The organism is Brevundimonas aveniformis DSM 17977, from assembly GCF_000428765.1.
In the GTDB taxonomy this organism is placed as follows: domain Bacteria; phylum Pseudomonadota; class Alphaproteobacteria; order Caulobacterales; family Caulobacteraceae; genus Brevundimonas; species Brevundimonas aveniformis.
Window position 1 is genome coordinate 166,985 of the sequence record NZ_AUAO01000003.1, and the last position, 55,539, is coordinate 222,523.

At 63.5% G+C, this 55,539-nt stretch carries 59 protein-coding genes (2 of these 59 only partly in view); 38 read left to right on the forward strand and 21 right to left on the reverse strand.

All coding sequences use genetic code 11. The features are described from left to right. The 4 genes in view from nagZ to G391_RS15220 are tightly spaced (at most 51 nt apart) and all read left to right on the forward strand, a layout consistent with a single transcriptional unit that may run on beyond the window. On the forward strand, positions 1-311 hold the final stretch of the coding sequence (nagZ, locus tag G391_RS14435; protein WP_035304215.1) for a beta-N-acetylhexosaminidase. It extends 742 nt beyond the left edge of the window; the window shows 311 of its 1,053 coding nt (coding positions 743-1,053); the start codon falls outside the window, past its left edge; its stop codon occupies positions 309-311. After that, positions 308-1,132: a segregation and condensation protein A gene (locus tag G391_RS0109300; protein WP_029087276.1), complete on the forward strand. Its 825-nt coding sequence runs from the start codon at positions 308-310 to the stop codon at positions 1,130-1,132. Before nagZ ends, G391_RS0109300 begins: the two co-directional genes overlap by 4 nt. Next, positions 1,129-1,791 (forward strand): SMC-Scp complex subunit ScpB, encoded by a 663-nt coding sequence (gene scpB, locus G391_RS0109305; protein WP_029087277.1) that lies wholly within the window; start codon positions 1,129-1,131, stop codon positions 1,789-1,791. The genes G391_RS0109300 and scpB overlap by 4 nt, the downstream gene beginning before the upstream one ends. 51 nt (positions 1,792-1,842) lie before the next feature. After that, the gene (locus G391_RS15220; protein ID WP_051257273.1) at positions 1,843-2,517 is read left to right on the forward strand and encodes a DUF6624 domain-containing protein; all 675 of its coding nucleotides are present in this window, start codon (positions 1,843-1,845) and stop codon (positions 2,515-2,517) included. Between the two features lie 113 nt (positions 2,518-2,630). On the opposite strand, the gene G391_RS0109315 is transcribed toward G391_RS15220, so the two are convergent. Continuing rightward, the gene (locus tag G391_RS0109315) at positions 2,631-3,737 is read right to left on the reverse strand and encodes a hypothetical protein (RefSeq protein WP_029087278.1); all 1,107 of its coding nucleotides are present in this window, start codon (positions 3,735-3,737) and stop codon (positions 2,631-2,633) included. 170 nt (positions 3,738-3,907) lie between these two features. Between G391_RS0109315 and G391_RS0109320 the strand changes: the two genes are divergently transcribed. The 9 genes from G391_RS0109320 (at position 3,908) to G391_RS0109365 (ending at position 14,854) form a co-directional block, all read left to right on the forward strand. Further along, complete coding sequence (locus tag G391_RS0109320) at positions 3,908-5,992, forward strand: M13 family metallopeptidase (protein WP_156893915.1); 2,085 nt, start codon at positions 3,908-3,910, stop codon at positions 5,990-5,992. 89 nt (positions 5,993-6,081) lie between these two features. After that, a complete protein-coding gene (locus tag G391_RS0109325) occupies positions 6,082-6,306 on the forward strand; it encodes a twin-arginine translocase TatA/TatE family subunit (protein ID WP_029087280.1) in 225 nt (74 codons plus the stop codon). A 24-nt stretch (positions 6,307-6,330) separates the two neighbouring features. Then, positions 6,331-6,807 carry a Sec-independent protein translocase protein TatB gene (gene tatB, locus G391_RS15225; RefSeq protein ID WP_051257274.1) on the forward strand — a complete coding sequence of 159 codons (477 nt, stop codon included), beginning with the start codon at positions 6,331-6,333 and terminating at the stop codon, positions 6,805-6,807. Further along, positions 6,804-7,697, forward strand: coding sequence for a twin-arginine translocase subunit TatC (gene tatC / locus G391_RS0109335; RefSeq protein ID WP_029087281.1), 894 nt, complete (start codon positions 6,804-6,806; stop codon positions 7,695-7,697). Before tatB ends, tatC begins: the two co-directional genes overlap by 4 nt. Beyond that, entirely contained in the window at positions 7,694-8,656 is a 963-nt protein-coding gene (locus G391_RS14450) for a M28 family peptidase (RefSeq protein WP_051257275.1), read from the forward strand. The genes tatC and G391_RS14450 overlap by 4 nt, the downstream gene beginning before the upstream one ends. Before the next feature lie 4 nt (positions 8,657-8,660). Beyond that, positions 8,661-9,242 (forward strand): hypothetical protein, encoded by a 582-nt coding sequence (locus G391_RS0109345; RefSeq protein WP_029087282.1) that lies wholly within the window; start codon positions 8,661-8,663, stop codon positions 9,240-9,242. A gap of 362 nt (positions 9,243-9,604) precedes the next feature. Continuing rightward, positions 9,605-13,027, forward strand: coding sequence for a DNA polymerase III subunit alpha (dnaE, locus tag G391_RS0109355; protein WP_029087283.1), 3,423 nt, complete (start codon positions 9,605-9,607; stop codon positions 13,025-13,027). A gap of 52 nt (positions 13,028-13,079) precedes the next feature. Beyond that, a complete protein-coding gene (locus G391_RS0109360) occupies positions 13,080-14,387 on the forward strand; it encodes an SDR family oxidoreductase (protein ID WP_029087284.1) in 1,308 nt (435 codons plus the stop codon). Beyond that, positions 14,384-14,854, forward strand: a complete 471-nt coding sequence (locus G391_RS0109365) for a DUF2269 family protein (protein ID WP_029087285.1) — start codon at positions 14,384-14,386, stop codon at positions 14,852-14,854. The genes G391_RS0109360 and G391_RS0109365 overlap by 4 nt, the downstream gene beginning before the upstream one ends. Here G391_RS0109365 and G391_RS14455 read toward each other — a convergent pair. Further along, positions 14,851-15,399: a nucleoside 2-deoxyribosyltransferase domain-containing protein gene (locus G391_RS14455; protein WP_035304218.1), complete on the reverse strand. Its 549-nt coding sequence runs from the start codon at positions 15,397-15,399 to the stop codon at positions 14,851-14,853. The two genes, G391_RS0109365 and G391_RS14455, sit on opposite strands and share 4 nt — an antisense overlap. 124 nt (positions 15,400-15,523) lie before the next feature. Here G391_RS14455 and G391_RS0109375 point away from each other — a divergent pair, with 124 nt between their 5' ends. Continuing rightward, entirely contained in the window at positions 15,524-16,399 is an 876-nt protein-coding gene (locus G391_RS0109375; protein WP_245572073.1) for a DMT family transporter, read from the forward strand. Here the strand turns inward: G391_RS0109375 and G391_RS0109380 are convergent. Both G391_RS0109380 and G391_RS0109385 read right to left on the reverse strand, forming a co-directional pair. Then, positions 16,396-17,478 carry a 2OG-Fe(II) oxygenase family protein gene (locus G391_RS0109380; RefSeq protein WP_029087288.1) on the reverse strand — a complete coding sequence of 361 codons (1,083 nt, stop codon included), beginning with the start codon at positions 17,476-17,478 and terminating at the stop codon, positions 16,396-16,398. The two genes, G391_RS0109375 and G391_RS0109380, sit on opposite strands and share 4 nt — an antisense overlap. Positions 17,479-17,512: 34 nt before the next feature. Next, the gene (locus tag G391_RS0109385; protein WP_029087289.1) at positions 17,513-18,037 is read right to left on the reverse strand and encodes a superoxide dismutase family protein; all 525 of its coding nucleotides are present in this window, start codon (positions 18,035-18,037) and stop codon (positions 17,513-17,515) included. A 172-nt stretch (positions 18,038-18,209) separates the two neighbouring features. Here G391_RS0109385 and gyrA point away from each other — a divergent pair, with 172 nt between their 5' ends. Genes gyrA through G391_RS0109420 form a run of 7 tightly spaced genes read left to right on the forward strand, consistent with a single transcriptional unit; the run spans position 18,210 to position 24,844 of the window. Next, a complete protein-coding gene (gene gyrA, locus G391_RS0109390; RefSeq protein ID WP_029087290.1) occupies positions 18,210-20,975 on the forward strand; it encodes a DNA gyrase subunit A in 2,766 nt (921 codons plus the stop codon). Then, a complete protein-coding gene (locus tag G391_RS0109395) occupies positions 20,972-21,772 on the forward strand; it encodes an aminotransferase class IV (RefSeq protein ID WP_029087291.1) in 801 nt (266 codons plus the stop codon). Before gyrA ends, G391_RS0109395 begins: the two co-directional genes overlap by 4 nt. 56 nt (positions 21,773-21,828) lie before the next feature. Continuing rightward, positions 21,829-22,317 (forward strand): pantetheine-phosphate adenylyltransferase, encoded by a 489-nt coding sequence (coaD, locus tag G391_RS0109400; protein WP_029087292.1) that lies wholly within the window; start codon positions 21,829-21,831, stop codon positions 22,315-22,317. A 3-nt stretch (positions 22,318-22,320) separates the two neighbouring features. Further along, a complete protein-coding gene (locus G391_RS0109405) occupies positions 22,321-23,181 on the forward strand; it encodes a peptidylprolyl isomerase (protein ID WP_029087293.1) in 861 nt (286 codons plus the stop codon). A 15-nt stretch (positions 23,182-23,196) separates the two neighbouring features. Further along, positions 23,197-24,096, forward strand: coding sequence for a peptidylprolyl isomerase (locus tag G391_RS0109410; RefSeq protein ID WP_084169208.1), 900 nt, complete (start codon positions 23,197-23,199; stop codon positions 24,094-24,096). Next, positions 24,093-24,404: a GNAT family N-acetyltransferase gene (locus tag G391_RS0109415; protein WP_035304221.1), complete on the forward strand. Its 312-nt coding sequence runs from the start codon at positions 24,093-24,095 to the stop codon at positions 24,402-24,404. Before G391_RS0109410 ends, G391_RS0109415 begins: the two co-directional genes overlap by 4 nt. Then, complete coding sequence (locus G391_RS0109420) at positions 24,401-24,844, forward strand: EamA family transporter (RefSeq protein ID WP_029087296.1); 444 nt, start codon at positions 24,401-24,403, stop codon at positions 24,842-24,844. The genes G391_RS0109415 and G391_RS0109420 overlap by 4 nt, the downstream gene beginning before the upstream one ends. 60 nt (positions 24,845-24,904) lie before the next feature. Here the strand turns inward: G391_RS0109420 and glnA are convergent, their stop codons facing one another. The 3 genes from glnA to clpX all read right to left on the reverse strand — a co-directional run bounded on the left by glnA (position 24,905) and on the right by clpX (position 28,193). Then, positions 24,905-26,311, reverse strand: coding sequence for a type I glutamate--ammonia ligase (gene glnA / locus G391_RS0109425; RefSeq protein ID WP_029087297.1), 1,407 nt, complete (start codon positions 26,309-26,311; stop codon positions 24,905-24,907). Between the two features lie 65 nt (positions 26,312-26,376). After that, positions 26,377-26,715 (reverse strand): P-II family nitrogen regulator, encoded by a 339-nt coding sequence (locus G391_RS0109430; protein WP_029087298.1) that lies wholly within the window; start codon positions 26,713-26,715, stop codon positions 26,377-26,379. Between the two features lie 212 nt (positions 26,716-26,927). Beyond that, the gene (gene clpX, locus G391_RS0109435) at positions 26,928-28,193 is read right to left on the reverse strand and encodes an ATP-dependent Clp protease ATP-binding subunit ClpX (RefSeq protein WP_029087299.1); all 1,266 of its coding nucleotides are present in this window, start codon (positions 28,191-28,193) and stop codon (positions 26,928-26,930) included. 180 nt (positions 28,194-28,373) lie between these two features. On the opposite strand from clpX, the gene G391_RS0109440 reads away from it, so the two are divergent. Further along, positions 28,374-28,997: an HAD-IB family hydrolase gene (locus G391_RS0109440; RefSeq protein ID WP_029087300.1), complete on the forward strand. Its 624-nt coding sequence runs from the start codon at positions 28,374-28,376 to the stop codon at positions 28,995-28,997. A 12-nt stretch (positions 28,998-29,009) separates the two neighbouring features. Here G391_RS0109440 and G391_RS0109445 read toward each other — a convergent pair whose 3' ends face one another. From G391_RS0109445 to G391_RS0109455, 3 genes are read right to left on the reverse strand one after another with little or no spacing between them, the layout of a single operon-like run. Continuing rightward, positions 29,010-29,501, reverse strand: a complete 492-nt coding sequence (locus G391_RS0109445) for a hypothetical protein (RefSeq protein ID WP_029087301.1) — start codon at positions 29,499-29,501, stop codon at positions 29,010-29,012. Then, positions 29,498-29,950: an NfeD family protein gene (locus tag G391_RS0109450; RefSeq protein ID WP_029087302.1), complete on the reverse strand. Its 453-nt coding sequence runs from the start codon at positions 29,948-29,950 to the stop codon at positions 29,498-29,500. Before G391_RS0109450 ends, G391_RS0109445 begins: the two co-directional genes overlap by 4 nt. A gap of 3 nt (positions 29,951-29,953) precedes the next feature. After that, positions 29,954-30,928, reverse strand: a complete 975-nt coding sequence (locus tag G391_RS0109455) for an SPFH domain-containing protein (RefSeq protein WP_029087303.1) — start codon at positions 30,926-30,928, stop codon at positions 29,954-29,956. A gap of 135 nt (positions 30,929-31,063) precedes the next feature. On the opposite strand from G391_RS0109455, the gene G391_RS0109460 reads away from it, so the two are divergent. From G391_RS0109460 to G391_RS0109470, 3 genes are all read left to right on the forward strand, one after another. Beyond that, positions 31,064-31,738: a TVP38/TMEM64 family protein gene (locus tag G391_RS0109460; RefSeq protein WP_245572074.1), complete on the forward strand. Its 675-nt coding sequence runs from the start codon at positions 31,064-31,066 to the stop codon at positions 31,736-31,738. 52 nt (positions 31,739-31,790) lie between these two features. Then, complete coding sequence (gene nhaA, locus G391_RS14460) at positions 31,791-33,014, forward strand: Na+/H+ antiporter NhaA (protein ID WP_051257276.1); 1,224 nt, start codon at positions 31,791-31,793, stop codon at positions 33,012-33,014. 225 nt (positions 33,015-33,239) lie between these two features. After that, complete coding sequence (locus G391_RS0109470) at positions 33,240-35,837, forward strand: TonB-dependent receptor (RefSeq protein WP_029087305.1); 2,598 nt, start codon at positions 33,240-33,242, stop codon at positions 35,835-35,837. A 180-nt stretch (positions 35,838-36,017) separates the two neighbouring features. On the opposite strand, the gene G391_RS0109475 is transcribed toward G391_RS0109470, so the two are convergent. Beyond that, positions 36,018-37,814 (reverse strand): long-chain-acyl-CoA synthetase, encoded by a 1,797-nt coding sequence (locus G391_RS0109475; RefSeq protein WP_029087306.1) that lies wholly within the window; start codon positions 37,812-37,814, stop codon positions 36,018-36,020. 282 nt (positions 37,815-38,096) lie between these two features. Here G391_RS0109475 and G391_RS0109480 point away from each other — a divergent pair, with 282 nt between their 5' ends. Next, positions 38,097-38,564 (forward strand): hypothetical protein, encoded by a 468-nt coding sequence (locus G391_RS0109480; protein WP_029087307.1) that lies wholly within the window; start codon positions 38,097-38,099, stop codon positions 38,562-38,564. A gap of 98 nt (positions 38,565-38,662) precedes the next feature. After that, positions 38,663-39,193 carry a GNAT family N-acetyltransferase gene (locus G391_RS0109485; RefSeq protein ID WP_029087308.1) on the forward strand — a complete coding sequence of 177 codons (531 nt, stop codon included), beginning with the start codon at positions 38,663-38,665 and terminating at the stop codon, positions 39,191-39,193. On the opposite strand, the gene G391_RS14465 is transcribed toward G391_RS0109485, so the two are convergent. The 3 genes from G391_RS14465 to G391_RS0109500 are packed head-to-tail and all read right to left on the reverse strand — an operon-like array spanning position 39,194 to position 41,133. After that, positions 39,194-39,538 (reverse strand): DUF6481 family protein, encoded by a 345-nt coding sequence (locus G391_RS14465; RefSeq protein ID WP_035304223.1) that lies wholly within the window; start codon positions 39,536-39,538, stop codon positions 39,194-39,196. It lies immediately after the preceding gene. Between the two features lie 59 nt (positions 39,539-39,597). Next, on the reverse strand, positions 39,598-39,852 hold the full coding sequence (locus G391_RS0109495; protein ID WP_029087309.1) for a DUF3297 family protein: 255 nt from the start codon (positions 39,850-39,852) through the stop codon (positions 39,598-39,600). Positions 39,853-39,867: 15 nt separating this feature from the next. Continuing rightward, positions 39,868-41,133, reverse strand: a complete 1,266-nt coding sequence (locus G391_RS0109500) for a dicarboxylate/amino acid:cation symporter (RefSeq protein ID WP_029087310.1) — start codon at positions 41,131-41,133, stop codon at positions 39,868-39,870. Between the two features lie 130 nt (positions 41,134-41,263). On the opposite strand from G391_RS0109500, the gene G391_RS0109505 reads away from it, so the two are divergent. Genes G391_RS0109505 through G391_RS0109515 form a run of 3 tightly spaced genes read left to right on the forward strand, consistent with a single transcriptional unit; the run spans position 41,264 to position 44,281 of the window. Next, complete coding sequence (locus G391_RS0109505; protein WP_029087311.1) at positions 41,264-42,523, forward strand: DUF819 family protein; 1,260 nt, start codon at positions 41,264-41,266, stop codon at positions 42,521-42,523. Positions 42,524-42,575: 52 nt separating this feature from the next. Continuing rightward, the gene (locus G391_RS0109510; RefSeq protein ID WP_029087312.1) at positions 42,576-43,517 is read left to right on the forward strand and encodes an ABC transporter ATP-binding protein; all 942 of its coding nucleotides are present in this window, start codon (positions 42,576-42,578) and stop codon (positions 43,515-43,517) included. Next, complete coding sequence (locus tag G391_RS0109515) at positions 43,514-44,281, forward strand: ABC transporter permease (RefSeq protein WP_029087313.1); 768 nt, start codon at positions 43,514-43,516, stop codon at positions 44,279-44,281. Before G391_RS0109510 ends, G391_RS0109515 begins: the two co-directional genes overlap by 4 nt. On the opposite strand, the gene G391_RS0109520 is transcribed toward G391_RS0109515, so the two are convergent. The 7 genes from G391_RS0109520 to rpsF all read right to left on the reverse strand — a co-directional run bounded on the left by G391_RS0109520 (position 44,278) and on the right by rpsF (position 49,023). Then, positions 44,278-45,114 carry a c-type cytochrome gene (locus tag G391_RS0109520; protein ID WP_029087314.1) on the reverse strand — a complete coding sequence of 279 codons (837 nt, stop codon included), beginning with the start codon at positions 45,112-45,114 and terminating at the stop codon, positions 44,278-44,280. The genes G391_RS0109515 and G391_RS0109520 overlap by 4 nt on opposite strands. 3 nt (positions 45,115-45,117) lie before the next feature. Further along, positions 45,118-45,516 (reverse strand): DoxX family protein, encoded by a 399-nt coding sequence (locus tag G391_RS0109525; RefSeq protein ID WP_029087315.1) that lies wholly within the window; start codon positions 45,514-45,516, stop codon positions 45,118-45,120. 84 nt (positions 45,517-45,600) lie between these two features. Further along, the gene (locus tag G391_RS14470; RefSeq protein ID WP_051257277.1) at positions 45,601-47,181 is read right to left on the reverse strand and encodes an AMP-binding protein; all 1,581 of its coding nucleotides are present in this window, start codon (positions 47,179-47,181) and stop codon (positions 45,601-45,603) included. Positions 47,182-47,286: 105 nt separating this feature from the next. Beyond that, positions 47,287-47,646, reverse strand: coding sequence for a Rap1a family protein (locus G391_RS0109535; RefSeq protein ID WP_029087316.1), 360 nt, complete (start codon positions 47,644-47,646; stop codon positions 47,287-47,289). Positions 47,647-47,770: 124 nt separating this feature from the next. Continuing rightward, positions 47,771-48,355, reverse strand: coding sequence for a 50S ribosomal protein L9 (gene rplI, locus G391_RS0109540; RefSeq protein WP_029087317.1), 585 nt, complete (start codon positions 48,353-48,355; stop codon positions 47,771-47,773). A gap of 1 nt (position 48,356) precedes the next feature. Further along, a complete protein-coding gene (rpsR, locus tag G391_RS0109545) occupies positions 48,357-48,629 on the reverse strand; it encodes a 30S ribosomal protein S18 (RefSeq protein ID WP_029087318.1) in 273 nt (90 codons plus the stop codon). A gap of 10 nt (positions 48,630-48,639) precedes the next feature. Next, a complete protein-coding gene (rpsF, locus tag G391_RS0109550) occupies positions 48,640-49,023 on the reverse strand; it encodes a 30S ribosomal protein S6 (protein ID WP_029087319.1) in 384 nt (127 codons plus the stop codon). 270 nt (positions 49,024-49,293) lie between these two features. On the opposite strand from rpsF, the gene G391_RS0109555 reads away from it, so the two are divergent. The 8 genes from G391_RS0109555 to gmk form a co-directional block, all read left to right on the forward strand. Further along, positions 49,294-49,995, forward strand: coding sequence for a DUF2059 domain-containing protein (locus G391_RS0109555; RefSeq protein ID WP_029087320.1), 702 nt, complete (start codon positions 49,294-49,296; stop codon positions 49,993-49,995). A 68-nt stretch (positions 49,996-50,063) separates the two neighbouring features. Further along, positions 50,064-51,008, forward strand: a complete 945-nt coding sequence (gene fabD, locus G391_RS0109560; protein WP_029087321.1) for an ACP S-malonyltransferase — start codon at positions 50,064-50,066, stop codon at positions 51,006-51,008. 11 nt (positions 51,009-51,019) lie between these two features. Beyond that, positions 51,020-51,760: a 3-oxoacyl-[acyl-carrier-protein] reductase gene (gene fabG, locus G391_RS0109565; protein WP_029087322.1), complete on the forward strand. Its 741-nt coding sequence runs from the start codon at positions 51,020-51,022 to the stop codon at positions 51,758-51,760. Positions 51,761-51,902: 142 nt separating this feature from the next. Continuing rightward, on the forward strand, positions 51,903-52,139 hold the full coding sequence (locus G391_RS0109570) for an acyl carrier protein (RefSeq protein ID WP_029087323.1): 237 nt from the start codon (positions 51,903-51,905) through the stop codon (positions 52,137-52,139). Between the two features lie 140 nt (positions 52,140-52,279). Then, positions 52,280-53,560 carry a beta-ketoacyl-ACP synthase II gene (gene fabF, locus G391_RS0109575; protein ID WP_029087324.1) on the forward strand — a complete coding sequence of 427 codons (1,281 nt, stop codon included), beginning with the start codon at positions 52,280-52,282 and terminating at the stop codon, positions 53,558-53,560. After that, a complete protein-coding gene (gene mltG, locus G391_RS14475) occupies positions 53,557-54,642 on the forward strand; it encodes an endolytic transglycosylase MltG (RefSeq protein WP_084169210.1) in 1,086 nt (361 codons plus the stop codon). The genes fabF and mltG overlap by 4 nt, the downstream gene beginning before the upstream one ends. Beyond that, positions 54,639-55,520: a YicC/YloC family endoribonuclease gene (locus G391_RS0109585; RefSeq protein ID WP_029087325.1), complete on the forward strand. Its 882-nt coding sequence runs from the start codon at positions 54,639-54,641 to the stop codon at positions 55,518-55,520. Before mltG ends, G391_RS0109585 begins: the two co-directional genes overlap by 4 nt. Beyond that, positions 55,510-55,539: the 5' portion of a guanylate kinase gene (gene gmk / locus G391_RS0109590; protein ID WP_029087326.1), read on the forward strand. The gene runs 630 nt beyond the window's last position; only the first 30 of its 660 coding nucleotides appear in the window; it begins with the start codon at positions 55,510-55,512; the stop codon falls past the right edge of the window. The genes G391_RS0109585 and gmk overlap by 11 nt, the downstream gene beginning before the upstream one ends.

The window sequence follows — 55,539 nt, forward strand, 5'->3', positions numbered from 1 at the left end:
GCCTGTTGATGACGGATGATCTGTCGATGAAGGCCCTGAAGGGGCCAATGCAGGAACGAGCCCGGCGGGCGCTGACGGCAGGGTGTGATGTGGTCCTGCATTGTAATGGCGACCTGCATGAGATGCGGGCGGTGGCCGAAGGGGCGGCTGATCTGAGCGGGCGTTCGGCCGAGCGGGCGGCTGCGGCCCTGGCCTGTGCCACGGCTGAACCGGAGCCTTTCGACGCGGCTGCGGCTGCGGCTGAGCTTGCGGCGGTGCTGAAGGGGCGGTTTGAGGCCAGGGCAGGGCCGGCGGTGGGCGAGGCCCCATGACCGACGCCTTTCAGCCCAATCTCGATTTTTCCGCCGCCGACAACATCGAAGAAGGCGAGGCCTTCGTCGTCGATCTGGACGGGTTCGAGGGGCCGCTACACGTTCTGTTGGTTTTGGCGCGGACCCAGAAGGTGGACTTGCTCAAGCTGTCGATCACGCGCCTGGCGGAACAGTATCTGGCCTTTGTGCATGAGGCGCGGCGGCGGAACTTTGCGCTGGCGGCGGACTATCTGGTGATGGCGTCGTGGCTGGCCTATCTGAAGTCGCGGCTGTTGCTGCCCAAGCCGGAAAAGAAGGCGGACGATGAGATCGACGCCGAGGTCATGGCCCAGGCCCTCGCGTTCCGGCTGATGAAGCTGGAGGCAATGCGAAAGGCGGTCGAGGCGCTGACCAGCGGCCCGGTGCTGGGGCGGGACGTGTTCGGGCGCGGCGACCCGGAGGCGATCGAGGTCATCCCGTCCAACCGCCTGGATGCCAACCTCTATGATTTGATGGCCGCCTATGTGTCGCAGCGGCGGCGTGAGGCGGAACGGCACTACAGTCCGACGCAGCGGGTCGAGGCCTTCGCCCTGGAAGAGGCGCGCGACTGGATGCTGAAGCAGCTTCCGAGATTGTCGGCCTGGACAGAGCTGAGCGCAATCACGCCGGGGGTGCGGGGGGACGGGGAAGGGCCGACCGGTGCCTCCTATCTGGCCTCGACCCTGTCGGCGAGCCTGGAACTGGTCAAGGAAGGTCGGCTGAGCGCCCGACAGCTGGAAGCGTTCGACCCATTGTTCGTCAAATCGCGTCGGGACACCCTGGTTCTGGAGTCCGAAGGATGATCAAGTTCGCTCCAGATGAGGCCGAGATCGAGCGCCGGGTCGAGGCTCTTTTGTTCGCGGCGGCGGGACCACTCACATTGACTGAGATCGCCCGCCGGCTGCCGGAAGGGGCCGATGCCGGTCAGGCCATTGCGGGCTTGCGGGCGCGCTATGCCGGGCGCGGGGTGGAGTTGATCTGTGTGGCGGATCGCTGGGCGTTTCGCACCGCGCAGGATCTGTCCTTCATGATGACCGAGCAGCGCGATGAGCCGCGCAAACTGTCCAAGGCGGCGCTGGAGACGCTGGCTATCATCGCCTATCACCAGCCGACGACCCGGGCCGAGATCGAGAGCGTGCGGGGGGTCAGCCTGTCCAAGGGGACGCTGGATCTGCTGCTGGAGATGGGCATGGTGCGGCTGCGCGGGCGCCGACGCACACCGGGACGTCCGGTCACCTACGGCACCACCGAGCATTTTCTGGAGCATTTCGGTCTGGCGCATCTGGCGGACCTGCCGGGTGCGGCGGATATGCGGGCGGCGGGTCTGCTGGACCTGTCCTTGCCGGCGGACTTCATGACACCGGATCCGGCCCGCGCCGGCGACGAGGACCTCGATCCCATCGAGGATGGGGATGAGGCCCCCGAATTCGCGCAAGACTTCGTGACCGAGGACGAGGGGTAGGCCGCATTTCCGCCGCGACCGCTCCGGAAGCTGTGTTCAGGAGGAACGCCGATGCGCTGGATTGCTGTTGCGGCCCTTGCTGTGGTCTTGGCGACGCCCGTGTGTGCCCAGCCGGCTGATCCGGCGGCGACGGCTCGTACCGAGCTGGAAGCGGTGATGGGCCGGGAAGCGATCATTCGCGAACTGGCCGGCATGGGGGCCATGGACCAGGTCGTTCGCGAGCGATTCCTCGCGGCGCGCCAAGAGGCCTCGGACGAGGATCGGGCGCGACTCGAAGTGGAAGCCTGGCCGATCGCTGAGGCTGTCGATCAAGCGAATACAGCGAGGATGCGGGAACTGCTGGCGAGCCATGAAGGCTGGTTCCCGAGGTCGCAATTTGGGCGGGTCGCCTCTGAAGCGGCCTATTCGGTGGTGCAGCATTCCGGGGACCTTGAGTTGATGCGCAATGTGCTGGCCCGGATGGAACCCCTCATCGGTACGGCCGATCTCAACGGGAGCCAGTATGCCCGCCTCTACGACCGGGTGGCGACCATGGACGGGCATCTTCAGCGGTACGGCACGCAAGGAACGACCTGTTCGGAAGGACGCTACGTCATCCCGGCTGACCTGGAAGACCCCGAGCACGTCGACGAGCGGCGGAGCGCACTTGGACTGAATCCAATTGCCGAGTACGTCGAGGGGCTCAATCAGAGCTACGGACGTTGCACGCCTCTGGCGGGCCATTAAATTCCTGACAGGCCGCTTATCGGACGGTCAGAGAGAATAGCCTGGGACCTGAACGAGGAATTCGAACCATGCTGCGCCGTACATTTCCTCGCAGCGGGCGGCTCGCGGCCGTCCTACTCGCTGACGCGGCCGGGAGCCATTGAGCCCGATCGATATCCCGAGGCGAAGGGAAACCCCTCGAATTCCAGCGGATAAGGCACAACGCCTACAACACAGGCGACTGTGGACCCATTCTCATATTCCGCTGTTCGCATCACCTCCAGGCCTGGGCCCTCCAAAGCCGAGGTGGCGAATGTCATGTCCAGTTGGGGCCCGATGTTAGCGCCGGCAAGGTCGAAGTCGCCTGCGTAGACCACTTCTCCTTCGCCGACCTCAAAGGAAGGGGATCCAAGGCAGTGATTTACCACCCCTGTATGGTTGATGCGCCAACGGCCTGCAGGAACCTCGACCACATGCCAGCGGCCCCGACTAGAACCCGTCATTCCGAAGACGATGGGCCTACCGCCTGCGTGTTGGCCGTCGCTAACCCGGCCGAAACTGATCCCGCGAGAGCCGCCGCGAACCATGAGAACTACAACCGCATTGCCGGATCCTGGGCGATGAACAGTTGTGGTCCGCTCGGGCTGTCTCATGTCGTAATCGGTCCGAATTGGCGTGACGGGGCCCGGTATTCCGACCTGCGCGCCGCCCTCCAGTGCGAAACGCACACTCAAATGCCTGGGACTTGGAGCACCGGGCCTCGAGGCGGTGCTGTACCGCGCGGGGTGGGCCGCCTCGTTGTTGAAGCCGCGATAATAGGTTCCAGGAGGCGTCGCGCTGCCAAGCCAGGGGGCGACCCGTTCGCGGAATTCCGTGCCTGAGAGTTGATAGGTCGCCGCGCCTTCCGCGTCGGAAAGGCGGTAGACCCGCCAGCCCCTCGCGATCATGCAATTTTCGCCGCTGACAGCGAAAAGGCCTTGTACCGCGCCGCCCCAGACCCAGGTCATGACAAGGGAGTCTCCGATGCCGGTTCCCGAAGGATTCGTAACTCGAGGCCGGCCTACTGGAACGATTGCAAAGCAGCTCGTCAGGTCGCTGTCATGCTCGGCTGGCGTGGCACCAACGCGGTTGTAGAATGCGTAGCCTGTTACGACCTCACCGATCTCAGTGCGTGACTGGGCGCTGGCCGTCGCCGGTAGGACAACGATCACGGCAATCATGCAGATGAGACGGAAGTTCATAGCGCTCTCCTCCAGAGCCAGCCCTAGGTAAGGTGCTTCAGAGAGAAGCGAGACGGGCAAGGGTACCGCAGGTGGAGAGCCTTGTCTGAACGGGGGGCAAGAAATTTCTGACAGGCCCGCTTCTTGCCACAGGGGATGCTATAACCTTGTCCGAACGAGGAGGCTACTTTATGCTGCGACGCACCTTCCTGATGTCGGTCCCGGCGGTGACGCTGGTGGGCTTGGCGGCTTGCCAGAACAGCGGCTCTGGTGGGGCTGCGGCGACGCGAACGACGCCCGTGTTCGGAACCTTCGGCTTCGATACCGCCGGGATGGACCGCTCGATTTCACCCGGCGACGACTTCTTCGGCTATGCCAACGGCACCTGGGCGCGCAACACCGAGATCCCGGCGGACCGGTCGAGCTTCAACAGCTTCACCCGCCTGACCATCCAGGCGGACGAGCGGACCAAGGTCATCATCGAAGAGGCGGCCGCCGACAATGGGGCGGACGGTGAACGACGCAAGATCGGTGACTTCTACACCGCGTTCATGAACGAGACGGCGATCGAACAGGCGGGGCTGACGCCGGTGCGCGACGAGTTGGAAGCGATTGCCGGCATCCGCGATGTGTCGGGTCTGTCGCGGGCGCTGGGTCAGACGCTGCGGGCCGATGTCGATCTGCTGAACATGACCAACTACTATACCGACAGACTGTTCGGTCTGTGGGTCAGCCAGGATTTTGACGAGCCCACGCGCAACTCGCCGTATCTTGTGCAGGGGGGTCTGGGGATGCCGGACCGGGCCTTCTACCTGGACGGCGGCCGAATGGCCGAAATGCGCCAGAACTATCGCGCGCACATCGTCCAGGTCTTGACCTTGGCGCGCATTGCCGAGCCGGAGGCGAAGGCCAGCCGCATTCTGGCGCTGGAAACAGCGATTGCCGGGGTCCATGCCACGGCGGAACAGACGAATGACGTCAAGGCTGGAAACAATCACTGGTCCCAGGCCGATTTTACCGCGCGCGCACCGGGAATTGACTGGGTGGCCTGGCGCGAGGGGGCCGGCCTGGCACAACAGGAAACGTTCGTCGTCTGGCAACCGGGGGCCGTGAGCGGGATTGCTGCGCTGGTGGGCTCACAGTCGCTGGATACCTGGAAGAGCTATCTGACATTCCATGCTCTGGATCGGGCATCGCCCTTCCTGCCGCGCGCCTTCGATGAGGAGCATTTCAGCTTCTACGGCTCGACACTGTCGGGGACACCGGAGCAGCCTCCGCGCTGGCGGCGGGGGGTGGATGCCGTCAACGCGGCGCTGGGCGAAGCGGTCGGACAGATCTATGTCGAGCGGCATTTCTCCGAGAATTCCAAGACGGCGATGGAAGGGCTGGTTCAGAATCTGATCACGGCATTCGGGCAACGGATCGACGGCCTGGAGTGGATGTCGGACCAGACGCGCGCTGCCGCACGCCGCAAGCTGGAAACCCTGAGCGTTTCGATCGGCTATCCCGAGACGTGGCGGCACTACAGCGGTCTGGAGGTGCGACCGGACCAAGCCTGGGCCAATGCCGAACGGGCCGGGGTGTTCGAGTATCAACGCAACCTGGCCAAGCTGGGTCGGGCCGTGACGCACGACGAGTGGTACATGTTGCCGCAGACCGTCAATGCGCTGAACATCCCCCTGGAGAACCGTCTGATCTTTCCGGCGGCGATCCTTGAGGCCCCGTTCTTCGATGAAGCGGCGGACGCAGCGATCAACTATGGCGGGATCGGTGCGGTCATTGGCCATGAGATCACCCACAGTTTCGATTCAACCGGCGCGTTGTTTGACGAGCTGGGCCGGCTGCGGGATTGGTGGACGCCCCAGGACCTGGCGCGGTTCGAGGCGGCGGGACAGGCGCTGGTGGCGCAGTACAATGCCTATCAGGCCTTCCCCGATCTGCATCTGAACGGAGAGCTGACGCTGGGGGAGAACATCGCCGATGTGGCCGGTCTGGCCACAGCGCACGATGCCTATCTGCTGTCGCTGAATGGCGCGGATGCGCCTGAGCTGGAAGGGTTCAGCGGGGATCAGAGATTCTATCTGGGGTGGGCCCAGGTGTGGCGCTCCAAGGACCGCGACCCGGCGCTGCGGAACGCTATCCTGACCGGCGTGCACTCACCCGGGCCATGGCGCGTGCGCGAGGTTCGCAACCAGGACCCGTGGTATGCAGCTTTCGAAGTCCAGCCCGGCCAGGCGCTCTATCTGGCTGAGGCGGATCGCGTCGAAGTCTGGTGACGGCATCGGTTGGCTGAATCCATCTAAGGGCCTATATGTCAGGCCGTTCGCGGCCCATGAGTCTGGCCGCTACCTAAGGAGACGACCGCGTGGGCAGCTTCAGCATCTGGCATTGGGCCATCGTTATCGTTGTTGTGCTGCTGCTGTTCGGTGGCCGCGGCAAGCTGTCGGGCCTGATGGGTGATGCCGCCAAGGGCATCCGTGCCTTCCGCGACGGCCTCAAGAACGACGATGACGGGGCGAGCAACCGCGACGAGCCGCAAGCCGGATCGCTGCCCCAGTCTGAGCGCGAGCGCGAAGACGCCAACCGCTAGGGCGGGGCAAGGAGAGCCACAGGGATGCTCGGCCCCGGAATTGGCGGGTTCGAACTGGTGGTCATCGCCCTGGTGGCGTTGATCGTCGTCGGCCCCAAGGATCTGCCGCTTTTGATGCGCCGTGTCGGGCAGATGCTCGGCCGTGCGCGCAAGATGGCGGCCGAGTTCCGGGCCAGCTTCGACGACATGGCCCGCCAGTCCGAACTGGATGACCTGCGCAAGGAGGTCGAGGCTTTGAGGTCCGGGCAATTGGACGGCTTCGACAAGGGGGCCGTGGATACCTTCAAGGACATCGACGCCGAGCTGAAGAAGCCGCTGGCCTCGTCGCCTGAGATGAAAAAGCTCCCGCCGGCCTCCGCAGAGATGGAGGCGGTCATCCATACGCCGCCGATGACAGAACCCAGCCTTCCGGATTCCTCGCCTCAGACGACGACCAAGCCGCGACCCAAGGGGACCAAGCCGTCCAAGCCACGCGCGCCACGCAAGAAGGCGGGCGCATGACGAAGGCCGTTGACGAAGAAACCGAGATTGAGGCCTCGCGCGCGCCTCTGCTCGAACACCTGACCGAATTACGCTCACGCCTGATCGTGTGCGTGCTGGCGTTCATCGCCGCCTTCATTCTCTGTTTTGCCTTTGCCGAGCCGATCTCGCTGTTCCTGTTCCATCCGTTCCGGGTGGCCAACACGATCTTCACCAGCCAGGGGTCCGGGCATGGCCATGGACTGGAGCTGCTGACGGCCCTCATCCAGGCCACGGCGGCGCCGCCGACCGGGGGCGAGCCGCTGAACCTGGTGTTCACGGCTCCGCTGGAGTTCTTCTTCGCCAAGCTGAAGCTGGCCGGATTTGGCGCGGTGGTGCTGTGTTTTCCGGTGCTGGCCTGGCAGCTGTACCGGTTCGTCGCGCCGGGCCTGTATCGGAGAGAGAAGGGGGCCTTCCTGCCCTTCCTGTTCGCTTCGCCCGTGTTGTTCCTGATGGGCTCGGCGCTGGTCTATTATGTGATGCTGCCGTTTGTGCTGTGGTTCTCCTTGAGCCAGCAGATTTCGGGCGAGGGCATTCAGGTTCAGATGCTGCCCCGGATCGCCGAGTATCTGCAGCTTGTGACAGCGTTGATCCTGGCGTTTGGCCTCAGCTTCCAGCTGCCGGTGGTGGTGACGCTTCTGGGAATGGCCGGCATCATCAACTCCAAGACCCTGGCTTCGGGACGCCGCTACGCCATCGTCGGCGTGGTGGTTCTGGCTGCCGTCGTGACGCCGCCGGACCCGATCAGCCAACTGATGCTCGCAGCCCCTCTGGTGCTGCTCTACGAAATTTCGATCTGGTGCGTTCGCATCATCGAGTTGCGCCGGCGTGACGAAGCGCCGGACGAAGACCAGGAAGAGATCGCGGCGTGAAACTCTGGGCCATTGTTGTCGCGGGTCTGACCCTGGCGGGATGCGCCTACGGCGCACCGATCGTTGCCCAACAGGTGCAGCCGGCTCCGGTCAATGTCGAGCGGTTGATGACAGATGTGCGAGCCTTGTCCGCCGATGAGATGGAGGGGCGCGGCTTTGGTCAGCCGGGAGGGGATCGGGCGCGTGACTATGTGGTTGCCGCCTTCGAAGCGGCTGGCCTGGAACCGCTGGCGAGCGGCTGGCTGAAGCCGTTCACCGCGCGCGGGACGGCCGGCGAGAACGTTGTCGGCGTGGTGCGTGGCAGCGTGAACCCCGATCAGTGGATCGTGGTGACGGCCCATTATGACCATGAGGGCATCCAGAACGGGCAGATCTACAACGGTGCGGACGACAACGCCTCCGGCACGGCGGCATTGATCGAGTTGGCGCGACTGCTCAGGGATCACCCGCCGCGCCAATCGGTAATGTTTGTTGCGCTGGATGGCGAAGAGGCGGGCCTGTTGGGCGCGCGGGCCTTTGTGGCGGATTCGCCGGTGCCGTTGGACCGAGTGGTGCTCAACATCAACCTCGATATGGTATCGAGGGGCGACAACGGCATTCTGTGGGTGGTCGGCACACGGCTGTATCCGGCGCTGATCCCGGTCATCGAAGGCCTGCCACAACAGCCCGGCATCGAGCGTCGCTTCGGCTATGACGACCCGGCAGTGCGGGGCCGCAACAACTGGGTCAATCTGTCCGATCAGGCCGCCTTTCACGCCCGCGGCGTGCCGTTTGTCTTCTTCAGCGTTGATGACCACGGCGATTATCACCAGCCGTCCGACGACGCGGAGCGGATCGATGCGGCCTGGTATCGCGGTGCCGTGCAGACAGCGTGGGAGACGCTGATGGCCGTGGACCGTATGGACAATCCACAGTTTCGGGGTTCTCCTGTCGGTGTGCCCGCCACCACCAAGCCTTGATCAAATGCGCCGCCTCCTGATCGTTTTTGCCGCCGCCAGCCTGTTGCAGGCCTGTGAAGCCGGGACCGACCCCGCTCCGCCGGCACCGCCTGAGCCCGCGCCCTTGGCGGAGATGGCCCCGGTTCAGGGTTTTGCGCACCAGGCCGGGGCTGACCTGTTCGGCTACTATCTGCCGGCCAGCGACGTGCAGATCGACAATCTGAAGCTCAGCCATTTCCACCTGGGTCGTGACGTCGATTTTAATGAATGGGAACAGGCGCAAGGACGCGGGGCGACCAACTTCGCACCGGTCATGTTCCAGTTCGATGACCTGTCGTCGCCGACCGTCGCCAACGAACTGGGCGGACAGACGCCCGAAGTGATCGTTCGCGTCGTGCCGACGGGCTACGGCATCTCGGACAGTGTGGTGCGCTTTGCGGGCCAGGATCCGACGCTGGGTCTGGTGACCTTTGAAGGGAATTTTATCCGCCCGACCTTTGATCAGGTCAGGGCCGACGGTGGCGATGACATTGTCTTGAGCGGCACCCTGACGATCGGCGATCATATCTATGAGGGCCAGTCGTTCAGCTGGACCGGCGGGGACTAGGGCCGCCGTCGACGGATGACGGCGCGACGCGCCATTCCCGATATCCTCTGACACGAGGGCGTGTTGAGCGCGCCCGCCCGAACCGTCCGATCCCTGGCGATGAGAGATTTCATCGTTCGACTTGCAAGCGGAACAAAACAAGAATAGAACAAACGCGGAACAGAAATTCCAGGAGACGTCCAATGGTCCGTGCGGTTCGTGAAACACTGTCACTCGCCTCGGTTGGGGCCTTTGTCTGGATGGTCTGGAGCGTGGCCGCCATGGCCGGCTGAAACCGTCCACAGCGCAGACGCCGTAAGTGCTTGAGCCGGACGGCGGCACCGGCGACCATAGGGTGGTTTTAGACTCGAAAGGCCGTGCGCGTGAGCGAAGGCTTCGTCCATCTCAGGGTTCGCAGCGCCTATTCCTTGCTGGAGGGGGCGATCAAGGCGGGCAAGCTGGGTCGGCTCGCCGCCGATTCTCAGATGCCGGCGATCGGTATTGCCGACCGGACCAATCTGTTTGGAGCCCTCGAGTTTTCGCAGGCTTGCAAGGAAGCGGGCGTGCAGCCGATTGTCGGCTGCGCCCTGCCGGTCACGGGGATCGGGGGGCAGCGGACGGAGCGTTGGGCCCGGACGTCGACAGTGGTGCTGTTGGCGCAGGACGAGGTGGGCTGGGCGAATCTGTCGGTTCTGTCGTCCGCGGCCTACCTGGAAATTGATGCCGCCGAGGAGCCCTCAGTCCCGTGGTCGAAGGTTGCCGAGCATGCCGAAGGCCTGATCCTGTTGTCAGGAGGGCCGGACGGTCCGGTTGATCCCCTGTTCGTTCAAGGGCGCGCCGATGAGGCCCGAAAGACCCTGACGGAGATGAAATCGATCTTCAAAGATCGGTTCTATATCGAGCTGCAAAGGCATGAATTAGCAGAGGAACGACTGGCCGAAGCAGGCTTGGTGTCCTTTGCCTACGACCATGATGTGCCGTTGGTGGCGACCAATGACGTCTATTTCGGCCCGCCGCATATGGCCAAGGCCCACGAAGCGCTGATCGCCATAGCGGATGGGGCGTTTCTGGGGCAGGAAGATCGCCGCAAGACAACGCCGGAGCACTGGTTCAAGCCGGCCTCGGATATGCGGGCCCTCTTTGCGGATATGCCGGAGGCCTGTGACAACACCGTCGACATTGCGCGCCGCTGTGCCTTCCTCGTTCAACCCCGGGATCCCATCCTGCCGCGGTTCGATACCGGCCAAGGCCGCTCCGAGGCTGAGGAACTGGCACACCAGGCGCGCGAAGGCCTGAAGGTTCGTCTTGAGGGTCTGGAGCTGGCCGCCGAGGCGGCGGACTACTGGGCACGCCTGGATCGCGAAATCGGCGTGATTCAATCGATGGGGTTCGCCGGTTACTTCCTCATCGTTTCTGACTTCATCAAATGGGCCAAGGCCCACGACATTCCCGTGGGGCCGGGCCGCGGCTCGGGCGCGGGATCGATGGTCGCCTGGGCCATGGCGATCACCGATCTGGACCCGCTCCGCTTTGGTTTGCTGTTTGAGCGGTTTCTGAATCCGGAGCGGGTGTCGATGCCCGACTTCGACGTCGATTTCTGCCAGGAACGTCGCGACGAGGTCATCGCCTACGTGCAGGAAAAGTACGGCGTTGATCGGGTCGCCCAGATCATCACCTTCGGCACGCTTCAGGCGCGTGCCGTTCTGCGCGATGTCGGTCGGGTGATGCAGATGCCGCTGGGGCAGGTCGACCGCCTAGCCAAGATGGTGCCGAACAATCCGGCCAATCCCGTTACCCTGGCCCAGGCGGTGGAACTGGAACCGCGCCTCAAGGAGGCCAAGCGCGAGGACCGGACCGTCGAGGCGCTGATCGAGACATCGCAGAGCCTGGAAGGGCTGTATCGCAATGCCTCGACCCATGCGGCCGGCATCGTCATCGGCGACCGCGCCCTGACCGAGCTGACCCCGCTCTACAAGGACCCGCGCTCGGACATCCCGGCGACGCAGTTCAACATGAAGTGGGTCGAGCCGGCGGGTCTGGTGAAGTTCGACTTCCTCGGGCTCAAGACCCTGACCGTGTTGGAGCGCGCACTGGGCTACCTCGAGAAGCGGGGGGTGCGCATTGATCTGCTGAACCTGCCGTTGAAAGATCCGGCGACCTTCGAGCTGATGGCGTCGGGCCAGACGATCGGCGTGTTCCAGCTGGAAAGCCAGGGCATGCGCGACACGCTGCGCAAGATGCGCTGTGAGAGCCTAGAAGAGATCATCGCCTTGATCTCACTCTATCGGCCTGGACCGATGGAGATGATCGACACCTATGTGGATCGTAAGTTCGGCCGGCAGGAGGTGGATGTTCTGCACCCGAGCCTGGCCCCGATTCTGACCGAAACCTACGGGGTCATCATCTATCAGGAACAGGTGATGCAGATCGCCCAGATCCTGTCGGGCTACAGCCTGGGCGAAGCCGATTTGCTGCGCCGGGCCATGGGCAAGAAAAAGCCCGAAGAAATGGCCAAGCAGAAAGTCCGCTTCATGGACGGCGCCCGGGCCCAGGGCGTCGACCCCGACCGAGCCGACTTCATTTTCGAGCTGGTCGCCAAGTTCGCGGGATACGGCTTCAACAAGTCGCACGCGGCCGCCTACGCCCTGATCTCGTTCCAGACCGGCTATCTCAAGGCCAACCACCCGGTTGAGTTCATCGCAGCCTCGATGTCGCTGGATGCGGCTAATACGGACAAGCTGGCGGTCTTCTATCAGGACGCCCGGCGTTTCGACGTTCCGGTGCGGGCCCCGGACATCAACCGCTCCATGGCTGATTTCGATGTTGAGGATGGCCAGGTGCTCTATGCCCTGGGTGCGATCCGCAACGTCGGTATGGAGGCGATGAAGACCGTGGTGGCCGTTCGCGAAGACGGCGGGCCTTTCACCGACATCTTTGATTTCCTTGAGCGGATTGACCCCAAGGCCGTCAACAAGCGGGCCATTGAGAACCTGGCCCGGGCCGGGGCCTTTGATTCCATCCACCCCAACCGGCGCCAGCTCGTCGAATGCGCCGATGTTCTGGTCGCTCACGCCCAATCGATGGCGGCGGAGCGGGCCTCATCTCAGGTCAGCCTGTTCGGAGAAGACCAGGCGGATGCGTCGCGGCCCCGGCTCAATCCGATTGAAGACTGGATCGGGCCGGACCGTCTGGACGAGGAGTTTGCCGCGGTCGGCTACTATTTGTCGGGCCACCCGCTGGAAGACATGGTCAGCGTGTTGCGCAAGCGTCGCGTGACCCTGTTTGCGGAGGCTCTGCCCCAGGCCGAGGCCGGCCATGAAGCCTTCATGATGGCCGGCGTTGTGCGCCGCCGTCAGGAGCGTGCCTCAGCCCGCACGGGGGAGAAATTCGCCTTCGTCGCCTTTTCGGATCCGACGGGAGAGTTCGAGGTTCTGTTCCCGCCCGAACAGCTGCGCAACTGTCGTGACGTGCTTGAGCCGGGTGCCGGCGTGATGCTGAGGGTCCGAGCCAAGGCCGCCGATGGCGAGGTCCGTTGGTTCGGCGATGATGCCCAGCCGATCGCGGCCGTTGTCGATGCGGCTGAGGGGCTTCGCGTATTCGTCTCACCCGGCTCGGTGCAGATGGAGTCGATCAAGGCACGTTTGAAACCGGCTGCGGTCGAGCGTGGAGGCGAGGTCACTCTGGTGGCCGCCTTGCAGGGGCGTGCTGAGGTCGAGGTCCGTCTTCCGGGACGATACCGCCTTGATGCGGCCCTGCGTGGTGCCTTGAAGGCGTCGCCCGGGGTGCTGATGCTGGAAGACGCCTGATCGGCGGCTTCGCAGGCGTGGCGCGCCCAAGGAATCGCGGCAAGGTCCAGGCATGACAGGAACCGTGCTTATTCTCGGGGCCTCAGGCTTCATCGGTTCTCATCTCGCCCAGGCGTTTGCGCGCGCGGGCTGGACCGTGCGTGCGGGGGCCAGAAACCCGGTGGAGGCCCGACGGCGGATGCCGTCCATGGATTGGGTGAAAGCCGATTTTGCCGATCTGACCGACGCCGCGGGATGGATGCCTCTGCTGGCCGGCGTCGATGCCGTCATCAACTGTGTCGGTGTGCTTCAGGATGGGGCCGGGGAGCGCAATGCCGTCGCCCATGTTGCCGGCCCGCGCGCGCTGATGTCGGCCTGTGAGGGCGCGGGTATCCGCCGATTGATTCACCTGTCAGCCGTGGGGGCGGACGAATCCGCGGGGACCGCCTACGGTCGTTCGAAGGCTGAGGCGGAACGGCTCGTCGAGGCGTCGAGCCTGAGCTGGGTCATTCTCAGGCCTTCGCTTGTAGTGGCGCGGGCAAGTTATGGTGGCACATCCATGTTGCGGGGATTGGCCGCCTTTCCCGGTGTCATCCCTGTGCTGGGAGGGGAGCAGCATTTTCGTCCCCTGGCGATGGCGGACCTCTGTGACGTCACCCTGGCGCTGGCCGGACGTTCGGAAGGGATCCGGCTGAAGCTGGATGTCGGCGGTCCCGATCTGGTGACCCAGGCCGATCTGCTGGTCGGGCTGAGGGGCTGGCTGGGGCTCAAGCCGGCTTCGGTCTTACGGATCCCGGCCTGGGTTGCCTGGCCTGCCGTCAAACTGGGGGACCTGTTGGGCTGGCTTGGCTGGTCTTCGCCGTTTCGAACTACGTCTGTCCGTCAGATGGCCTATGGGGCAGCGGGAACGTCGCCAGAAGCCGTGACGCAGGCCACAGGGATCGTGCCGCGAGGGTTTGCCGAGGTTCTGGGTGCTGAGCCATCGACCACGGCGGATCGGTGGCAGGCCCGCCTGTATTTTGTTCGCCCGATGGCAATCGTCGTGCTGGGGGTTTTCTGGCTGGTGACCGGACTGGTCACGCTTGGGCCGGGTTTCGAGGCGGCTCGCCAGCATCTGGTCACGGCTGGATTTAGTGACAATGCCGCCTGGCACGGGGCCTGGTGGGGCGGCTGGTTCGACGTGGTCATGGGGTTGGCGCTTTGGGTGCGGCCCTGGACACGGCCTGTGGCGGTGGGAATGGTCCTGGCGACGGTCGGGTATCTGATCGGCGCGACGCTGTGGGCCCCACAGTTGTGGCTCGATCCCCTTGGGCCGTGGGTGAAGGTGCTGCCGATGATGGTGTTATGCCTGTTTGTCGCGGCCACGGATGACCGGCGATGACGGCCTATTTTCTGGTCAAGCTGGTGCACATCCTGTCGGGGGCGGTGCTGTTCGGAACGGGAGCCGGGATCGCGTTCTTCATGCTGCGGGCCCATGCCAGCCGCGATCCGGCGACAGTGGCGGCGGTGGCGCGGATTGTGGTGCTGGCCGACTATGTCTTCACGGCGACTGCCGTTGTCGTGCAGCCGATCTCGGGGCTGATGCTGATCTCGCTCCAAGGCTACAGCCTGATGGAGCCGTGGCTGATGGTGGCCTATGGCCTCTACGCGCTGACAGGCCTGTGCTGGCTGCCGGTTGTGGTGATTCAGATCCGGCTCAAGCGTTTGGCTGAACAAGCCGTCGCAGACGGCAGCGAGCTCCCGCCAGCCTATAGTCGGCTTTACCGGCTCTGGTTTGCACTGGGGTGGCCGGCCTTTGCGGCGGTCCTGGGCATCTATTGGTTGATGATTGCCAAGCCGGACTTCTAGCGACCCGAGAGCAAGGCGCGCCGCGCCGCCGCGACCAGCGCGTCGAAGCTGTCGACCTGCTCCACGCCGTAGAATTCGGACGTGATATCGATATTGCCCTTTCGCCAGAACCCCGGCGGACACAGCACGATCAACCGACCAGACCTGGCATACAGACCGAACTCCAGTAGCGAGATGGGGCTCTGGGAAGCCGGGTCGAGGTACATGACGATGACGTCCGCGCTTTCGAGGGCGGAGAGCTCCCATTCGACCTGGCGACGGAACTCAGGCTCATCAGCCTCGGTGCGCCAGGTGGAATCCCAATCGCTCCGGCGCGGATTCAGGAGGACAACATCCATATCCGACAGGGCATCGGCGAACTCGGTCTGCCAGTCGGGCGTCGCGCCCATATTGATCGACCCGGCCACAAAGACGCGGGGTCGAGGATCGTCTTGCAAGAGCGGGGCGGGCGAGGTGATCAAGGTGGCTCCGACGGTTTGGGCGTGCGCAAGGGAATGGGCAGCCATGCCCATGCAGACCGTGAAGGCAAACAACAAGATCTTCATGTCGGCGAGCCTACCATTCTCGCCCGAAGGCGTAACTGCTGGATACGCGACGTGACGGGTGCTTAGCGAACGTCTGTGGCATCTAACGCCGGTGTCCGGTTCGTTGCCCGTCCCCACTGATCGTTTGAGCCCGACAGAAATCGCGGCCATTGCCGCCATCGTGGTGATCTGGGGCATCAACAATGCCGCCGCCATGGTTGGGACCGAGGTCTTGCCGCCGCTCTTTATGACGGCCCTGAGGTTCACGCTGGCCGGGCTGGTGTTGGTGCCGTTTCTGCGGCCGCCTTTTCCGGATTGGAAGAGCCTGGCCTTGCTGGTCCTGCTGGGCGGTCCCATCCATTTTGGCCTGATCTACACGGGGTATGCGCTGGCCGAGGACCTCAGCCCCTTTGTCGTGGCCCAGCAGATGTGGATCCCGTTCACAGCCTTGATCGCCTTTGTCGTGTTGGGCGAACGGCTCCGGCCTATGGCCGTGGTGGGGCTGGTCGTGGCCTTCCTTGGTATTGCCTGGATGACGGCGGACCCGCGCGCCATGCGCGATTGGGTTCCGATTTTGATTGGCCTTGCGGCGGGCCTGGCTTGGGCGGGGTGCACCGTGCTGGCACGGCGGACGCGGGGTGTCTCGCCGTTTCAGATGCAGGGGTTGCTGGCCTTGGGTACGGCACCGGTCATGGCCGTGGCGTCATGGCTGTTTGAAGGGGGCCAATGGGCCGCAGCGCGGGCGGCAACACCGTTGATCTGGGTCTGTGTGATCTGGGCCGGGCTGGTGTCGTCCGTGGTGGCGACGGCCCTGCTGTTCTGGCTGGTCCAGCGGCGAGAGGCGGGGCGGGTGACTCCCTATCTGTTGGCGACGCCCCTGGTGAGTGCTGCGATCGGGGTTGCCTGGCTTGGGGACGTATTGACGCCTCAGATCCTGGTGGGCGGTGGAATTGCTTTGGCCGGCGTTCTGCTGGTGGCGCTGGCCGAACGGGGGTTGAGGGCCGGTGCCGCCTCAAGCTAGGCCGGGTCGACAGGCGCGTCCGGCATCGTCGTTTCGGCCTTTTGCGTGTCGAGGAACTTGAGATTTGCCCGGCGGATCTCTGCCGCAGCCTCATCGTAGAGGAAGGGCAAGAAGGCGTAGCGCGTGCCACGCGTGATGGTGGTCGCTTCGTGCAGTAGAGAGCACGAGAAGACGACGGCCCCGCCGAGCGGGGGGCGGTAGGTCCGGTTGCCGTACTCCGGGAAGCACAGATCGCCACCGTCGAAGTCATGATTGAGGTTGATCGAGACGGCAAAGCGGCGATGCGCCGTGCCCTTGGTCGTATTGTCCCGGTGGCGTCTAAAATGACCCCCGGTTTCTGCGTCGTAGCAAGCGACCAGATACCGCTCCATACGTGTCACGCGGAAGTGGAAGGCCTTGTGGATGAGAGGGACGAGGCGGCGCTGGATACGGGCACCGGCCTGGTCCTTGAGCGTACCGTCCGGCAGCATGACGTCTGACCGGCGCTTGTGATTTGGGTCGTTGATCAGGCGGGTCATGCCGTCGACCTCGCGCATGAAGCCGGAGGGCTGGCCCCCGATCCTTTGATATTCGTCGATCAGGGCCTGGCAGAAGGCGGGTTCGAAAATGCGCGGGGCCACCAGGACCGGGGCAAAGATTTCCGATCCGGTATGCAGGTCCGGTGGTGGCAGGGTGGACACATTTTCGAGGATGCTGGCGGCGTACTCCATGCCGGTGCGGCGCAAGATGACCAGGCTGGGGTCGATGAGAAACCAGGCTGGGCCTGACTCGGCGTCCAGGGTCGTCGCGCCAATGCCTTCCGGGTCAAAAAGCCAGCGGAGGCCGGGGACCTGGTCCTGGCAGCGTTCGCGCCAGCGAGGCTGGTCCGGGACGACGCCGAAGGCACAGGCGTGGACGTCATTGAAGCGGTGTCGGGCGGCTTCCAGGTGTTCGATGCCTCTGAGAACCTCGTCCTCACTGGCTCGGCTGAGCGCGGCAATGAGCAGATAGCGTCCCCCGGCCGAGTCGACGACATATCTGGGATTGGTGACGCCGGGCAGGCGCAGTGGAGGGAGGTGATCGCCGACTATCAGGTCCATGGATCAAATACTCAGCCGCCAGGACCCCCCTCTGTCAATCTGCACGGTTGGAAATGGGGGCGGCCAGTACGGCGCAGGCCATACGCGCGCCGGCCCCGCCGATCGGCTGGCTGACATGATCGTCGGGCCCGACGTGGATCACCAGCGAGAGGCCATCGGCGTCTCCCAAGTCGCTGCCCGAAGGCGGGCGTCCGGCATGAGATAGATAGACTTCTGCATGGGCTGTCCCATCAGCATGGGCAAAGACGTTTTGCAGGTCGCCGTAGTCTGGGCCGCCGTTCCAGTTCAACAGGCCGTGAGGGCGGTTGTGTTCAGGGTGATTGACGTGGCCCCCCGCGCTCTGGAAGCCGGGGCCGTCGCAGGTTCCAACCGCGTGCAGGTGCGCCCCATGCCAACCTGGCGACCAGCCTTGCCCCTCGATCGTCAAGAGCAGGCCTTGGGGGCCGGAACGCAGGGTGACCTGCCCCATCTGTGTGCCGTCGCCGCCTCGCAAAGGTGCAATAGCAGGCGATTGTACCGGCTCCGGCACGGCGGTCGCGTCAGGTTCTGATCCGATCATCTGACCGACGGCGCCGCATCCGCCCGAAAGGCAAATAAACGATAGAGAAATCAGCGACATAATCCGAGGCATCTTATCCTCCGTTGAGCGGGGGCATATTTGCCCCGCCGGGCCGAAAATGCTAACAATCCGTCAGCGCTGAACGCTTCGATTCTTATCAGAAAATCTCCCTTTGACCGACGAAACTGAAGACCACGGCACACCCGAGGGCCGGGGCAACATTGCCCCCATCGCCATCGAGGATGAGCTCAAGAAATCCTATCTCGATTACGCCATGAGCGTGATCGTCAGTCGTGCGCTGCCGGATGCGCGCGACGGCCTGAAACCCGTGCATCGTCGCATCGTTTACGCCATGCACGAGGAAGGCCGTACGCACGACAAGAAGTACGTCAAGTCGGCCAACATCGTCGGTGATGTCATGGGTCGCTACCACCCGCACGGTGACAGCGCGATCTATGATGCCCTGGTGCGGATGGCCCAGCCGTTTTCGATGGGACTGTTGCTGGTCGATGGGCAGGGCAACTTCGGCTCGGTCGACGGCGATCCACCGGCGGCCATGCGTTACACCGAAAGCCGGATGACCAAGGCCGCCGAGGCCCTGATCGACGACATCAACAAGGATACCGTCGACTTCAAGGAGACTTACGACGGGAGCCGTGAGGAGCCCGTGGTCCTGCCTGCGCGCTATCCGAACCTGCTGGTCAATGGGGCCGGCGGTATTGCGGTGGGCATGGCGACAAACATTCCGCCGCACAATCTGGGTGAGGTGGTCGATGCCTGCCTGGCGCTGCTGGATGATCCTGACATCGGCACCGACAGCCTGCTTGAAATCGTTCCCGGCCCGGATTTTCCGACCGGCGGCGAGATCCTCGGTCGAACAGCGGCGCGCAATGCTCTGCTAAGCGGTCGTGGGTCGGTGGTCGTGCGCGGCAAGGCGTCAATCGAGACGATCCGCAAGGATCGCGAAGCCATCATCATCACCGAGCTGCCGTATCAGGTGAACAAGGCAACGCTGCAAGAGCGGATTGCTGAGCTGGTACGTGAAAAGCGGGTCGAGGGCGTTTCTGACGTGCGCGACGAATCCGACCGCCACGGCATGCGTGTCGTGGTCGAGTTGAAGCGCGATGCGTCGGGCGATGTGGTGCTGAACCAGCTCTATCGTTTCACCGCCCTGCAAAGCTCATTCGGCGTCAACATGCTGGCGCTGAACCGTGGCCGTCCTGAGCAGATGGGTCTGCGGACTCTGCTGGAGCTGTTCCTGGATCATCGCGAAGAGGTGGTGATCCGGCGTACCAAGTTCGAACTGGCCAAGGCGCGGGATCGCGGGCACGTGCTGGTTGGTCTGGGCCTGGCGGTGGCGAACATCGACGAGGTCGTGGCCCTGATCCGTGCCGCCAAGGACCCGGCCGAGGCCCGCGAACAGCTTCAGGCCAAGGTCTGGCCGGTCGGGGACATGATGGCCCTGATCGAACTTATCGCCGACCCGCGCTCGGTCGTGGTCGAGGGCGACAAGCTGCGTTTCACCGATGAGCAGGCTCGCGCCATCCTGGCCCTGACGCTGAGCCGTCTGACGGGCCTGGGCCGTGACGAGATCTTCGAGGAAGCGCGTGAGGTCGCTGCTGATATTCAGGAACGACTGACCCTGCTTTCGGACCGGGCAAACATCCTGGCGGTGGTTCGTGAAGACCTGATGCGCGTGCGGGCCGAGTTCGCCGTGCCGCGTCGTTCGGAATTCGTCGAGGGCGATTTCGAGCTGGAAGACGAAGACCTGATCCCGCGCGAGGACATGGTGGTGACCGTTACCCACGGCGGCTACGTCAAGCGCACGGCCCTGGCCGACTATCGGACGCAGCATCGCGGCGGCAAGGGCAAGTCCGGCATGCGGATGAAGGATGAAGATGCCGTGGTTGGTGTCTTCTCGGCGTCGACCCATACGCCGGTGCTGTTCTTCGCGACCAACGGCAAGGCCTACAAGCTCAAGGTCTGGAGGCTCCCCCTCGGGGCGGCCAATGCGCGCGGCAAGGCGTTTGTGAACCTGCTGCCGATTGAGCCGGGCGACTCCATTATGAACGTGCTGCCGCTGCCGGAAGATGAGGCGACCTGGGACAGCTATGACATCATGTTCGCCACCAAGTCCGGCGACGTGCGACGCAACAAGCTGTCGGACTTCGCCAGCGTCAACCGGGCCGGCAAGATCGCGATGGATCTGGAAGACGGCGACTCGATGGTCGGCGTGTCCCTGTGCACGGCCGAAGATGATGTGATGCTGACGACGGCGCTAGGTCGGGCGATCCGGTTCAAGGCTGACGATGTGCGGGTCTTCAAGGGCCGCAAGTCGACCGGCGTGCGGGGTGTTCGCCTGCAAGCCAATGACGAGGTCATTTCCATGGCCGTGCTCGGTCGCTTCGAGGCGACGCCCGAGGAACGCAACGCCTACGTCAAGCACGCCAACGCCATGCGTCGGGCGCTAGGCGAGGGCGAGGATGAGGTGGCCGCGACCGACGAAGCCGACGACGCCGGCGAGGATGCTGTCCTGTCGGTCGAGCGGATCGCCGAAATGGGGGCTGCCGAACAGTTCATTCTCACAATCACTGAGACGGGCTTTGGCAAGCGGTCCTCGGCCTATGAGTACCGGCGCACGGGACGCGGCGGGCAGGGGCTGACGGCGCATGGTCTGGGCGGTCGCGCCGGTGACCGACTGGCGGCCAGTTTCCCGGTCGAGGAAAGCGATGACCTGATGCTGGTAACGTCGGGCGGTCAGATGATCCGCACGCCGGTCGATCAGATCCGCATCGTCGGACGCACCAGCCAGGGCGTCACCGTCTTCCGCACGGCCGAGGGTGAAAGGGTCGTGTCGGTTGAGCGCCTGCCGGACTCGGGAGAGGAAGGCGGCGACGAGGGCGAAACGACGCCAACCGAGACAGACGGCGAGGCGTGATCGAAACCGTCCACATCGACGGCGCGCCGGCGACTGTTGAGGGGCTGATGCCGGCGGTGGTGTCGGGCTACGGGGCCTTCACCTCGTTCCAGCATGAGCCGGGCGGGGTGCGAGGCCTGGGGCTACACCTGGCGCGATTGGGACGCTCGGCGTCGGAGTTGTTCGGCCACAGCGTGCCGGACGAGCGTGTTCGTGCCTTCCTGCGAACGGCGCTGGAGGGCTTGGAGGGTCGCGCGACGGTTCGGGTTCAACTCTTCCTGCCGGCGATTTCGGTCCGCAGACCCGAAGCCTTGGGTCGGCCCAGTGTGTTGATCCGTGTGGCCGCTCCGCTCGGGGCCTTACGCGGACCCCTGCGCCTACAGAGCCAGGCCTATGAGCGCGAGGCCCCGCACTTGAAGCACGCCGGGACGTTTGGGCTGGTGCGTGCCATGCGTGCGGCTCGGGCGGCCAATTTTGATGATGCCCTGTTCGTCACACCTGATCGGCTGATCAGTGAAGGGTCGATCTGGAACATCGGTTTCATCGAAGGGCAGACGGTCGTTTGGCCGCGCGCACCGATGCTGGCGGGAACCTGTCAGGCCCTGATACAGCACGGCCTGGAGGCGGTTGGCCTGAATAGTGAAACGCGACCGGTTCGTCTGGCGGAGGTGGGGGCGTTCGACGGCGCTTTCATCTGCAATAGCGCCACGCCGGCCGCGCCGGTTTCGGCGATTGATGACCAGCGACTGGACACCGCCCCCGGCATGATTGATCGGCTGGAAGCCGCGTGGATGACCAATCCCGTCGAGGCCATCTAGGCCAAACGCTGATCCGTGCTAGACAGGGCGTACAGGCGATCCACCGGAGGACACCTTTGCGCATTGGCCTTTATCCGGGGACCTTTGACCCCGTCACCAACGGTCATCTCGACATCATTGGCCGGGCGGTAAAGCTGGTCGACAAGCTGGTTGTCGGGGTGGCCCGCAACGACGACAAGGGCCCGTTGTTCACGACCAACGAGCGGGTGGAGATGCTGGACGCGGCGGTCGCGCCGCTGAGGAACGGGACGATCATCGAGATCCGCCCTTTCGAGAGCCTTCTCATGCATTTTGCCGAAGAGGTGGGTGCCGCCGTCATTATTCGTGGGCTGCGGGCTGTGGCGGACTTCGAGTACGAGTTCCAGATGACCGCCATGAACCAGAAGCTGAATGACGAGATCGAGACGGTCTTTCTGATGGCCGATCCGCGGCATCAAGCCATTGCGTCGCGCCTGGTCAAGGAAATCGCCCGCCTGCATGGCGACATCGATGGCTTTGTGCCCCCGGAAATTGCGCGCGCCGTTCGTGCCAAGTTGAAAGTCTGAGTGATGCGTCTTCTTGCCTGCCTGGCGGCGGCTGCCGCCGTGTTCGCCGCGCCCGCCCTGGCACAGTCGTCGGATTGGCGATCGGTGGATCCGAACAACCTGTTGGTCATCGACACCACGCGCGGTCGCATTCTGATTGAAATGGTGCCGGAAGCGGCACCAGGTCACGTCGAGCGGATGAGGGTGCTGGCGCGCCAGGGCTTCTATGACGGCATCACCTTCCATCGGGTGATGACGGGTTTCATGGCCCAGACCGGCGATCCGACGGGAACGGGCGAAGGCGACAGCGGCCTGCCCGATCTGACCGCCGAGTTCACGTTTCGGCGCGGATCCGAGCCGGCCTACGTCGAGGTGACGGGGAGCGACCGTGGGTTCATGCGGCCGGCTGGCGTGCAGTTGGGTGTCTACGGCGTTCTGCCGGTGCAGACACAGCCGGACGGCCAGATGTTCGCCACACGTGATGGACGCGTCGATGCGACGGCCTGGTTCTGCCCGGGTGTCGTTGGGGCGGCCCGCACGGCTCAGAACATCAACTCCGCCAACAGTCAGTTCTTCATCATGACGGCTTCGAACATGAGCCTGAACGGGGGCTACACAGTCTGGGGGCGGGTGGTCGGCCCGATGGATGCCGTCAATATGCTGACGGCGGGGGATCCGACCTCGGGCATGGTTCCGGTTGCCCAGCGTGACCGGATGGAACGGGTGCGTATCGCATCGGATATTCCAGAGGCGGAGCGTCCGAATGTGCGTGTGATGGATGTCCGGTCCCCTCGTTTTGCCGAGGTTGTCGAGGCGCGTCGCACGGCACAAGGCGCACGCTTTTCGATCTGTGACCTCAATCCCCCAGCAGAACTGATCGACTGATCGGGAGACAATGACATGATGGCGCGCGTTATTCTTGGGGCGGTGTGTGCATTGGCCCTGCATACGGTGGCTAGCGCGCAGGAGGCCGGCGGCGAGACTCAGACGACGGCTGAGGTTGCCACTGTCCCTGCGGACGCCTGGCGCACGGTTCCGGCGGATAACCTGCTGGTTATAGACACGTCGCGCGGCCGCATCCTCGTCGAAATGGCCCCTCAGGTGGCTCCGAACCATGTCGAGCGGGTTCGTCGGCTCGCCCGCGATGGTTTCTATGACAATCAACGATTCCACAGGGTGATCGACTGGTTCATGGCCCAGACGGGTGACCCGCTGAGCCGGGGTGCGGATCGGGCGCTGTGGGGTGAGGGGCAAAGCGCCTATCCCGATCTCGCCGCCGAATTCACCTTCCGTCGCGGGCCTGAGATGAGCTTCGCGCCGGTGTCGCGGCCGATGGGATCGGTGCTGGGCTTCATGGATTCGCTGCCCGTCATCAGCCAGCCCGATGAGCTGATGAGCCAGACCGGTGACGGCAAGGTGCATGGCTGGGGCACCTATTGTCCGGGCGTGGCGGGCATGGCGCGCGGCGACGAAAACAACAGTGCCAACAGCCAGTTCTTCATTATGCGTCAGGCCTATCCGTCGCTGGACAAGCGTTACACGGTCTGGGGACGCGCCGTGGTTGGCCTGGACGTTGTTCGGTCGCTCAACCATGGTACCGATCCGTCCGGGTCAGTGGCCGAGCCGGACGTGATGACCCAGGTGCGCGTCGCGTCGGACATCCCCGAGGCCGAACGCCCATCGGTGCGGATCTTGTCGACGTCAAGTCAGGCGTTCCGCGATCTGGTGGAGCAGGTTCGTGCGGCACGAGGAGCGGACTTCTCGGTTTGCGATATTGATTTGCCGGCGGAGGTTCTGTGAGCGACCTTGACCTGGATATTCGGGATGAAGCGAAGAACAAGAGATACGCCCTGACCGTCGATGGCGAGACGGCAGTGGTGACCTACAATCTCATCCAGGGCGGTCTGATGGTGACCGAAACCATCGTGCCGATCCCACTCGAAGGTCGAGGCATAGCCAGCCGGATGGCACGCCATGTGCTGGCAGATGTGAAGGGCAGGGGGCTGGTGATTCTGCCGGTCTGTCCGTTCTTCGCGGCTTATCTGAAGAAGCACCCCGAATGGGCCGATGTGGTTCATCCAACCTACCGGGCGACCTTGGGCCTGTGAGTGGCCAGGATCACACGCTGACCTGGCAGGCGTGGGCGCTGATTTCGGCGGTCTTCGCCGCGCTGACGGCGATCCTGGCCAAGGTCGGCGTGGCCGGCGTGGCACCCGACTTCGCTACGGTGGTTCGGACCATCGTGATCCTGATCGCCGCGACCGCCATCGCAGGGCTCACCGGTGCCTTCACGCGCGCCGGGGACGTCAGCGCCTCGACCTATCTCTTTCTGGGCCTGTCAGGATTGGCGACGGCCGCCTCCTGGATCGCCTACAACCGGGCGCTGTCGATCGGCCCGGCGTCCGCCGTGGCCCCGCTGGAGAAGATCAGCATCGTGCTGGTTGCGGTGCTCGGAACTCTGTTCCTCAAGGAGCATCTGTCCTGGAGGAACTGGCTGGGTGTCGCGTTCATCGCCACCGGAGCCATTCTCGTCGCCCTTCGGGACTGAAACGAAAACGCCCCGACCGATCGGCCGGGGCGCTTCCCTTGGTAGTTCAGGATTTCCTGATCAGTACTTGTAATACATGTCGAATTCGACCGGATGAGGATGGAGCTGAAGTCGCGCCACCTCTTCCATCTTGAGGTCGATATAGGCGTCGATGAAGTCGTCATCCATGACACCGCCCTTCTTGAGGAAGGCCCGGTCCTTGTCGAGCGATTCCAGGGCCTCGTGCAGCGAGCCACAGACCTCCGGCACGTTTTTTCGCTCCTGCGGCGGCAGGTCATAGAGGTTCTTGTCCATCGCCGGGCCGGGGTCGATGCGGTTTTCGATACCGTCCAGGCCGGCCATGAGCAGGGCCACAAAGGTCAGATACGGGTTGCCCATGGGGTCAGGGAAGCGGGCTTCGATGCGCTTGGCCTTGGGCGAATTGACCCAGGGAATCCGGATCGAGGCCGACCGGTTGCGGGCCGAATAGGCCAACTTCACCGGAGCTTCGTAGCCCGGCACCAGGCGCTTGTAGGAGTTGGTCGTCGGGTTGGCGAAGGCGTTGATCGCCTTGGCATGCTTGATGATGCCGCCGATGTACCAGAGGCACATATCCGACAGGCCTGCGTATTTGTCGCCGGCGAACTGAGGCTTACCGGCTTTCCAGATCGACTGGTGGACGTGCATCCCCGAGCCGTTGTCGCCGAACATCGGCTTGGGCATGAAGGTGGCCGACTTTCCGTAGGCGGCGGCGACATTGTGGATGACGTACTTATAAAGCTGCATCCGGTCGGCCATGGTCAGCAGATCGGCGAACTTGAGGCCGAGTTCATGCTGGGCAGGTGCAACCTCGTGGTGGTGCTTTTCCGGTTCGAGGCCCAGCTCTCCCATCACCGCCAGCATTTCGCCGCGTAGATCCTGGCCGCTGTCGACCGGATTGACCGGGAAGTAGCCGCCCTTGGGGCCGGGGCGATGGCCCAGGTTGCCTTCGGGGTAGACCTTGGATGTGTTCGATGGCAGCTCGATGGAATCGAAGCTGTAGCCCGTATTCTCGGCCGCTGTTGACCAGCGCACGTCGTCGAAGACGAAGAACTCGGCTTCCGGGCCGAAATAGACCGTGTCGCCGACGCCCGCCGACTGGATGTAGGCGAGAGCCTTCTTGGCCATCGAGCGCGGATCGCGGTTGTAGGGTTCGCCGGTATCCGGGTTCAGCACATCGCAGAACAGGAAGAGCGTGGCCTGCTGATAGAAGGGATCGACATAGGCGGTCGTCAGGTCCGGCTTGAGGAGCATGTCGCTCTCATTGATCGCCTTCCATCCGGCGATGGACGACCCGTCGAACATGGTGCCTTCCTCCAGGAAGTCCTCGTCGACCATGCCGATGTCGAAGGTGACGTGCTGGAGTTGGCCCTTGGGATCGGTGAAGCGAAGATCAACGTAGCGGATCTCCTCGTCCTTGATCTGTTTGAGAATGCTGGCTGCGTTCATGTCGGGGAGGTCCGTCAGCTGGGGAGGAGAACGAAAAAGGCCGCCGAAGCGACCCTGGTGGAAACTCAGATGGCTTGCGACCCGGATTCGCCGGTCCGAATCCGGATGACGTCGATGACATCGGTGATGAAGATCTTGCCGTCACCGATCTTGCCCGTACGGGCGGCTGCGATGATGGCGTCGGTAACCGGCGTGACCATGTCGTCGGCCACGATGACCTCAATCTTCAGCTTGGGCAGGAAATCGATAACGTACTCGGCTCCGCGGTAGAGTTCGGAATGGCCTTTCTGACGGCCATATCCCTTGGCCTCAAGCACAGTCATGCCCTGGACGCCTATGTCCTGAAGGGCTTCCTTCACCTCGTCGAGCTTGAAGGGTTTGATGACGGCTTCGATCTTTTTCATGGCGATTCCGGGGGGCGGGCCCGGGAAGTGAAAGGACATTGCATTGCAGCATAACGCAAGTGCGAAATCGTCCGGCTACGGTCGATAGCAACGGTCGGTCGTAGATTGTGACCTCAAGGGCGCGACGATGCAGGTCCCTCGGATGCCGACAGGCACGAAAAAGGCCGGGCGCGTGCGGCACCCGGCCTTGATCGGTCAGGTCGGCGGCGCGATCAGGCGGCGCCGTCAGCCTTACGTTTCTCAGCGTAGATCAATAGCGGCTGTGCATGGCCCTCAATGACCTCTGCGTTGACCACCACCTCTTCGACACCTTCGAAGGTGGGCAGTTCGAACATCGTCTCCAGCAGAATGCCCTCAAGGATCGAGCGCAGACCGCGCGCGCCGGTTTTGCGGCTGATGGCCTTCTTGGCGACGGCGTTGAGCGCATCGTCCGTGAAGGTGAGGGTGACGTTCTCCATCTCGAACAGACGCCCGTACTGCTTGACCAGAGCGTTCTTTGGCTCGGTCAGAATCTTGACCAGAGCAGCCTCGTCCAGGTCTTCGAGCGTCGCCAGAACGGGCAGGCGACCGATGAATTCCGGGATCAGGCCGAAGCGCATCAGGTCGTCGGGCTCGACGCCGCGCAGGATGTCGCCTGTGCGGCGTTCATCCATTTCCTTGACCTTGGCACCGAAGCCGATCGAGGCGGCTTCACCGCGGGCGGCGATCACCCTCTCAAGGCCGGCGAACGCGCCGCCGACGATGAACAGGATGTTGGTTGTGTCGACCTGCAGGAACTCTTGCTGCGGATGCTTGCGACCGCCTTGCGGCGGCACCGAGGCGACGGTGCCCTCCATGATCTTGAGCAGGGCCTGCTGAACGCCTTCGCCAGACACGTCGCGGGTGATCGACGGGTTGTCCGACTTGCGGCTGATCTTGTCGATTTCGTCGATGTAGACGATGCCGCGTTGGGCACGGTCGACATTGTAGTCGGCCGCCTGGAGCAGCTTGAGCACAATGTTCTCGACGTCTTCACCCACATAGCCGGCTTCGGTCAGGGTGGTGGCGTCGGCCATGGTGAACGGCACATCGATGATGCGCGCCAGCGTCTGGGCCAGCAGTGTCTTGCCGCAGCCCGTCGGGCCGATCAGCATGATGTTCGATTTCGCCAGTTCGACGTCGTTGTTCTTGGCCGCGTGGTTCAGGCGCTTGTAGTGGTTATGGACCGCGACGGAGAGGACTTTCTTGGCGTGATCCTGGCCGATGACATAGTCATCCAGAACCTTGCGGATCTCCTTGGGCGAGGGAACGCCGTCCTTGCCAGTCTTGACGAAGCCGGCCTTGTGCTCCTCGCGGATGATGTCCATGCACAGTTCGACGCATTCATCACAGATGAACACGGTCGGGCCCGCGATCAGCTTGCGGACCTCATGCTGGCTTTTTCCGCAGAAGGAACAGTAGAGCGTGCTCTTGGATTCACCGCCGGCGGCCTTGGTCATCTTCTCGTCCTACTTACACCGGGGATTGTCACAAACCGGAACACCCCACGTCTTTCCGGCTCGGTATCGCAGGATACTGGCCGGAAAGTTCTCAAAACAATGACAATGCCTGACCCAATCGTCCACCCCCAGCGTGCCGGGCCTTGTCCATTCGGGATTCATTGTCAGGATAAAGCCTAAATGGAGATTGAACAGGCGGATCGCCAGTCTCGTCCCGTGGTCGCTTTCGATTTCGACGGGACCCTCACGATTCGCGATAGTTATACGGAATTTCTACGCTGGAACGCCGGCTCCGGAGCCTATCTGGCCGGGCTGATGAGGCTTGCGCCCGAGCTTATGGCCTATCCCGTGCGGCGAGATCGGGGGCGCCTCAAGGCGGCGGCGACACGCTTGTTCCTGGCGGAGACACCGGTAGAGGTGCTTGAGGCTGCGGCCGCGCAGTTCTGTGACCGGGTCTGGGATGAATTCATGCGCCCGGACGCCCTGGATTGCTGGCGTGCGTGGGAAAACAAGGGCGTGCAGCGGGTGATCGTTACCGCGTCTCCACGCCTGACCGTTCAGCCCTTTGCCCGTCGATTGGGGGCGGACGGATTGATCGGAACCGAGCTGGAAGTCCGGCAAGGCGTGCTGACGGGTGATTTTGCGTCCCCCAACTGTCGCGGGGCTGAAAAGGTAAGGCGGCTCCAGGCAGTCTTTGGCCCGGAGCTCAAATTGGTTGCCGCCTATGGCGACACCTCGGGCGATACCGAGATGCTGGCCATGGCCGAACATTCAGGGTGGCGTGAATTCGTCAAAAAGCCCTAGCGGGCGCTCGGGCTAGAGATCCGCTTCAACCCCGACCGCCACCAGACGATTGCCGGAATAGCGCGCGAAGGCCTGGCCGAACACGCCCTGGCCGCATCCGAATCGGGACCGGACATGAAGCTGGTTGTCGGCGTCGAGGACGCCGGTGGCCCGAAACTCGGTTTGCTGGCTCAGCAGACCCGCAGCACCGGCTCGGTCCTGGTCGTCGTCGAATCCCCAGGGCAAGTCGCCCTGGCCGACGAAAACGAATTTCGAGATCACGGCCCCATCGAGAACCGTATAGGTGACGCCGGACAGATCGCGCAGGACGCAGACGCCGATAGAGATCCCTCTGGCGCACTGCTCAACTACCGTCAGGCCGGACGGGATGGCGTCAAGCCGTGCGCCCATCCGCACGTCGCCAAAATTGTCCAGGCGGAGCAGGGTGGGGCAGGTCTGTGCGGTCGCCGTCTGGGCGATCAGGCCAGCCCCCAGAGAGACGACCGGCAGCAGCCATAGCCTCACGGCTTCACCCGGAGCCGCGAACCGTCCACGGCCTCCACGGTCACGCTGCCGCCGACCGGCGGGGCATCGCCTTCAATGTCGGCAAGCCACTCCGAGCCGGACACGGTCACGCGGCCCCGCCCGTCAACGAAGGGATGCGTGACTTCGGCGCGCGCTCCAATCAGGCTGCGGGCTCGATCATTGATGTCAGGCCCATCGGGGTTGACCCGCCGAATGAGGCGTCTCGACGCCAGCGTGGTTGCCAGGGTCAAGACGGCGAAGATCACGACCTCGATGGGGAGCCCCATGTTGGGGGCCAGCAGCGTGACAATCGCGACGATCCCTGCCGAGACGGCCGGCCACAGAAGCCATTCGGTGCCGGACGCCGCCTCGATCGCTAAGATCAGACAGCCGACCACCAGCCAGAGCCAGAAGGGCTGGGACTGATAAAGGGCGAGAACGGCGTCCATGGCTTACTCCGAGCGAGGAACCGAGCTGCGACGACCAGCCGGCGGCGTCGGCGGCGTCGAGCGGTTGGTCTGCTGATCGCGGGCGAGGCCGACCAACTCTCCGATCCCCGCTATCGAGCCGACCAGGGCTCCCATTTCGGCGGGGACGATGACCGTCTTCTGTTGCGGGCTGGACGCGAGTTCGGCGAAGGCGTCGACGTATTTCTGGGCCACGAAGTAGTTGATGGCATTGACGTCACCGCGCGCGATGGCCTCCGACACCATGGCGGTAGCCTTGGCCTCGGCCTCGGCCTCACGTTCGCGCGCCTCTGCGTCGCGGAAGGCGGCCTCGCGGCGGCCTTCAGCCTCAAGAATGGCAGCCTGCTTGGCCCCTTCAGCGCGGGCGATGGCGGCTTGCTTCTCGCCGTCCGCCTCGGTGATGACGGCGCGGCGCTCACGCTCGGCCTTCATCTGACGGGCCATGGCGTTGGTGATGTCGGTCGGCGGGGTCAGATCCTTGATCTCGATCCGGTTGGCCTTGACCCCCCACGGCTCGGTCGCCGCGTCGATGACGGTCAGCAGGCGACTGTTGATCGAATCCCGCTGGCTGAGAACCTCGTCGAGCTCCATGGAGCCCACCACCGTCCGCAGATTGGTCATACAGAGCTGGGAGATGGCATACTGGAGATTGTCAACGCGATACGCCGCGCGGGCAGCCTCCATGACCTGGATGAAGACAATGCCATCGACCTTGACCATGGCGTTGTCCTTGGTGATCACCTCCTGCGTGGGAACATCAAGAACCTGTTCCATCATGTTCATTCGACGACCAATTCTCTCAACAAAAGGCGTCAAGAGATGAATCCCGGGCGTCAGAGTTCGCGTGTATTTTCCGAATCGCTCAACGGTGAACTCGCGCCCCTGGGGCACGATCTTGATGACGCTGAAGGCAACCAACAGCGCCAGGACGACGATTACGGCAGCGACCCAAAAAAACATGGCTTCTCCTTGCTTCGAGTAAGGCTAGCCTAGGCAAGGCCTTTGCGCCACAGAAACCGGATGTCGGGCGGGTGAGGGAACGGGTGATGACGAGGGCCGGGCGTGGTCGGTGAGCGGGTCAGGCGCTTTGCCCCGTTGTTGCTTGTCCTGATGCTGGCGGCGGCGGTCTTTGCGTCGGGCGGGTACCGCTATCTGTCTTTCGAGGCCGTCCGGGAGGCCGGCGACACACTCCAGGCTTTCGTCGACCGCCATTGGTGGCTCAGCCTGTTCATCTTGATGGCCGCTTTCGCCCTGTTGACCGCGAGCGTCACACCAGGCGTGTTCTTCGTGACGATCCTGGGCGGTTTTCTGTTCGGCCCCTGGGTCGGGGGCGTGGCGACGGCCCTGGCGGCAACGGCGGGAGCCCTGGTGGTTTACTGGGTAGGGAGCTCCATCGCCCAGGACCGGCTCAGGCGAAAGGCCGAAAGCGGGGAGGGGCTGCTAGGTCAAATTTGCGCCCGTATCGATCAGGATACATTCCTGTATGTGCTGGCGGCCCGCCTGGTTGTCAGTGTGCCCTTTCATCTCATCAACATCGCCGCGGGCCTGATGCGGGTCAGGCTTCGCCCGTACCTGAGCGCCACCTTCCTGGGGATACTGCCGGCGCACCTCATCTATTGCTGGATTGGTTCGCGCCTCGACGAGATCGGTGGGGCCGATGATGTCCGGGCGATCATGGCTCAATTTGCCTTGCCGTTGGCCGGGGTCGCTTTCCTGTCGCTGGGGTTACCCCTGTTGTTTCGCCTCTGGCGCGGGCGCGGCGCGACTTAGAAATAGTCAGCGCGGTTTTGCCTTTGCGGGTCCCAGCGGCTAACCACGACGCATGACGATCACGAGCAAATCACCCCGCCGCTGGACTCTCGACTTTCTCAAGACGGAGGCGGCCTCGGGGGCGATCCTCGGGCTGGCGGCCCTGGCCGCGCTCGTGGTGGCAAACTCGCCTTGGGCGGACACCTATTTCCATGTGCTCAAGGGCGAGCAGACGTTGCAGCTTGGCCCCATCCACCTCGAGATGTCCGTCTCCGAGTGGATCAAGGAAGGGCTGATGGCTCTGTTCTTCCTCGTAGTCGGCCTGGAGATCAAATATGAGATTCTGCGCGGCGAGCTGAGCGACCCCAGGAAGCTGGTGACGCCCGTAATGGCGGCCCTGGGCGGCATGATTGCGCCGGGTATCGTCTATCTGATCGTGGCGGGATGGCTGAGTGGTCCTCATCAGGGCTGGCCGATCCCGCTGGCCACAGATATCGCCTTCGCCTTGGCGGTGTTTGCCATGGTCGGCAAAGGGCTTCCGTCCTCCCTTCGCGTGTTTCTGCTGACATTGGCGATCGTCGACGATCTCGGGGCCATTGCCCTGATCGCCATCCTGTTTTCGGATGGGGTGTCGTGGATGCCGATTGCGCTGGCCGTGGCTTTGCTGGTGGTGGGTGCTGCCTGGTCCAAGCAGCGCGCGATTCCGGCCCCGTTCTGGATCCTGGGTTTCGGCCTGGTCTGGTGGCTGTCCGTCGTGGGCGGGCTTTCAACGTCGCTCATTGCGGTGGCGTTTGCGGTGATTGTGCCGATCAGCCCGCGCGGTCCCGAATGTCAGAGCCCGCTTCGCGAGGCGATGCACGACCTTCACCCCTATGTCGCCTACTGCGTCCTGCCGATCTTTGCCTTCGCCAAGGCGGGGGTTTCGTTTGCGGGCGTCACGACCGAACAAATGCTGGCTCCGCTGGTGATAGGCATTGCCGCGGGGCTGTTCATCGGCAAGCAGCTGGGCGTTTTCGGCTTTGCCTGGCTGGCGACGCGGATGGGTTGGGGGGCGCGCCCGAGCGATGCGACCTGGTCCCAGCTGTATGGCGTTGCCCTGTTGTGTGGCGTCGGCTTCACCATGAGTCTCTTCATTGGGGCACTGGCGTTTCCGGGGGCGATCGATTCGCCCGAGCAGATCGAAGTGAAACTGGGCGTTCTCGGCGGATCGCTACTGTCCGCTGTCGTCGGGGCGGTCGTTCTGGCCATCGCGAGGCGCGGCGCACTGGATGACGTCGACGCGGAAGACCAAAAATAAGGCCGCGAAGACTGTTCGAATATTGACGCAGCGTCATTTTGTCTGTCGTTTTTTCGTCACACGCTGCGTATTCGCACGCCGCAAAGCCTTGGCAGGCCTTGTGGTTGAGCCCTGTTTGATCTACCCAATTTTGGACAGAATCCGCGAACCACAGCGGATCGTTCGTCAGGTTGGAAACGCGGTGCGCGCCGGCAGGGCCGGGGCGACCGGAAATCGGGGTTGAATATGCGCCTTAATCAAGTTCTGCGTCTTACGGCTTCGGCCGCGGTTATCCTGGGTGTGGCGGCGGGTGCCGCTCAGGCTCAGGACGCCGGTGACGAACCGACCCGCGTCGATGACATCATCGTCACGGCCCAGAAGCGCGAGCAAAGCCTGCAGGACGTGCCGATCGTGGTCACGACCCTGTCGGAAGAACTCCTCGAGGACGCCGGCGTTCGGGACATCAAGGATCTGCAGATCCTGACCCCCGGTCTGAGCGTGACCTCGACGACCAACGAATCGATCACGACCGCGCGTATCCGCGGGGTCGGCACCGTGGGTGACAACCCCGGCCTGGAGAGCTCGGTCGGCGTTGTGATCGACGGCATCTACCGTCCGCGCAACGGCGTCGGCTTCGGGGATCTGGGCGAGCTCCAGCGGATCGAAGTTCTGAAGGGGCCGCAGGGCACCCTGTTCGGTCGCAATACCTCGGCGGGCGTCATCAACATCCTGACGGAGCGTCCGTCGTTCACGCCCGGCTTTGAGGCTGAACTGACCGGTGGCAACTTCGGGGCCTGGGGCGTTGCCGGGTCGGTTACCGGTGGCCTGAGCGACACGGTCGCGGGGCGTCTGTATGTCGCCGCGCGTCAACGCGACGGCTTCTATGACGTCAACACCGGCGTTGGCCCGCGGACCACCATGGACGACCAAAATCAGGACTTCTGGACGGTTCGTGGCCAACTGCTGTTCTTGCCGTCTGACACGGTGTCGATCCGTGCCATCGCGGACTACAGCCGTCGTGAGGAATACTGCTGTACGGCGGTTCAGATTCGCTCTGGCCCGACCGCCCAGATGGTCAATGCCCTCTCGGGCGGCAATGGCGTTCGCCCGGCCGTTCGCGGCGGGACCTGGGGCGCGTCGGCCGTGACAGACGGTCTCGGTGGGTTCCAGTATCTGCCCTTCTCGCGCACCGGATTTACCAACCGCGAAACCGGCCAGGAAATCGAGGACATGGGTGTCTCGGTTGAAGCCAACATCGACCTGGAAGCCTTTGGGGGTTCGACCCTGACATCGATCACGGGCTTCCGGTCGTGGTCTGCCGAAAACGGCATGGACATCGACTTCAGCGGTATGGACCTTCTGTACCGTGTCCAGGATGGCGACTACGGTTTCGGACTGGATACGTTCAGCCAGGAGTTCCGTCTGGCCGGGTCTACGGATCGGGTGGACTGGCTCGTCGGCGGTTACTTCTCGTCGGAAGATCTTTCTCGCGGCGACAGCTATTATCTGGGATCGGCCTATAACAACTATCTGTCGCTGCTGCTGACGACGACGGCCCCGGGGGGGCCCTACACGGGTCGTATCCCGTGCTTCACCAACCCGGCTGGCTTTGTGGCTGCCTGTACCGTCCTGGGTGGCGGAGCTGGCCCGAGCTTCAGCACAGGGCAGGGCGTTCGTGACCATTATTCGGTCGATAGCCAGTCGATCGCCCTGTTCACGCACAACAGCTTCCATCTGACCGATGCCCTGACCCTGACGGTCGGTCTGCGCTGGACCCAGGAAGAGAAAGACCTCACTGCTCTGCAGGACAATCTCGGACTGAATGGCCAGGCCTGTGGTGGTGCCTTGGCTAACCAGAGCAACGTCGTTGTCGCCAATCGGACGCCGGCTGCGGCTCTGGGAGCGATCTGTCTGCCGTGGACCAACCCGCTGTTCGATAACCGTGCGATCAGCGAATCGTTCAGCGAAGACGCGCTTTCGGGCACGATCAACCTGTCGTATGACGTCAATGACGACCTGATGATCTACGGCAGCTATTCGCGTGGCTACAAGGGCGCGGGCTACAACCTGGACCGCGTGCAGACGGGGGTGACCCCCGATGCCTCGCTCCTGTTCCCGGCTGAAACGGTCGACAGCTACGAGGTCGGTCTGAAGTCGACGCTGTTTGACGGCTCCATGCTGTTCAACGCGACGGCCTTCCACCAGACCTTCTCGGACTTCCAGCTGAACACCTTCCTCGGCACGGCCTTCGTGGTTGAGTCGGTGCCGGAAGTGACGTCGGTGGGTGTCGACCTGGACATGATCTGGTTCACGCCGATCGATGGCCTGAGCTTCCAGGGCGGTGTGACCTACGCTCAGACCGAGTACTCGAACTTCACCGCCGCCGACCTGTCCAACCCCGGCCGGTTCGGTCCGCTGTCGCTCCTGCCGGGCAACACCATGTCGTTCGCCCCCGAGTGGTCGACGACGGGTTCGGTGTCCTACGAGCGTGAGATCAGCGGTGGCTTGATGGCGGGCTTCAACCTGTCGGCCAAGTACACGTCTGAATACAACACCAAGTCGGACCTGCTGCCGGCCGGTGTTCAGCAAGCGATGACGCTGCTCAATGGTCGCCTCAGCCTGGGGTCTGCCGATGAGCGTTGGACGGTCGAACTCTGGGGCCAGAACCTGACCGACGAGGAGTACTATCAGGTGGTGTTCAACGCACCGCTGCAAGGTACAGCCTTCCAGCAAACCCTCCAGCCGACGGGCACCTTCTACAACCCGGCTCTGGACACCCAGACCTACAATGCCTTCCTGGGCCAGCCGCGGACGTGGGGTGTCACCCTGCGCGTGCGCTACTAGGAAGACCGAACAAGGGGCGCGCCCGCCGGATATTTACGGCGGGCGGCTTCTGGGGCGAGAAACCGGTCGGGCGGATGCCTGGCCGGTTTTTTCGTTTTCAGATGCTGGGGAAGGACCCGCCGACCGGCTCGACGGCAGCAATGCTGTCGTACCGAAGGGCCGATAGGTGCGCGGACGAAACTAGAGCTTGACGTTGCCCGCCAAGATGTCCCGGTACCGCTCAGGCTTCATACGGACGTAGGTGCCCTTGTCCCGAACATAGATGGTGTCGCTGGTCCGATCAGGGTCGAAGCCGTCAGCCACCAGATCAACCTTGCGGTATTTGAAGGTTCCGGTCGTATCCATGACCTTGCGCAGACGCAGGAAGATAGGCCGCGCATAGGATGGCAGCTCTTCATCAACGTAGGCGGCAAAGGCCTTGGCGTTGAAGCGTCCTTCGGCCACCAGACAGGCCATGCCGGCCTTGCCCTCAGCTCCTGGGACAGGGACGCCGTAAACGATAGCTTCGGCGACATTGGGGGCCTCGGCCAGGCGAAGCTCGACCTCTGTGGTCGAGACGTTCTCACCCTTCCAGCGGAAGGTATCTCCGATCCGGTCGACGAAATAGAAATAGCCCTCTGAATCCCGGCGCATCAGATCGCCGGTTCGGAACCAGCGATCGCCGCGCGTGAAGACATCTTCGACGATCTTCTTCTGCGACGCGGCCTTGTCAGCATAGCCGACGAACTCGTGGCGCGCCTCGGTGCCGATCATACCGACGGCTTCGCCAATCTCGCCGTTGGCCGTTTCCTGAAGCAGGCCGTTCGCGCCCCGGATGGGCTCTTCCGTTTCCGGGTCGAACCGGACCAGCCGCAGGTTCATGCGTCCGCGCAGGAAGCGCGGGATCCGGCCAATCGCGCCGGCCTTGCCGTCGAAATTGAACACCGACGCATTGCCTTCGGTTGAGCCGTAGAACTCCAGGATCCTCGGGATGCGGAACCGTGTCTGGAATTCTTCCCAGACGTCGCCACGCAGCCCATTTCCGAAAGCGAGCTGCAGCTTGTGAGCGCGCTCATCCGGCTGCTCCGGCTGATTGACCAGATAGCGGCATAGCTCACCGATATAGACGAACCGCGTGGCCTCGGTAGCCACGACATCCGGCCAAAAATGAGAAGCTGAGAACTTCTTGCGGACAATCAGAGCCGCGCCATTCAGCAAGGCGGCACCGACGGCACACAGACCTCCGGTCGAGTGGTAGAGCGGCAGGACGCAATAGACCCGGTCGTGAGGCTTCGTCTCGGTCACGGCCGCGAAGGCCCGCATATACAGACGTGCCCGACTGTTCGAAATAACCGCCGCCTTGGGCAAGCCGGTCGTTCCAGAGGTGTAGATATAGAGCGCAGTCGAGCGGTTGGTCAGACCCTCGCGAGTGCTCCGGTCTGGGCGAACAGCCGAAGCGCCCTTGATGGCGGCATCAAGCCCGCGCCGCGCGCTGGCCTCGTCCTCTTCCTCCAGGCCCAGTACCCAGACCATGAGGGAGTGATCCAGGCTGCGCCCGGCGTCCTCCACGGCCCGCCAGGTGTCCATGTCGGCAATGACATGGTGGGCCTTGGAAATGCGGATGCAGTGCGCCAGGGGCGCGCCGGTCAACTGGTTGTTGATCAAGGCCGCTGCGACGCCAACCTTGGAGAAGCCCAGCCAGGCGGCCAGGAACTCGATGCGGTTGGGCAGGACGAGCGCGACGGTGTCACCGCGACGGAGGTTTCTTCCCTTGGCCCAGTGTCCAAACCGGTTGGCGAGCATGTCGAGCTCGCGATAGGTGACGCTGCGGCTTTCATCGGTGACGGCGATGCGGTCGGACCACTGATCTACGGCGGCTTCAAAATCATCACAGACCAGATCGACGGAATCCGCCTTGATGGGCTTTATCCGCTGGCTGAGGCGGTTGGCCGCCTGAGCAAATCGAATGTCGCGGTTCAGCCGCCCGAAGAAGTCCATCGATTGTCACCTGAGCTCGTGAGATCCTTGATGGCGAACGGATCGGACGGGGTCAACCGGACGCAAGGGCTTTGCCGGGGTCGCCGAGTCAAAAATCGGTGGTTGGCGTCAGAAAATGTCAGCGGCGAGAACCGAAAGATTAGAGCAAGTTGCGCTGGCGGTTCCCACGGAACCTTGAAATATATCCTGAAACCGGTGCGCGGGTCTGCGCTTTCGGGGGCGGTTCGAATTGGTCGAACCCGGGGAGTGCCTCTCTGGGATTGAGGGGTTGGAGGACTAGACATGAAGGCTGTTATTGCCACCGTCGCCGCCGTCGCGGCTCTTGCTGCCGCTGGTTCGGCTGCTGCCCAGGATTGGCGTCTGCCCGCCAACTACGGGGCTGTGACCCTGTACGCGGGGTTCACCCCCGATCCATTCACAGTAAACGTGACGTCGGGTGGTCCCATCGACGCGTCCGCGTCCGTGAGCTCGAGCTGCCGGGGGTGGATCTCGAACGCACCGGACTTTGAGCTGACCTATTCAGCGGGCTCGCTGCCGCTGGCAATCTCGGTCAACTCGGCTTCGGATACGACGCTTGTAATCAACGGGCCCGATGGCCTTTGGTACTGTGACGACGACGGCGGTGACGGCCTGAACCCGTCGCTGCGCTGGGATTCGCCGCCGTCCGGCACCTATGACATCTGGGTGGGATCCTATCAGCGCGCCAACTACAGCGCGACGCTTTCGATCTCTGAGCTCTATTCCTACTAGGATCTGGCTCTTTTCGGATCACGGACGCCCCGGCCTGTTGGCCGGGGCGTTCTGCTGTTTACGCTCGCCCGACGGATGGCGGGGGTTCATAAAGGGGCATGCTCAGGATAGCCCCCCAGATTGAAACGGATAGACTGCGTCTGAACGGACATCAGCCCGGTGATTTTGAAGCGGTTGCTGCGATGTGGTCGGACCCCGACGTGGTCCGCTTTATCGGCGGGCGACCGTCTACGCGAGAGGAAAGCTGGGCCCGGCTCCTGCGTTATGCGGGAAGCTGGGCCATGCTGGGCCAAGGCTTCTGGACCTTTCGCGACAAGGCAAGCGGAGCCTACCTGGGGGAAGGTGGCCTGCTCAAAGGGCAAAGGTCGCTCGGGACAGAGTTCGATGAAACATCCGAGGTGGGCTGGGCTCTGACGCCGTCGGCCCAGGGACATGGCTATGCGTCAGAGGCCGTTGGCGCGATTCTCGACTGGGCCGACGCTCAAGGGATCGACCGGACGGTGTGCCTGATCGAGCCGAGCAACGGGGCCTCGATCCGGCTGGCTGAAAGGCTCGGTTTTCAGCAATACGACAGCACCGTCTATCACGGGGCCCAGGTCAATCTGTATGAGCGATCAGTGACGCGCTGATCAGGCGCGCTTGAGCTGGCGACGGAGACGCGCCTCTTCCTTGGCCGCGGCCTTGCGGTCCTTGCGTTCGGCACGCTTGGCTTCAAGGGCGGCCTGGGCTTCGGCCAGGACCGACGCGGCGCGCTGGGTCTGCTGGGTGCGGCGTTCTTCTTCCTGCCGGGCCTTTTCCTCAGCGCGCGTTTTGCGCATGGCATCGCGTTCCTGAGCTTTGATCTGGTCGCGCGTCAACGCGCCCTCAGGTGCCGCCACGCTGGCTTTGGGCTTGAACTTGGCGAGGAGGGCCTTTTTGGCCTCGGCCTGGGTCGAGAGGCGATCGGCAAAGCCGGGAGAGATTTTAGACTGCATGAATCCTTTGGGGGAGGCCGCTGTGGGCGACCCTCTAAAACCCTAACCGGGCCGAAAAATCAAGACTCGGCGGGCTCGCCTGACTGGAAGAAGGGTTCAACGACGCCTTTTAGCTTGATCGTCATCGGGTTGCCCTGGCGATCCAGGGCCTTGCCCGCGACCAGGCGAACCCAGCCCTCGGAGACACAGTATTCGTCGACGTTGGTCTTTTCCTGGCCGTTGAACAGGATGCCGACGCCACGCATCAGCACATCCTCGTCATAGAAGGGGCTGTTCGGGTTGGACGACAGGCGGTCGGGGGGCGTCTCGGACATGGCGTTGCGATAGCCTCAGCCGCGGTCGGACGCAACGACCTGTTCGCTGCGGTTGAGGATTGTCGTCACGGCCAGATCCGCAGAGACATTGCCGACCGTTCGGAAGATGTCGGGAATAACCTCGACCGCTAGGAGCAGGGGCAACAGTTCCACCGGTGCCCCCATCGCCAGGCAGATCGGTGCGATGGAAATGAAGAAGCTCGACTGACCGGGCAGGCCGACCGAAGAGATGGAGACGGCGAAAGCCACGATCCCACCGGCGATCATCTGACCGATGGAGGGCTCGACCCCCGACACATGACAGATGAAGAAGACCACACCGAGATTGGCCACAGGGCTGGTCATGCGAAATAGCGCGACGGCCAGCGGCAGAACCAGGCCCGCCACCCGCTCGGGCACATCGAGATGATCGACGGCCCGTTCCACCATGACAGGCAGCGTGCCGAGCGATGACTGGGTCGAGAACGCAACCACCTGCGCCGGTGCAATGGCCCGTGCAAACCTGGCTAGCGGCACCTTTCCGAAAACAGAGGCGAGGGGGTAGGCGAACAGAGCGACCAGAATGCAACCTGACGAAATCAGCAGGACATAGTGGACGATGGCCCCGGTCGAGCCGAACCCACTGCGAAGCCCCAGCGTCAGGGCCAGGGCGAAGACCCCGATGGGAGCCACGAACAACACCCAGTTGACGATAACGATCATGGCGTCAGCAATGGCGTCGAAGACGCCGACCAATAGGGCGCGTTGGTGTTCTGGCAACCGTGTCACAGCGAAGGCGAAGAACAGCGCAAAGATGACCAGCGGCAAGATGGCGTTCTCGGCGGCCGCCGTGACGGGGTTGGTCGGGGCCAGGGATTGCAGCCAGGAGCCAAAATCAATGGCCTGTGGGGGCGGCGGCGCTTCGGTACCTGCCGCGCCGACATAAAGTGAAGCAGCGCTGGCCGGATCGACCGGCCATACGGAATTGACAAGTGGGTAGAGCATCAGGCTGGCGGCGATCACCACCACCAGCAGGCCGGCGAACCACATGATGGCCCGTGAGGTCAGACGTCCGGCAGACGCTGCGTCAGACACCGCCGCAACCCCCACCACAAGCAGCGACAGCACCAGCGGGATAACGGTCATCTGCAGCGCCCCCAACCAGATACCGCCGACGGCCTCGGCAATCGAGATCAGGCCGCCCGTCGAGCCTAGGTTCATCCCCTGGAGGACCGCTCCCGTCGCGAGCCCGACGATGAGCGCCAACAGCACACGACCGCTGACCGAGGTGAGAAATGTCATGGGGAACCTGTCTGAATCGGGAACGTGAGGATCGGGAGGCTACCGGCGTTTGGCAATCCCAAAAGCCATAGTGCCTTGCCACAGGGGGGTCTGGCGGGCTGAATGGGCACTGATTCCGACGGAGCCGAGAATGACTGACCCCGCCGAAACCGCTGCCCTGATCACGAATGACGCCGTTGTCCTGGGCCTGCTCGCCATAATCCTTGGGGGGGTGTTCTGGGCTTCGAGCCTTCAGAACAGGGCGGTTCAGCGGTTCTTCTCGATCATTCCGGCGCTGCTGCTGTGCTATTTTTTGCCGTCGCTTCTGACTACCTTCGGGATCGTCGATCCCGAACAGTCCAAGCTCTATTTCGTGGCGTCGCGGTATCTGCTGCCCGCGGCTCTGGTCTTGCTTACCGTGTCGGCGGATCTTCCAGCTACCCTGCGCCTCGGGCCAAAGGCCTTGATCATGTTCTTTACCGGCACGCTGGGTGTGATGATCGGGGGGCCGGTCGCGATCTGGCTAACGAGCGTGTTTGCCCCCGAACTCCTCGGCACTGGCCCGGAGGCGATCTGGCGCGGCATGGCGACCGTCGCCGGAAGCTGGATCGGTGGATCGGCTAACCAGGCGGCTCTGTACGAGATATTCGGTGCCGGCCCGGACGTCTTCTCGATCTGGATTGCAGTCGATGTGATCGTGGCCAACATCTGGATGGCCGTTGTGCTGTGGATCGCGGCCAATCAGACGCGGGTAGATCGCTGGTTGAAGGCAGATTCCAGCGCCGTGGTGGCCGTGCGCGAAAAGGCGGAAGCCTATGAGTTGGCCAACGCCCGCATCCCGACTCTGAAGGACCTGATCATCATTCTGGCCGTCGGGTTCGGCGCCGTCGGCATCTCGCATTTTGCCGCCGACTATCTCTCCGCCTGGTTCGGTGAAACCTATCCAAGTCTGGACCAGCTATCCTTGAACTCCAGCTTCTTCTGGCTGGTGCTGGTGGCAACGATCATCGGGGTCGTGCTGTCCTTTACACCGGCGCGCAAACTGCAAGGGGCAGGGGCGGCCAAGGTCGGCTCGGTCTTCGTCTATATCCTGGTGGCTTGCGTCGGTTTGAACATGAACATCGGGGCGATCCTCGAGAGCCCAGTCTATTTCCTGATCGGGGGCGTCTGGATGCTGGTTCACGTCATCCTGATGTTCACGGTGGCGCGTTTGATCCGGGCCCCCAGCTTCTTCCTGGGGGTCGGCTCGATGGCCAATATCGGCGGCGCGGCCAGCGGCCCCGTCGCGGCGGCGGCCTTCCACCCCTCGCTGGCCCCGGTTGGGGTGTTGCTCGCGGTTCTCGGTTACATCGTGGGCACGGCAGCGGGGTGGGCGACAGGCCTGATGATGGCCCAGATCGGTGGCGGATAACCGTATTTTGCCAAGGGTTGAGTTGCGCCGCACCTCAGCCTAACTGGCCTCCATGGACCCCATTCTCTCGATCCGCGGCCTGTCGAAGACCTATGCGACAGGCCTACAGGCGCTGCATCCTGTCGATCTCGACATCAACAAGGGCGAGATATTCGCCCTTCTGGGCCCGAACGGGGCCGGCAAGACGACCCTTATCTCGATCATCTGTGGGATCGTGACGCCATCGGATGGCGAGGTTCTGGCGGATGGATATGACATCCAGCTCGACTATCGGGAGACGCGCTCGCGCATCGGTTTGGTGCCGCAGGAACTGACGACGGACTCGTTCGAAAGTGTCTGGTCGACGGTCTGTCTGTCCAGGGGGCTTTTCGGCAAGGCCCCGGATCCGGCGGTCATCGAACGCGTGCTGAAATCGTTGTCGCTCTGGGACAAGCGCAACGACAAGATTATGACCCTGTCGGGTGGCATGAAACGTCGCGTCCTGATCGCCAAGGCCCTGTCGCACGAGCCGACGATCCTGTTTCTAGACGAGCCCACGGCCGGCGTTGATGTCGAGCTGCGCCGCGACATGTGGGCGCTGGTGCGCGGCCTCAGAGATGAGGGCGTCACCGTCATCCTGACCACCCACTACATCGAAGAAGCCGAGGAGATGGCCGACCGGGTTGGGGTGATTTCCAGGGGGCGGCTGATCCTGGTCGAAGAGACGCAGGCCTTGATGAAGAAGCTGGGCAAGAAAACCCTGACGCTGGCGTTGCAAGAGCCGCTCACTGCCTTGCCGGAGGGCCTGTCTGATTGGTTCCTAACGCTGAAAGCAGATGGCAACGAGCTGGAGTATGTATTTGATAGCAATGCAGAAAGAACGGGCGTTCCGTCGCTGCTGCGGCGCCTGTCGGATCTGGGAATCGGCTTCAAGGACCTGAATACCGCCCAGAGTTCGCTGGAGGAGATCTTCGTGGGACTTGTCCACGCAACCGCTGAGGAGGCCGGCCAATGACCTTCAATCGGCATGGCGTCTGGGCGCTCTATAAGTTCGAGATGAACCGGGCGCGGCGGACCCTCTGGCAGAGTCTGGTCACGCCGGTGGTGACGACATCGCTGTACTTCGTGGTCTTCGGATCGGCCATCGGTAGCCGGATGAACCAGATTGAGGGCGTAGACTACGCCGCCTTCATTGTGCCGGGTCTGATCATGCTGAGCCTGTTCACCCAGAGCCTCTTCAACGCCAGCTTCGCGATCTATTTTCCCAAATTCGCCGGCACCATCTACGAGATCTTGTCGGCCCCCATGTCGCCGTTTGAGATCGTGACCGCCTATGTTGGAGCGGCGGCGAGTAAGTCGGTCATCCTGGGGATGGTGATCCTGGGGACGGCCTCTCTGTTTGTGCCTCTGCGCATTGAGCATCCGGTGCTGATGCTCGCCTTCCTGTTCCTGACCGCGCTTAGCTTCTCACTTTTTGGGTTCCTCCTGGGCATCTGGGCCAAAGGCTTCGAGGAACTGAACGCGGTTCCGATGCTGATCGTGACGCCGCTGACCTTCCTGGGCGGTGCCTTCTATTCGATCCATATGCTGCCGGAGTTCTGGCGAACGGTGAGCCTGTTCAACCCGATCGTCTATTTGATCTCGGGCTTCCGCTGGACCTTCTACGGCCAGGGAGATGTGCCGGTCGCGATCAGTCTGGCGGCTATCGGCGGATTTTTGGCTGTGTGTCTGGCGGTCGTGACCTGGGTCTTCAGGACGGGCTACCGACTGAAGAACTAAGGGATCGCCTCGGCGCGGGCGACCAGATAGGCGTGGAGCGAAGCGATCTCCGCGTCCGTCATGTGCGAGAACCGTCCGCGCGAGACCACCGCCATCAGGCCCAGATCCCGGTCGTCCAGAGCCTGCCCGGTCCGCATGAGGCGCGTGAACCCCGCAAGGTCGTAGGTCGCGGCCCGGCTGAGGTCCGGCGTGAAGCCTTCGCGCCCGCTCAGATTCGAGCCATGACACTCGCTACACACCGTCACCGCCAGATGCCGGCCATCAGCCTGTGCGGGGCCTAGATCGAGTGCAGGGTTGGCCCGAGCCTCTGCGACATAGGCCGGTGAGAGCCGTAACTGACCCGTCAACAGCTGCCAGCGTCCCCGAAGGGTCAGCACCGGCACCGGCGTCGGCGGCCCGGCTGGCTGGTGAATCCGCAGGAAGGCCAGGAGGTCGGACATTTCGGCGTCCGTCACCTCGACCCAACTCTCCGACGGCATCGCCCAGAGCGGCCGGTCGTCATGGCGAACGCCGCCCCGGATCGCTCGGGCGAGTTCAGCGTCGTCATAGAAAGCCATGGCTCGGGTGAGATTGGCCGCTTGCACGGTCGCCAGACCCGGCTCTTCCCAAACGAAGTCACCTTGCAAATCAACACCATGACAGCCGGAGCAGCCGTAGATGTACGACAGCCGTTCGCCTCTGGCGATCGCCTCAGGACTGGTGGCGGCCGAGATCTCGGGGGCCGGTCGATAGTCCAATCGCGCCAGTTGCATCGAGGTGGCGGTCCAAAAGAAGAGGGCCGCCATGCCGCAAACAAAGACGACACCGATGACGGCCCGTCCTAGCCAGATCATCGGTCAGGCCTTCCGGCCGAGGATCGCATCGAGGCTCCACGCGCCCGGTCCTGCGAAGGCGAGATAGAAGAACACCCAGCAGTACATCACCGCCAGTTCGCCCTGATTGACCAGCGGATAAAGGCTGCTCGGCGCGTGGAACTGGAAGTAGGCCACGGCCATCATGCCCGACAGGATAAAGGCGACCGGTCGGGTGAACAGGCCCAATACGATCAATGCGCCGCCGACCAGTTCCAGCACCCCCCCGATTCCCATCTGGCTCATCAGTTCAAACGGACCACGGGCCGCTTCCGGGAAGCCGAAAATCTTCTGTGTGCCGTGCTGCATGAACATCAGCCCGGCAACGATCCTGAGCAGGCTCAGGACCTGGGGCGCGCGCTCGGACAAACCCGTCAAATTCATGGGGAACCCTCCTGTTTCAGGTCATGTCGACCCAAGTGTCAGGAACCGTGACTGTTGCGGGCTTGCTTGGCAAGCTGGTTGTCCTCAGGCGGCGCGAGCCTCGGTTTCCGCCATCTTCTGAAGGGAGACATAGTCCGTCTTCCCTGTCCCCAAGACCGTCACAGCAGCCACCTTGATGATCTTCTTGGGCACGGCCAGTTCCGGTGCGCCGTGGGAGCGCGCCCACTCGGCCAGCCGAGCGACCTCGGCATCGTTGCGATCCGTGACGAGAATCAGCCGCTCTCCCTTGCGGGTATCGGCCACGGCTACGACGGCGTGATGGTTCTCCGGCCAGACCGCCGAGGCCAGACCTTCAACCGCCGTCAGGCTGACCATTTCGCCACCGATCTTGGCGAAGCGTTTGACCCGTCCAAGGATGGTGCAATAGCCGTCCGGGTCGATGGAGACGATATCGCCGGTGTCGTGCCAGCCACCTTCCAGAGGCTCGATGATCTCGGGGTCGTCCGGCGACAGATAGCCGTCCATGACGTTGGGACCGCGCAGGTAGAGTCGTCCGCCTTCCTCGATGCCTGGCACCGGTTCGATGCGCCACTCCATGCCCGGAAGCATCTGGCCGACGGTGCCGGGGCGATTGCGGTCGGGGTGGTTGACCGCCACCACCGGCGCGGCCTCGGTCGCCCCGTAGCCTTCCAGCAGTTTCAGGCCATGGAAGCGGGTATTGAACAGATGGTGGGTTTCGTCGCGCACGCGCTCGGCCCCGGCTACGACGAATTTCAGGCTGTCGAAATCGTCGGGACTTGCCAGACGGGCCCACTGGTTGAGGAAGGTGTCGGTCGCAAACAGGATGGAGGGCTTTACCTCGGGCAATAGCTCTACGATCTGTTTGGCATGAAGCGGCGAGGGGTACTGGAAAGCCTTCATCCCCTCCAACAAGGGCAACAGGACCCCGCCGGTCAGGCCCAGGCAGTGGAAGGTTGGCATGGGGTTGAACATGACCCAGTCGGGATCAAGGTCGATATGCTGGGCCACCTGACGACAGTTGGCGATCAGGTTCGACTGGGACAGGACCACCCCCTTGGGGGCACCAAAGCTGCCCGAGGTAAACAGGATAACCCCGGGTGAGGCCGGATCGGACTTGACGCGGAACTGACGCGGGAACATCCCCGCCATCAGGCCATAGACCTTGTCGCCGATGCCGATGGTCTTGCGCACGTCGTCAAGCCAGACGACCTTGGCCTCGGCTTCGATGGCGGTGACCAGGTCGTCCAGCTTGGCCTGGGACACGAACCGCTTGGCCGACAGAACCGTCTTGACGCCGGCGGCCCGAATAGCGGCCGTCACATTGCGCGCGCCGGACGTGAAGTTCAGCATCACCGGCACCCGGCCATGGCCGAGGAGGCCGTAGTAGGTCACCACGACGCCGGAACTGGTCGGGAGCAGGATGCCGATCCTTTCGCCAGGCTCGGTCATGGCGGCAATCTTGCCGCCAAGAACCAGCGCGGCCCGGATCAACCCTGTATAGGTCAGGGGATTTCGGTCCTGGTCCTCCAGGATGACCTTGTCGCCGTACTTGTCTCGCGCCGCGATCAGGGCGTCGAAAATCGTTTCGCTGTTGACCTGGTAGTTCAGCGTTTCACGCAAACTGTCCTCCGGGGCGGATTTCATCCGCCTTCGTTCTTGAGGCAGGGAAACTAGGCGCGCCGGAGGCAGTTGAAAAGATGGCTTACGTTGCGTGAACGGTTTGCCGGAATTTGCCGGCCAGCCAGAGGCTCAGCACGGATAGCGTTCGGCCATCCATTCACGCATGGCCTGGGTCACGCTGATGTGACGGCGAGATGCGGGGATGCTGTTCAGCCGGTTCATCACGGCATCGGCGGAAAGCGAGACACGTCCGCCCTCCGGCGGACAGAAGGCCGGGGTTCGCCCCGCAGCTTCGGCAGCTCGACGCTCGTTTCCAAGGGTTTCAAAGGCCCCGCGAATCTCACCCATCAAGCGCCGGGTGTCGGATCTCAGCAGGGCGCTGGGGTTGCGCGGAATGTCTTCCGCCTCGGCCAGAAACTCTGACACCGGCATGGCATGGGCGAGCGCAGGCGTCGCCACCAGAGCCAGGATAAGCAGCAGCCGTTTCATGCAATCCTCCGCTCCCAAAGAATGCCGTCGCGATGATGGCGGAACAAGGGCTCCGAAAGGCAAAAAAAGGGCGCGCGCCCGGATCGGACGCGCGCCCCTTTGATCAGAGTGCGGTTGGGAAGCCTCAGGCTTCTTCGCCAAGGAACTCCTGTTGGCCGGCACCGCCTTCGACCATGTCAGCGACCTGCTCGGCGGCCGCTTCGCGCTCTTCTGCGAACTGGCTGGCGATGACGTCTTCGCCACGGGCCTGGCGTTCGGCTTCATCGGCCGAACGGGCCACGTTGATCTTGACGGTCACGGCGACCTCAGCGTGCAGGCGAACCTGCACATCGTGAACGCCCAGGGTCTTGATCGGGTTGTTCAGAACAACCTGGCTGCGCTCAACCTTGCCGCCTTCGGCCTGGATGGCGTCGGCAACGTCACGGGCGGTGACCGACCCGTACAGCTGACCCGATTCACCAGCCTGACGGATCAGGACATAGGTTTGGCCATCGAGCTTCTCGCCGGTCTTGCCGGCATCGGCCTTGGCCTTTTCGTTGCGGGCCTCGATCTGGGCGCGCTGGGCCTCAAACACCTTGAGATTGGCGTTAGTGGCGCGCAGGGCCTTTTCGCGCGGGAGCAGGAAGTTGCGGGCGAAGCCGTCCTTAACCGTGACGACGTCACCGATGGCGCCGAGATTCTCGACGCGTTCAAGCAGAACGACCTTCATCTTACTTCACCACATAGGGCAGGAGCGCCAGGAAGCGGGCGCGCTTGATGGCCTTGGCCAGCTCACGCTGCTTCTTCTGGCTGACAGCCGTGATCCGCGAGGGGACGATCTTGCCGCGCTCGGAGATGTAGCGTTGCAGGAGCTTGACGTCCTTGTAGTCGATCTTCGGAGCGTCCGGCCCGGTGAACGGGCAAACCTTGCGGCGGCGGTGGAAGGGACGGCGGGCCGGCGTATTGCCGACGGGCGCGCCCGGAGTGGGGGTCACATCAGTCATCTATCTTGCCTCAGGCCGCATCATCAAAGCCGGTGCGCGGGCCACGCTCGCGCTCGCGCTCGCGTTCACGCTCACGGCGCGCCAGGATCGGAGACAGCTCGAGATCGAGCTCTTCCACACGAATGGTCATGTAGCGCAGCACGTCTTCATTGATCGACAGCTGGCGCTCCATCTCCTTGACCGCATCCGCCGGGGCGTTGAGGGCGAGGAGAGAATAGTGACCCTTGCGGTTCTTCTTGATGCGGTAGGTCAGGTTACGAAGACCCCAGTATTCGATCTTGGCGACGGAACCGCCGCGCTCTTCGATCAGGGCCTTGATTTGGTCGTTCAGCGCCTCGGCCTGCTGGGCAGAGATGTCCTGGCGCGAAATGACCACGTGCTCATAAAGAGCCATGGGCAGGTGCTCCCGATATGGACGACGGCGGCGGATCGCGGCGGAAGACCGCAAGTCCGACGATGGCTCCCGGGGCGGCGGTGAGGGACGATTTCCCCTACCCATTGATACTCCGCGTCCGGGACCGGCGTCCTGGAAAGGCGCGGCTAATAAGGGATAACGGCTTGCCATGCAAGGCGCAGATCACATGAGACGGCCCCTGTGCTTGCAGGTCGCCGGCCCTTGCGCCCTCATCGCGAGTGGGTCATCACTCACGACAGGGGAAGTTGCATGCGCGCTGTCGGTCTCGTTTTACTCGTTCTGGCCCTGTTTGTCGGCGTTCCGGCCCAGGCCCAAAGCCGCGCCGAGCCCAGCACTCGGGCTCGCGAACTGGCGACGGAGTATGTCGAAGTGCTCAATCTCGAGCGCCTGGTGCAAGAACTCTATGCCGGCATGAGTGACGCTGTGCCTGAGTGGGAGCGATTGCAGCGCGAGATCGTCGGAACGACCAAGGGTGAAACGATGACCTCGCCCATGCCGACCTTTAACCAGGAACTCGACATGGAAGTCCTGCGTCCCTTTCTTGAGATCATTGAAGGCCTCCTGATCGAAACGCATGCGCGGACCTATTCAGAAGCCCAGCTCGCGGCGCTTATTCGGTTCCACGAGTCGCGTGGGGGGGCTGAAATCCTCGCGCAAAGGGATGATTTCGTCGTCAATCTGATGACCGTCATCCTGGAAAGCCTTCCAGATATCCGTGAGCAACTGGGCTTCCCGGAAGCCGCCGACGACACCACGGTCTATCCGATCGAGCCTGACCTGCCGACGCGCCGTATGGACTTGGGGTCGCGAGGGGCCGAGGGCTTGTCTGTATCGGACATTCAATCGGGGCTAGGCGATACCGATGCTGCCGACGACGCGGCTCTCGCGGCGATAATCGCGGCCGAGGCGGCAGTACTGGCCGGCGGCGCGGCAGCTGTAGATCCGCAGTAGCTCGGCTTGCCGCCTTGTAGCTGACGGCCTAAGCCTGCGACGCGATTCAGCGGCTTGGTGAGGATCAGATGAGCTTGGCGTTTCTCTTTCCGGGGCAGGGCAGTCAGGCTGTCGGCATGGGGCAGGGCTTGATCGAGGCCTTCTCGGTGGCGCGCGAGGTCTTTCAGGAGGTCGATGACGCCCTGGGCCAGAAGCTGTCAGCCCTGATGAAGGACGGACCTGAGGACCAACTGACCCTGACGGAGAACGCCCAGCCGGCCCTGATGGCGGTGTCGGTGGCGTTGGCGCGGGTGCTGGACCGGGATTTCGGCGTCTCCATGGACCGCGCGGCATTCGCGGCGGGCCATTCGCTGGGGCAGTATTCGGCGCTGTGCGCGGCGGGGGCGATCTCGATGTCGGACACGGCGCGGCTGCTGAAGTTGCGCGGTCAGGCGATGCAGCGGGCCGTGCCGGTGGGCGAGGGTGCCATGGCGTCTCTGATCGGGCCGAAGTCGGATCTGGCGCTGGCGGAGGCCGCGGCCAAGGCTGGGTCGGCAGCAGGCGTCTGCGTCGTAGCCAATGACAATAACGCCGGCAATATTGTGATTTCGGGCACCAAGGCGGGGGTTGATCTGGCGATCGAGAAGGCCAAGGAGCTGGGCGCGCGGGCGATCCCGTTGAATGTCTCGGCACCCTTCCACAGTCCGTTGATGCAGCCCGCAGCCGATGAAATGGCCGAGGCCCTGGCGGGTGCCGGTATATCGGTGCCGGTCATTCCTATCGTCGACAATGTGACGGCGCGGCCCGAAAGCGACCCGGAGGCGATCCGGCGGTTGCTGGTTGAACAGGTGACCGGGAGGGTGCGCTGGCGCGAGAGTATGGAATGGATGGCGGGCGAGGGCGGCGTGACGCGCTTCGCCGAGCTGGGTTCGGGCAAGGTTCTGACCGGCATGGCCAAACGGATCGCGCCGGACGCTGAGGCGGTGGCACTGAACGGACCGGAAGACATTGAAGCGTTTGCGAAAACGCTCTGAGGGAGACGAAGATGTTCAATCTTGAAGGCAAGACCGCACTGGTGACTGGCGCGACGGGCGGCATCGGTGGGGCGGTGGCCCGCGCGCTGCACGCGCAAGGGGCGACCGTCGTTCTGTCCGGCACGCGCGCCAATGTGCTGGAAGAGCTCAAGGCCGAGTTGGGAGATCGCGCCCACTATGCAACCTGCAATCTGTCGGACCCGGAAAGTGTCGATAACCTTGTGCCTGCGGCGGAAGAGGCCGCGGGTGCCGGGCTGGACATTCTGGTGGCCAACGCTGGTATCACGCGCGACGGTCTGCTGATGCGGATGAAGGACGAAGACTTCTCCGATGTGATCCGCATCAATCTAGAGAGCTATTTTCGGCTGAGCCGGGCGGTCATGCGCGGCATGATGAAACGCCGGGCAGGTCGAATCATCGGGGTAACCTCGGTTGTCGGCGTCACGGGCAATCCCGGCCAAACGAACTATTCGGCTTCAAAAGCCGGCATGATCGGCTTTTCAAAGTCGCTGGCCCAGGAGGTGGCAAGCCGCGGAATCACGGTGAATTGCATCGCGCCCGGCTTCATTGCCAGCCCCATGACCGACGTGCTGAACGACCAGCAGAAGGACGCCATCATGGGCTCCATTCCGGCTGGACGGTTGGGAACCGGCGACGAGATCGCGGCGGCGGCCTGCTATCTAGCCAGCGACGAAGCGGCCTACGTCACAGGACAGACCCTGCATGTGAACGGCGGGATGGCGATGATCTAGGCTCTTCCCAAGCGGAAGGACTGTGCTAAAGGCCCGCAACCGACCCCAACCCGCGCTGTTATGACTTGCGAAAGCGACGCCGTGGGCCTAGGGCAGGATTGAATCAAACGCCGCTCTGGCGGCAGCAGACAGAGAGACACCCATGTCCGATATTCTCGAGCGCGTCCGCAAGATCGTCATCGAGCACCTTGACGCCGACCCGGACAAGGTCACGGAAAAAGCCTCCTTCATCGACGACCTGGGCGCCGACTCGCTCGACAACGTCGAGCTGGTCATGGCCTTCGAAGAAGAGTTCGACATCGAGATCCCGGATGACGCCGCCGAGCACATCCAGACCGTCGGCGATGCCGTGAAGTTCATCTCGGAGAAGTCGGCCTAAGCCGCTTCGATCTTCGAGCAAGAGATTGCGACCGTCCGGGGCCACCCGGGCGGTCGTTTTTCGTTTGGCACCAAGGCCTAGCCGTGCGGCCCGGCGGACTTTATGTTCGCCGTGGAGATTCAACTGAGGCAGGAGCCGCCATGCGCCGCGTCGTCGTCACGGGCATCGGATTGCTGACCCCGCTGGGTGCGGGGCGCGAGATCACCTGGAAGCGAATTCTGGAAGGCCAGTCGGGCATCGGCCAGATCACCTGTTTTGACCCTGAGGGCTACGGCTGCACCATCGCGGGCGAAATCCCGAGCGTTGACGGGCGGGGCGGCGGCGGACCGGACGTCGAAGGCTCGTTCGATCCCGAAAAGGTGCTGTCGTCCAAGGAGCGTAAGCGGGTCGACGACTTCATCATCTACGCCATCGCCGCCGCCGATGAGGCCCTTGATGATGCCAACTGGCACCCCGAGAGCGAAGAGGACAAAGAACGCACCGGCGTCATGATCGGTTCGGGGATCGGAGGCCTCGGCCCGGTTGCCGATACGGCCATCAAGCTGAAAGAGGAGGGGCCGCGCCGGATTAGCCCGTTCTTCATCCCCTCGGCCCTGATCAATCTGGCCAGCGGCCAGGTGTCGATCCGGCACGGGCTGAAGGGACCGAACCATGCGGTGGTGACGGCCTGCGCCACCGGGGCCCACGCCATCGGCGACGCGGCGCGGCTGATTTCCTACGGCGACGCAGACGTCATGGTGGCCGGCGGGGCGGAAAGCTCCATCGTGCCGATCGGGGTGGCCGGCTTCGTCGCCTGCCGGGCGCTGTGCACCAGCTATAATGAGACGCCTGAGAAGGCCTCGCGACCCTATGACCGGGGCCGGGACGGCTTTGTCATGGGCGAGGGTGCCGGGATCCTGGTGCTGGAGGAGTATGAGCACGCCAAGGCGCGCGGAGCCAAGATCTACGCCGAGGTAGCGGGCTATGGCCTGTCGGGCGACGCCTATCACATCACCGCCCCCTCTGAAGACGGTGACGGTGGCTTCCGGGCGATGAAGGCGGCCCTGAAGAACGCTGGATTGGAGGCGTCGGACATTGATTACGTCAACGCCCATGGCACCTCGACCATGGCGGACGGGATTGAGTTGCGGGCCGTCGAGCGGCTGTTGGGCGATCAGGCGAAGACTGCCGCGATGTCGTCGACCAAGTCCATGACCGGGCATCTGCTGGGAGCGGCCGGCGCGATTGAGGCCGCCTTCAGTGTGCTGGCGATCCGCGATCAGGTCGCACCACCGACGATCAATCTGGAGGACCCGGAGTTCGAGACGCCACTCGATCTATGCGCCAATGCGGCGAAACCGATGGCGATTGACGTGGCAATGTCGAATTCCTTCGGCTTTGGCGGCACCAATGCCGCGGTCATCTTCAAGAAGATTGCATGAGTGGTTCAGCGTTGAAGGCGGGCGTGCTGAGTGCCCTGGCAACGGCGGCGCTCTTGCTGATCGCGGCCCTGGCCTGGGGCTTTGCCAGCTATACGTCGGACGGGCCGGCGGCTCGCCAGGGCGACGACACCGTCGTCGTTCTGCGTTCGGGAGCCGGGGTCAGTGAGATCGCCGGCACCTTGGCTGAGGCCGGTGTCGTCCGATCCGCGACGGCCTTTCGTGTCGCTGCACAGCTGACGGGGGCGGATCGAGGGCTACGCGCCGGAGAGTATCGGATTGAAAGCCGCGCCTCTCTGGCCGAGGTCCTGGAGACGCTTCGGTCCGGCGACGTGGCTCGGCACTTCGTCACCATCCCGGAAGGGTGGTCGGTGGCCCAGGCCATCGACATTCTGAATGCGGAGGAGGTGCTGACCGGAACGATCGACGAGATCCCGGCAGAAGGGTCGCTGTTGCCGGATACCTACGAGGTAACCCGTGGCGAAACGCGGCAGTCGGTGATTGCGCGGATGCAGGCGGCGCAGGTCGCCCTGATGGAAGAACTCTGGCCGACCCGTGCCCAGGGCCTTCCGTTCTCGACGCCCGAACAGGCGGTGATTCTCGCCTCGGTCGTTGAAAAAGAGACGGGGCTTGCCGAAGAACGGCCTCGGGTTGCGGCTGTTTTTGTCAACCGGATGCGGTTGGGCATGCGCCTGGAGAGCGATCCAACGGTCGTCTACGGTGTGTCTGGCGGACGGCCTCTGGGCCGGGGGCTGCGTCGATCCGAACTGGCGCGTCAAACGCCCTACAACACCTACCAGATCACCGGCTTGCCGCCGACGCCGATCGCCAATCCCGGGCGTCAGGCGATTGAGGCCGTGCTCAATCCGCCGGCCACGCGCGACCTGTTCTTTGTGGCGGACGGGACCGGAGGGCATATCTTCGCGCCTAGCTACCAAGAGCATCTGCAAAACGTCGCCCGCTGGCGGCAGATTGAGCGCGCGCGCGCCGCGGTGCCGGGCGAAGCCGTGGCGACGCCTGAATCGCCGGCTAGCCCGTCCGCCCCGAGCGAGGGTGCCGCGGCTGACCAAACCTCGGTGCCATGAGCCTCCCCCTCTCGGGTATGACGGGGTTTGGGCGTGCCGAGGGCGCGCTGGGCGACTGGGCCTGGACAGTCGAGGTCCGCTCGGTCAACGGACGGTCGCTGGAGGTAAGAGCCAAGACCCCGCTGGGGTTCGAAGGCATGGACCGACAGGTGCGTGAAGCGGCCCAGAGCCGGTTTCAGCGCGGTCAGATTGGCGCGACTATTCTGACCCGTCGATCCGAGCAGTCCCTCGAATTTAAGATCAATCAGCCCGTGTTGGACGCCTATCTGGCGGCCGCAGAGGTGTTGGTTTCTAAGGGCGCTCAGCCTCCGCGCGCCGATGGGCTTCTGTCACTGCGCGGGGTGGTCGAGGCGTCCGACACGGACGACGCGGATCTGAGCCAGGTTCATTCGGCGGTGTTGGCCAGTCTGGCGAACGCAATGGATGGCTTGCTGGAGGCCCGGCGAGACGAGGGGGCCCGGCTCAAGCCGTTGATCGAGGGATTCCTCGATCAGATTGAAGCCTTGACCCAGCAGGCCCGTGCGGAGGCCGAGGCTCAGACGACGGCCATCCGCGAGCGTTTTGCCCGGCGTGTCGAGGAACTGACGGACGGATCGGCGGGCCTGGAGGAGCGCGTTTTCCAAGAGGCGGCCATCATGGCGGCGCGTGCCGATGTGCGTGAGGAGCTTGATCGCCTCGATGCTCACACGGCATCGGGCCGTGCGCTTGTCCGCGATGGAGGGAGCGTCGGTCGACGGTTGGACTTTCTGACCCAGGAGTTCCTGCGTGAGGCCAACACTTTGTGTTCGAAGTCCGCTACGCTTGCCTTGACCTCGGCAGGCTTGGACCTCAAAGCCACCATCGAGCAACTCAAGGAGCAGGTGCAGAATGTCGAGTGACGGTCAGGCGAGCCAATCC

Bases quoted from the DNA above. Each gene is read 5' to 3' on its own strand.
- G391_RS0109300 (WP_029087276.1), top strand. From the start codon at position 308: ATGACCGACGCCTTTCAGCCCAATCTCGATTTTTCCGCCGCCGACAAC.
- scpB (WP_029087277.1), top strand. From the start codon at position 1,129: ATGATCAAGTTCGCTCCAGATGAGGCCGAGATCGAGCGCCGGGTCGAG.
- G391_RS15220 (WP_051257273.1), top strand. From the start codon at position 1,843: ATGCGCTGGATTGCTGTTGCGGCCCTTGCTGTGGTCTTGGCGACGCCC.
- G391_RS0109315 (WP_029087278.1), bottom strand. From the start codon at position 3,737: ATGAACTTCCGTCTCATCTGCATGATTGCCGTGATCGTTGTCCTACCG.
- G391_RS0109320 (WP_156893915.1), top strand. From the start codon at position 3,908: ATGCTGCGACGCACCTTCCTGATGTCGGTCCCGGCGGTGACGCTGGTG.
- tatB (WP_051257274.1), top strand. From the start codon at position 6,331: ATGCTCGGCCCCGGAATTGGCGGGTTCGAACTGGTGGTCATCGCCCTG.
- tatC (WP_029087281.1), top strand. From the start codon at position 6,804: ATGACGAAGGCCGTTGACGAAGAAACCGAGATTGAGGCCTCGCGCGCG.
- G391_RS0109345 (WP_029087282.1), top strand. From the start codon at position 8,661: ATGCGCCGCCTCCTGATCGTTTTTGCCGCCGCCAGCCTGTTGCAGGCC.
- G391_RS0109360 (WP_029087284.1), top strand. From the start codon at position 13,080: ATGACAGGAACCGTGCTTATTCTCGGGGCCTCAGGCTTCATCGGTTCT.
- G391_RS0109365 (WP_029087285.1), top strand. From the start codon at position 14,384: ATGACGGCCTATTTTCTGGTCAAGCTGGTGCACATCCTGTCGGGGGCG.
- G391_RS14455 (WP_035304218.1), bottom strand. From the start codon at position 15,399: ATGAAGATCTTGTTGTTTGCCTTCACGGTCTGCATGGGCATGGCTGCC.
- G391_RS0109380 (WP_029087288.1), bottom strand. From the start codon at position 17,478: ATGGACCTGATAGTCGGCGATCACCTCCCTCCACTGCGCCTGCCCGGC.
- G391_RS0109385 (WP_029087289.1), bottom strand. From the start codon at position 18,037: ATGATCGGATCAGAACCTGACGCGACCGCCGTGCCGGAGCCGGTACAA.
- G391_RS0109405 (WP_029087293.1), top strand. From the start codon at position 22,321: ATGCGTCTTCTTGCCTGCCTGGCGGCGGCTGCCGCCGTGTTCGCCGCG.
- G391_RS0109410 (WP_084169208.1), top strand. From the start codon at position 23,197: ATGATGGCGCGCGTTATTCTTGGGGCGGTGTGTGCATTGGCCCTGCAT.
- glnA (WP_029087297.1), bottom strand. From the start codon at position 26,311: ATGAACGCAGCCAGCATTCTCAAACAGATCAAGGACGAGGAGATCCGC.
- G391_RS0109430 (WP_029087298.1), bottom strand. From the start codon at position 26,715: ATGAAAAAGATCGAAGCCGTCATCAAACCCTTCAAGCTCGACGAGGTG.
- clpX (WP_029087299.1), bottom strand. From the start codon at position 28,193: ATGACCAAGGCCGCCGGCGGTGAATCCAAGAGCACGCTCTACTGTTCC.
- G391_RS0109440 (WP_029087300.1), top strand. From the start codon at position 28,374: ATGGAGATTGAACAGGCGGATCGCCAGTCTCGTCCCGTGGTCGCTTTC.
- G391_RS0109450 (WP_029087302.1), bottom strand. From the start codon at position 29,950: ATGGACGCCGTTCTCGCCCTTTATCAGTCCCAGCCCTTCTGGCTCTGG.
- G391_RS0109455 (WP_029087303.1), bottom strand. From the start codon at position 30,928: ATGTTTTTTTGGGTCGCTGCCGTAATCGTCGTCCTGGCGCTGTTGGTT.
- nhaA (WP_051257276.1), top strand. From the start codon at position 31,791: ATGACGATCACGAGCAAATCACCCCGCCGCTGGACTCTCGACTTTCTC.
- G391_RS0109470 (WP_029087305.1), top strand. From the start codon at position 33,240: ATGCGCCTTAATCAAGTTCTGCGTCTTACGGCTTCGGCCGCGGTTATC.
- G391_RS0109475 (WP_029087306.1), bottom strand. From the start codon at position 37,814: ATGGACTTCTTCGGGCGGCTGAACCGCGACATTCGATTTGCTCAGGCG.
- G391_RS0109480 (WP_029087307.1), top strand. From the start codon at position 38,097: ATGAAGGCTGTTATTGCCACCGTCGCCGCCGTCGCGGCTCTTGCTGCC.
- G391_RS0109485 (WP_029087308.1), top strand. From the start codon at position 38,663: ATGCTCAGGATAGCCCCCCAGATTGAAACGGATAGACTGCGTCTGAAC.
- G391_RS14465 (WP_035304223.1), bottom strand. From the start codon at position 39,538: ATGCAGTCTAAAATCTCTCCCGGCTTTGCCGATCGCCTCTCGACCCAG.
- G391_RS0109495 (WP_029087309.1), bottom strand. From the start codon at position 39,852: ATGTCCGAGACGCCCCCCGACCGCCTGTCGTCCAACCCGAACAGCCCC.
- G391_RS0109500 (WP_029087310.1), bottom strand. From the start codon at position 41,133: ATGACATTTCTCACCTCGGTCAGCGGTCGTGTGCTGTTGGCGCTCATC.
- G391_RS0109505 (WP_029087311.1), top strand. From the start codon at position 41,264: ATGACTGACCCCGCCGAAACCGCTGCCCTGATCACGAATGACGCCGTT.
- G391_RS0109510 (WP_029087312.1), top strand. From the start codon at position 42,576: ATGGACCCCATTCTCTCGATCCGCGGCCTGTCGAAGACCTATGCGACA.
- G391_RS0109515 (WP_029087313.1), top strand. From the start codon at position 43,514: ATGACCTTCAATCGGCATGGCGTCTGGGCGCTCTATAAGTTCGAGATG.
- G391_RS0109520 (WP_029087314.1), bottom strand. From the start codon at position 45,114: ATGATCTGGCTAGGACGGGCCGTCATCGGTGTCGTCTTTGTTTGCGGC.
- G391_RS0109525 (WP_029087315.1), bottom strand. From the start codon at position 45,516: ATGAATTTGACGGGTTTGTCCGAGCGCGCGCCCCAGGTCCTGAGCCTG.
- G391_RS14470 (WP_051257277.1), bottom strand. From the start codon at position 47,181: ATGAAATCCGCCCCGGAGGACAGTTTGCGTGAAACGCTGAACTACCAG.
- G391_RS0109535 (WP_029087316.1), bottom strand. From the start codon at position 47,646: ATGAAACGGCTGCTGCTTATCCTGGCTCTGGTGGCGACGCCTGCGCTC.
- rplI (WP_029087317.1), bottom strand. From the start codon at position 48,355: ATGAAGGTCGTTCTGCTTGAACGCGTCGAGAATCTCGGCGCCATCGGT.
- rpsR (WP_029087318.1), bottom strand. From the start codon at position 48,629: ATGACTGATGTGACCCCCACTCCGGGCGCGCCCGTCGGCAATACGCCG.
- rpsF (WP_029087319.1), bottom strand. From the start codon at position 49,023: ATGGCTCTTTATGAGCACGTGGTCATTTCGCGCCAGGACATCTCTGCC.
- G391_RS0109555 (WP_029087320.1), top strand. From the start codon at position 49,294: ATGCGCGCTGTCGGTCTCGTTTTACTCGTTCTGGCCCTGTTTGTCGGC.
- fabD (WP_029087321.1), top strand. From the start codon at position 50,064: ATGAGCTTGGCGTTTCTCTTTCCGGGGCAGGGCAGTCAGGCTGTCGGC.
- fabG (WP_029087322.1), top strand. From the start codon at position 51,020: ATGTTCAATCTTGAAGGCAAGACCGCACTGGTGACTGGCGCGACGGGC.
- G391_RS0109570 (WP_029087323.1), top strand. From the start codon at position 51,903: ATGTCCGATATTCTCGAGCGCGTCCGCAAGATCGTCATCGAGCACCTT.
- fabF (WP_029087324.1), top strand. From the start codon at position 52,280: ATGCGCCGCGTCGTCGTCACGGGCATCGGATTGCTGACCCCGCTGGGT.
- mltG (WP_084169210.1), top strand. From the start codon at position 53,557: ATGAGTGGTTCAGCGTTGAAGGCGGGCGTGCTGAGTGCCCTGGCAACG.
- G391_RS0109585 (WP_029087325.1), top strand. From the start codon at position 54,639: ATGAGCCTCCCCCTCTCGGGTATGACGGGGTTTGGGCGTGCCGAGGGC.